We start from the raw sequence: 53,862 nt of genomic DNA, 5'->3' as shown, positions 1-53,862 counted from the left end.
TCTTCGCTCAACAAGGTGGCGGGCATGAGCGTCAGACACGCGTTCTTAGCCCCTGCAATCGGTATCTGCCCGTTCAGCGGGCCGTTGCCCGTCACCAAAATCGAATCCATCTGCTCTTATCCCTCGTCCTTATCGACAGTGTGCCCGGATGCCGCCCGCGCCTTGGCCTGCGCCTTGCGCCGCGCCATATTCGCCTTAAGCGCTGCCTTCAGCCGCTCGTCGCGTGCATCACCGGATTTACCGCGTTTTTTGGGTGTTTTTTTTTCTGTCATTGTCTTTCTCTACAGGAGGCGAAAAAAACCGTCCAGACACCCTTGCGCCGCGTTTCGTTTGAGTCTAATCACCCGCCCACGGCGCTGCTGTAGCTCAGAGGTAGAGCACTCCCTTGGTAAGGGAGAGGTCGAGAGTTCAATTCTCTCCAGCAGCACCATGATTTCCCCGGTAAAACAATGACTTAATCCTGAAAGACCCGAAACCCGTCCGTGTAACTCGCAGAAACTTGCAGGAACAAACCGTGCATTGCTGACAAGGTTTCGTACAAATCCCGTACAAACCTCTGGGCATGTTCGCGGAATGCCCCGGAATTAAACTGAAGGTATGCGCGGGCTCGTCCTGTGGTAAAAGCCCGACATGCGCGCGAAAGACTTCCCCCTGCCCACCGTCGAGATTCAATGCGACTATTGCGGTCGGTTTGGACGCTACAGCAAGGCGCGGTTTCTGGAAATCGTGGGCGCGGAGACCGAGTTGCCACAGGCACTGGCAATCATCGCCAAGGACTGCCCGGAAAGCCGGGTTTCAACCGACAACATGCAGGGCAACTGCCGCCCCTACTACCCGCAGGATTGGTGGCGGTAGTCTCTCGATTTGTGTGTAATTATTTACACACTCACCCTTGACCTGTTAAGCGAAGTTGTGTAAATATATACACATGGAAACCGACAGCAAAAAGATAATTGCTCGGCTACAACGCGAAGGGTTTGAAAAGGTGTCACAAGCTGGATCACACGTAAAACTTCGCAAGGGAACCCGGACAGTTATTGTTCCACATCCTAAGCGGGACTTGCCGAAAGGCACCGCCCGCAACATAGCAAAGCAGGCGGGCTGGATCTAATCCAGCCCGTAGGCACCAACCACAGGTTTCACACGCGGAACTTGCTGTCACTTAAAAACGGAGAAAGTACGGAGTCTATGTACTATTACGCAATCGTCCACCACGATCCCGGTAGCGCCTTTGGCGTTTCCTTCCCGGACGTACCGGACTGCTTTGCGGCTGCGGATGAAGAAGAGGGCGTGCTGAAGAATGCAATCAGCGCATTGGATGACTATCTGTCCGATGTTGAGGACCACCCGGCCCCCAGCGCCCTTGAGGATATCCGTAATGAATTGGCCGAAGATTTGGCCGAGGGTGCCTATTTAATTTTGGTGCCCCACATACCCAGACCCACGAAATCTACTCGCTTCAATGCCAGTATGGATCGGGGGCTGTTAGCCGCATTAGATGCCGCCGCAGATCAGCTTGAGCTTAATCGGTCGGCATTTATCGCCCAGGCAGTGCAGAACGAAATCAAAGAGCGCAACGCTGTTTGATTCCAATGATCAGGGGCTGGGCCGTAACGCGGCCCAGCCCTTTCTAGTTCAAGTTTCGGCCATACCCACCAGGCTGGCGAATAGACCCTACGCAACAGAACAGAATTCACGCGCCGGGTTATGTTCTTTCGAAGCCCAGCATTGATTAGTAGCTTTTCAGGAACGCAAAAAAAGGAAGAGGGATCAGAGCCTCTCCGCCACTTGCACATACTGCTTTGGGGCGTAGAAGAGTGCAAAAACGCAAAAAAAGGAATCGCGGAAAGTGGTACTATCTATTCATCTGTTGGCTGCAGCCCTCACAGCAGGCGCTTTGTTTTTTGCCTTCATCGCAGGAATGCTACATGAGCAAGGGCGACCCGATACGAGCGCCACAACCTCGGTCCTGCTGGCCGTTATTACAGCGACATCGGTACTCGTTCTGCTATGGTTCTTCTGAAGATATTTCACGCGACCCGATACGAGCGCCACAAGAACGGACAAGAGCAGCATCAAGACAAAGCTTTCTTGATCTGCCCCGGCCACCGCAAGGGGCTGTCCAGCAGAAGCGCGACGGCAAACGCAACGATGATCCAAATTGGTGTGTGGACCTCCTGAACGGTTACCTGCTCAACCGTTTCCGCCTGCACCTTGCTTGAATCTGATGACTGACGGATAACCCCCGCCTGCGGCCTGACAATTTTTTGATTGGTGTTCGCCGTGGTTCCAATGGTCTGACTGTTTGTCTTTCCGGCCTGAACGTTGGCGGCAACATTCGGCCCGCCACCCGTCAGAAACTTTAGCGCCTGACCACCAGAACAGGCTGTCAGGACGCTAAAGCAAATCAGCAAGCCCCAAAGGCGAATCAACAGAACACCTGTTCAGTTGCGCGCAGGATCGCGTGGGCCAGCTTGCGCATTTCATGCGGCTCATCCGTGGCCTGCTGGCCAGCGGGCGACGATCCGAAGAATGGCTCGATCAGGGCCGCAGGCGCGCGACCAGAAATCAGACTGGCCGAACCACGGCCCTTGCGCACGATCTTTTCACCTCGATCCCGCAGGCCCAGAGCCTCAAGCATTTCACACTGCAACGCCTCGGCATACGCCAAGGACAGCGCCGTGCCGCTGGTCAGGGTCTCGGTGCCGGTGGCGCGCGGGTTGTGATGGCTGTTGAAATGCAGTTCCACAGACGCGGTCGATCCCCACAGATCGGCGCGGCGATAGACGTCCCGAATTTCGCGGGTGTATGATGATCCGGGTTCACGAAAGAAAACCCTTACCTCTATACCCGGATACTCCGAAGCCAGAGACTTGATAACGCGCGCCAGATCGGAATTCCACGCAAACTCTGTTTCTCCGGTATCAGGGCGCACAGCACCCTGTGCGCGGGCGTTATGGCCCACGACAACAGCCAACTTCATGGCAATCTCTCCTAGATGTAAATGAGTGTCAGGTCATCGACTGCAGGGCGAAGACCAGCATTCCCCAAAGAACGACCGCCAGAACCAGCTTGGCCCGGCGATACCATGTTTTCCGCGCGGTGCGTTTCGCGCCCTGCAACACCTGCTTCATTTCTTCACCCCCGCCACCCACGACAAAGCCCGAGCTGCAGCCGCCAAGAGCGGATCCCGCAATTCGGTGATTATCGTATGAGCAGAAAAGGCCGTCAGAAACGGTAGCAGCAAGATTGCCGCGCGCGGAACACTCTCCAAACTGATCTGCGCATAGGCAAACAGAACCGGCCCGCCAAGCGCCCCGACTGTGGTGTTGAACAGCAGAAGCAGGACCACTTTTTTAGCCGCCCAATCCTCCAGGTCCAGTACGGCTGCCATCGCGCCCAACAGCGCGACGATCAAAACTTCCCACGCCAGCCCGTAAACCGCCAACCACGACCCTACCGCAGCAAAAAGGCCCGCCGAAGCGGACCCTAGTAACTCAAGTTTCATATTGTTTTGCCCCTTGCCCTTCTTGATTTTGCAAAGCCATCGACTGGTTACGGCTTCAGCACTCGCATCGTCACGCGCAGATCGGTTTCCGATGTCAGCGCTTTTAGTGTCAGATTGCCCGAGACGTCCGCCCCCCATTCATGCAACCCGTTCAGCAGCAATTCCAAGCCGCACTGCACTTCTGTTGGCCCAGAAAAAGTGGTTGTCTCATAGACCGCATAGATGCTGTTTCCGGCCTCGAAGGTGTCTGAAAGCGGGTCCTGTGTATTCTGGGCGAAGAAACCGCTGAACAATGTGGCGTCAAGATTTGGGTTTGCACCCGACGCGTTCAGATCACCGGTGCTGATGCGCGGTTCGCAGTTGATGTTTCCTGAGCTAACATTTGTGTTTGCACAAACCGTAATGCCGACCAAAGAACCACCCCTCGGCGCAACGAAGCGGCTACCGGCCATTGAGACCAGTGACTGATCGACAGGGGGAGAAGATACCGAAAACGGCACGATAACTGTGCTGGCCATCTTGTCGATGACCTGCAGAACGCTGGATGCGTTTTTACGGGCCACGATGGCGCTGGCAAGAACCTCGTTGTCATTGGATTTGACAGTGATTTCGAACATCGTGTTCGGCCACAGCATACCGGCATTCACGACCTCAACAGGTGTTCCAGCAACGGTGGTTATGAAGTTTTCATAATCCTGCCCTTCCCAGACGAACCCCGCCAGAGGATCGACCGGCAGACCCCGCGACGTGCTGTAACGGATGTTTCTCAACAGCGGCGGTTTGGGTGCATCCGCAACCCGAGGCCCGGCACGCACGCCCATGCCTTCAGGGTTGCCGCCGATGTTGGCCTTTTCGACGCCGATGTTTTGAATGATCGTGCCGGGCGCAAATGCGACGCTCCAATAGATCAGAGAATTGCCGTTGTTGTCTGCGACCCCACGAACGCCGTCAATATTGCTCTCATACAGCGATGCATTCTGAACCAGAATAGCTTGGCCGTCCGCGCTGTCCGAATACGGGGACGCCAGCAGCAGATCGTAGATGTTGGTACGCGCAAAGCTGCGACCGGAAATGCTGGTGTCAACTTCGGGAATCTGGTGCGCGGCCTGCCATGCAGAGCCGTCCCAGACCCGCACTTCGGACGCCGCCGAATTGTAGTAAAGATCGCCCTTTTCAGGGCTGACGGGATCGCTGGTCGCAATCGGCTGCTCAGCCCATCCGAACACTTCGCCCCGGCAATACATCGCATCGACCCAGCCAGAGGCCCGATAGATGCGATACCCCGCACCGTAACCCGCTTCCCTGCGATAGTAATAATCCCCCTCGACTGCAGTGCTGCCCTTGGCCGCGACAGCCGCCGCATCGTCCGCGTAGGAATACCCGAGATTGTTGACACCTTGGACGAACCATGACGGGTTTGCCCACATCGCCTCGATGGCCCAGCTTTCCGCACGCCCGAAGAAAGCCAGACCATGCGCGATCTGGCGCACCTCCAATTTGTCACCAGCCGCACCGTAGGACATATTCTCGGACCACGTACGCCACAACTCCGCGACATGCCCGATGCAGTTACCGCCCGTAGAGGACCCATACATTTCGGGTGCCCACCGCGAAGACCGAAGATCACGCGCCTTGGTCAACCACTTGGTATTGGCGTGGGGGATGAACTGCCCGCCGTCCAGATTCGTCTTGTGTCGTGTAACCCCGTTGCCCTCAGCGAAAAGGATTCCGTCGCCAACGCCCGAGTGTTCCAAGACCGCGCCGCGAAGATCGAAGAAAACAGAATCATGCTGCAACCCGACGATTGCGCCCGCCGCGTACTGCGAAAGCGCCTCAAGCTGATCAACCAGATAGTGACCACGGCCATAGACAAAAACGGGGCCACTTGCCGATGCCCGCGCTGCCGCCGCAAGCAGAGCATTCCACGCTGCGGTATCGTCTGCTACACCGTCTCCGACCGCGCCAAACGCCTCGGGAAAGAACTGATTGCGACCCGGAACTAGGAACTTGGTCCCGCCTGCATTCTGCCTGTCAAATACAGGATCAGCGGCGTCCAGAGCGATAAGGGAAACGCTGTCTTTCCGGGTTCTGATCGTGGTTCCGGCACTGAACCCGGTCAGGCTTGATGTCAAAACAGAAATCACGTCATCGAACAGAACCTCGCCCAACCAGCCAAGCAACGTTTCCGATCCGCCGTCATTTCGATAGACCTGTGTGCCCGGCTCGATCTGCACCAGAAAAACATTGCCATTCGACGTGCCCGCCAAACCGTTGGCAACGCTGTCATACATCATCGCACCCGCAGCCTGAGCGGCCAGTTCGGCCTGCGTTCGAGCCGTTTCAGTTTGACTCCGGGCCAACTCCGCACCGGCGCGGTCGCTTTCTGCACTGGCCTCTGACGCCGCAGCCTTTTGCTCACTGACCAGCGCTTCCGCCGCACTCGCCAACGCCTCAACTGCCGCCTGACTTTCTGTGAATATTGCCGGGATACCTGCAACCTTGACCCAATTGCCGGACACACGCTCATAGGTGCCACCCTCTGACGCCGTGGTCACAACCAGCCCGAATTCGCCGTCTGATACACCAGACCGCGCTTGCAGTGCGGCAACCGAATGGTTCACGTAATTCAGCCCACCGCCTGCGGCAAGGCTTTCAAACTCCTGCATCCAGTCCGCCAGTTCAGACGGAACCGGCTGGTGCGCAGGACTCGGCGGGTTGCCGTGCATGATCGTTTTTGGGGAAAGTGCTGCCATGATTGCCTCAGTGCTTAGGTTACGACCGTGCTGTTCGGCCCAGACAGCGGCCCTGCGCTGCCAGATGCGTTAATAGGTTCGGCCCAATAGTAATAAGTGCCTGCCGTCAGACCTTCGTCTGCGAAAGTTGCGCTTGTGTTCTCCGGGCCAAACAGCGTCCCAATGACCTGCGCGGTGCCGAAGTCGTTGCTGGTGTTGCGGTATAGTCTTGCGCCGAAATAGGCCGGATCGTCCGGTGCCGAGATTGTGACCTCAGCGCCGCCGACATCGCCGACCGCGTCCAGGCTCAACAATGCGGCTGGCACGGTCGGATCGACGGTCACGGTCGCAGAAGTCGTAATAACCGGGGTCCATTCCGAGCTACCGACGCCCTGCTTGGTGTTCCTCACCTGCAGTTGGTACGTTGAACCAGAAGCCAAGCCAGTAATGAGGCCCGACGGGAAACCTGCAGTCCCTTTTAAAGCGGTGAAGTTCTGCGTTCCCGACAAACGGTATCGGATTTCCGGCGTGTAGGCGTCATCCTGCCCGTCCCACACGACACGCAAAGATGAGGCACTTTCTGCACCCACTTTCACAGACGCGGGCTCTGGAACAGAACCATCATTCTGAACGTCGCTGAACTCTGGCCGCGCGGGTTCTTCGGTCGCAGCCGTAAAGTCGAAGTCGGCCTTTTTGACCGAGTTGGCCTGAAGCGAGAAAGTTCCAACACCTTCCCGCGCCAATTCGCCAATCTCGAAAACTTCATCAACACCCATTTCCTCATGGATCACCCGAAAGAAACGGTGCGCTGACCCATTTTCACCGCCGCCCAGCAATTCATAGCCCTTGAGGCCCATAGTGCCCCGCAACTGAAAATCGGCACGCTTCGTTCGCGCCAGACGTTTGTTGATGCGGGACGCCTGATTGTGATTGGTGCACATGAACAGTTGCGGCTCATCCCGCTTGGGAATTGCAACATCGTTTTCAACCCAAACCCCGCTTGGCGTTTCCCGCCACTTGTTGTCTGGCTCAACGTATTGGGCGGCGACTTCGTCAGGTGAATCCGCCCCCCAGCGCCCTTCAGTCAACTCAAAGGAATAGAAATCGTCAGCCGTCAGGGTCAGTGTTGGCTCGATCCAACGCCCCACCTTGAAACCGATTTTCCCGTCTGTGCGTTCGTAAACGAAAGCATCACACGCCACTGCAAGTTGGGCGCGCTGTTGTTCGAATTCCTGTTCAGAAGAAATCGAGCCATTCAATGTCCATCGCTTCTGGTTCTCGCCTTGGGCATTGGTAACCCATTCACCCGAAGCATCCGCTTCAACGGCCACCTCATCCCAATCCACCGAGCCGCCCAGATAGTCGGTAAACCAATCCGCAAGGATTAGCGCGGCGTTATCAGTGTATTTGCGCGTCTGATCGCGCGGATCGTAAATGTCTTTCTTTCCGCGAATGACTGCAGAAAAGGTCCACTGCTTGCCGTTCGGGTAAATTCTGGTGAAATCCTCATCAGGCGGGCGCTTGGCCCAAACGGCAGCACCGGCCAGCCCCTTGAAGTTATGGGCGCTGGTAATCTCGGGGAAATTGTAACTAAGCCCCGGATCAGCCACTTGACCCGGTGCCCCGGTGAACGGGTTGATCCGACCATAGCCCTTAATCGGGCCGACCGTTACGTTGCTATCGCCCTGATAGGTGGAAGAATTCAGCCAAACTTGCCGCTCATCCAGCCAAAGTTCGTCAAAAGCCTCAATCTCATGGGCCGCCAAGATGGGCACATAAAAGCGCCGGGCAACCTTGAAACCCGTAAAGCCCAAAGGCCCGCCTTTCCTGAACCGCCCATAACACGTCTCCGCGTAGGAAATCGGCTGGGCAAAGTTCGCAATGCGCGCCGATGGGGATGATTGCCCGCCACCTGCTGCCCTGCTCTGCAGCTTCTGGGCCAACTTTGACAATCCAACCGCCACAACAGTTTTGACGAGCACACCGCCAATCAGAGTTGCGCCGAACGTCGCACCAGCCGCAAACCCCGCACTGATGCCGATAGCGGCTGCGGCTGAAGCCGAAACACCTATAGCGCCTGCAATGAATCCGACCACTGGCGCAGCTTCTGCAGGTTTAGGCGTCAGGAACGTTGTGCCCATCAGGGCAGCGACCATTAGTTTATTCCTCATAGCCGACACCCCAAACAGCCATGACCTCGACCACTGCGCGCGGATGCACCGTTGTCGTGCCGGTCGGCCCCTTGCAACCCCAGGCTGACCCAAGCCAGATTGCGCCACACGGCGAGATCCGCCCGTCCGGTTCCGCGATCCTGATGACCGCGATATCCCCCCGCCGAGGCTGGTTTACCCGGTGAATTCCATGCGGGTTCAAAATGCGGTCAACGGTTCCGCATGGGTTACGCAGAAACCCGGTTTCCTTCTGGCAGGTGCCCCGGCTGTCATAGGTGCCCCGGATATCCGCAACCGGATCAACGCCCCGCACGCGATGAACCCAATCCGCGCAGACCATCATGCAATCCGTCTCACCCCAGATGAATGGCAGGGCCTTCCATCTGTGAAGCTCTTGATAAAGAGGCGTCATTTTACTTTTGAATTCCTTGAACCAGCGCCGCTATTAGATCGGCGGCCAGATTGAAGTGAAATGCATCGTCATGCCTGTTTTCGTCCGACGCCTCGACGGCACGCTTTCTTAGACGGTCAGCCAATGCGATAGGGTCTATGTCCGACTTCATTTTCATCCGAACAACTTTTCTTCTTCGTAGTTGGTTGTAGGCATGTGATCGAGACTAGGATTTGCCTCCCCGATCAGCTTGGCGTGCCCCTCTGTATTCAGGATCACTCGCCGCGCAGCGCGGCGGTTCTCGGACCACGCCTCAAACGTCACACCGATCGATCTATCCTGCGCACCGTCCGCGTTAAAAACCAGCGTGCGCATTGTGCGCTGCAGCCATTGGATAGGTGCGTAAACAGGCGCGTAGAACTCAGACATGGAATTAAGAGGCTGCACCAGAAACCTGATGGTCCGCCCGTTCAAATATTCCAGACCCAACGCCCGCACCTGGCCTATCAGATCAGAGGCGTCCGGGTCCTGAAAAAACGCCATTCGGGCGCTGCCTTCAGGTGCGTTTCCGTCTATTGCAGCGCCCAGACCACCAACCCCAAGCAACTGCGACCCGACCCATTGATTGCCGTTCACATCGGTGAACAGACCCTCTGTGCCAATGATGAAGCGTTCCGGGCCGTCCGGCGTATCGATTTCACACAGATCCAACAACCCGACATTTGGATCATTCGGGTTGAAGCCGTCAGGAAAAAAGCTCATCGGGTGAGAACCTCGCGCAGTGTGATGCTTGGTCGGCCAACTCGATCCGCGCCATAGATCGCGTGCCCCTTGCCCACCTCTACAAGCTCAAATCGACCCCTTCCCTGATGGTTGATCACGCCCCCGGCCTCGATCCCGGAACGCAGCGGCATCTGAATGCCGAGGTCATAAACATCACCAGCAACCTGAGAGACCCAAGTCACACGAAACGGCCAATCGTTGTGGCTCATGATTTGGCCAACCCTCGGCACGATACCCGCGCCGGACGCGTCAACGCGAACAGTCGTCGCCCCTGCACTGGCGGCGACATGGGCAACGCAAAAGGGATCATATGCGTACCCCTTACCAGTGCTGAAAAACGCATCGGTAGAATGCGGAATACCACTCTGGAATTGGTCAGATGCTTCAAATCCAGCCGGATCAAACATCTCAACAACATATATTCCCAAACGACCTTGCGCCTGCGCCCGGATTGCGTGCCACTGAGAGATTGCAGCAGCGTCCAGAAACACATTCACAGTACCAATCCAGCGGGGAAAGGCGTTGTGCACAACCTGCGTTGAACCCGAGTTTCGTTCGCCGGAATCCTGACCGCGCCAGTCAATGTCCCAATCGCATTTCAAATGCTTCAGAAAACCGGCAGGAAAGGTGACAATTTCACGTTTCATCTTAGCCATCCCGCGCCAAGTGATCATTCAGCGTGCCGCCGAAATTGCTCTGAACTGCATTCATTCCAGCCGCAGTAACGCCCGCTGCAACCCGACCGCTGACACGCTCAATAAGAGGCACAACGTTTCCGTCTTCATCCACGCCGACTCTGACCTCAACAAATCCACCGCTGGACGGCATATCCTGCCCCGGCTTTGTGATGGTCACGTTCTCATTCGGAGTCGCGCGAAAGGCGACAACTTGACTATCAATTCCACCGGCCCCGCCAACATTGAACGATCCACCATTTGCGAACCCGATCAGACCGCCGAAGAGGCTTGAGAAGAAATCGTCACCGCCCCCGAAAGCTCCCGACGCGATAGATGCCAGCCCTGATACAGCCTGATCACCGAAGTAATTTGCCAGATTACTGAACACAGACGATGCCACGTCACCCAGCGTCTGCGTGCGATTGACAAGACCGGCAAGTGTTGATCCCAGATCACCAAAAGCAGTCTTCGCCGCATCGCCCGCAGTCTTGAAGCCCTTCGCAAGTTCTGCGGTAGATCCGACCATACCATCCACAGAGGCCGCGTTGACCAACCGCCCTGTTGCCGCTGCAACGTCGGCTTCACCTGCAGAAATGCCAAGCGCCAGACCGCCAGCAATAAACCCACCAATCGCCATGAACACACGCGAAGGCGAGTGAATTCCCAAAGGCTTCCTGATCCATTCTGGAAGCTGCATGGCCAATTCATGGATGTAAGCTTTTATGTCGGCCCACTTTTCTTCGATACCGCGCTTCAGGCCGTTGATAATCTCATGGCCAATGTTCACCGCTGCTGCAACGATGCTTTCCAACAGATCAGACATCGCCTGCAGCAACCCATTTCCGAACTCGGTCACGACCGCCACACCGCGGCTAAGTGCTGTTGACAGGTCACCCACCAGCGCTTCCAGAATGCCAACAGCCATTGTTCCGAAGTTCTTCAGGATTTCAGACGCGCCATCCAGCGCCCCGCGAAAGTCACCGCTTAGCAGCGATTCCACGATACCAAGCAGCAGGCGAATGTGTTGCCCGATCCCCTCAAAGGCCACGCCCGCAACTTCAAGAATGACACCAAAGGCCACCTTCAGTCCTTCGATTGCCGCTTCTATCGCCCCGGTGATCGCCGGGAACTCATCTTTAAGCTGCCCCCAATTCTGGTAGATCGCCACGCCTGCGGCAGTGATGCCGGCCACCAGCAGCCCAAGCGGGGAAACGATAGCCAGAATAACCCCAGCCATCGGGGCCAAGGCTGTCATCATCAAACCCAGCCCCGCAACAACCGGCCCGATTGCAGCCGCCAGAGCGCCACCCACCACGATGAATTTTTGCGTTTGCGGTGACAGGTTCTGAAATTGCTCCGCCAAGCCCTTCACGTAATCCGCGAAATCCGCAAGGATCGGCAGAATGATGGCCCCGACGCGCTCGGTTGCATCGCCAATGGCATTCCAAGCCTGCGTAATCCGGCCACTATCAGTATTTGCCAGCGCCTCAGCCTGCCCGGAATACTGCTTTTCCAACTCGTCCAGGATCATCGCCTGCGCCGCCGCGATGTCTCCGGCCTCAGCCATGGCTTTGATCTGCTTTTTCTGCTGTTCCGTGAACGAAACCCCGACACGGCTCAGCGCCGTTAGTCCCTTCACCGGATCATTCAGTGCCTTGCCCAACATGACCGCCGAAGACTGCAGGTCCTGACCCAACCGCGCCGACAGATCCACCGCGTTTTGCTGCGCGCGTGCGAACACATCGCCCTGCACGTTCCCGAAGGTCAGCAGGTTGGCCGTTACACGGGACAAGACCTCTTCATCACCATACAGCGATTTGTCCTGAATCTGTGACGCCATGTCCTGCAATTGCGACAGGGTGTAACCTGCCCCATCGCCCATGCTTTCCAATGCTGCGGTAACAGAAGCGATTGCCCGCTCCTGTTCTTTTTGCGCCGCGACCGATTTATAGGCCAACCCGACCAAAGGCGCGGTCAGAGACGCAGACATAAGCTTACCCGTGCGCTGCATCTGTTTGCCGGTGTGCTGCATCGACTTGCGGAACGCTTCTGTGCGCTTCTGGGCGGCAGTTGCGCCCTTTTCGAATGCCGCGCTGTCCATACCCAAAACAACGCGCAGCGCGCCGATTACGGCGTTCCCGATACCCATGGCCTAGACAACCTCTCCGCCAAACGCCGCGTTCAGAACCTGAGCCACAGCCTTTTGCTCTTCCCAAGTTTGCCGACGCACTTTGCGCCTGCGTTTGGTTGAACTGATCTTGTTGAACTCGGGAAATTTCTTGGGCTTGTGGTAAGCCGTCATCATGAGTTTGGCTGTCAGCCAGGCATTGGTTTCCGAGAACAGCAGCTCCCGTTCAATGCGCTTTGCCGCGCCCCGCATGATGACAGAGATTTCCCGAAGGGTTAGATACCAGAATTGGGCCGGGTCCTGCCCGGCCTCAACCCAGCTTTCCAGCAGGGACGTCCAGTCTAGGACGCCCCCGCCGCGTTTCCCTCAGCCGCAGCCCCGTCACCATCATCAGCCTGCGGAAAGGCTGCGCCAACAGCCTCACCGACCATTTCCATGGCCTTATCCAAACCACCCATATCATGGATCAGCCAACCGGCCTTTTGAACAGACGTGTTAGGATGGTGTTCCTGCAGGCCAGCCCAGAACAGCAGCCGGACATCACTGAGGGGCAGATCGCCATCCTTGGCCTTCTGATCCAGCCCGTTGATGAACTTCATCGCACTGGACCCACAAGCCGACTCCAACTCGCACAGCGCGTTAGTGGTGAAATGCAGGGTGTACTTTTCTTCCCCTACGGTGAAATCGATTTTACCCTTGATTTTGTTGCTCATGATCACGTCGCCGCAAATGTGGGTTTGCCGGTGATCTTGAACGTGGCCGACGTGGTGATCTTGTCATCCAGCGGGTCAGAGGTTTCCAGACCAGTGATAAGGGCGTTGAACGTCCAATTAGAACCATCAGGGAATTGGATCGTGTACGCCTGCGGATCAGCCTCATCGAAATCCGCAACCATAGCCTGATAGGCCGCGCTTGACGGTTTTGACTGGATTTCAACAGTGACTTCGCCGCCATCCTTCAGCGCGCCAATGAATTCGCGCCAGCCATCGGGTGACTTCATATGCGTGGCGTCAACAACGTCACGGCTCAACGATGGCGCGCCAATGCTCGTCACCTCACCGACAGTTGCAGCCCCGCGCAGAAAATCGGACCCAAAGCCGATTTGAGCGTCTGACATTCTCAGGTCTCCTTGTTCCAGCTAATTTCAAGATCAACACTGATGCGGAATAGCTGGCGTTCCTCACCTGTTGTTTTGTCGGTCAGGTCTCTTTCCCCACCGATAAAGATTCCTTGGAAGTTCACGCCGCTCAGCGCGCCCCTATAGCCCGACAGAAAGTCGGTCAGCACCCGCTGCACGGCCTCAGCATCCGCATAGGTTTCTGCCCATATGTCAGCCTGCACGCGCGTGGACCGTAGCGCGGACTGGCCTTTCATGTGGTAGGATCGCGGGTCAGAAATGACTTGCAGGTTCACATAGGGGAAACCCGCAACGCTGCGCGGCTTGCGCATCCAATGAACGCGGTCGGCCACGACCGCCTGCAGGGGCGCGTGCCCCAACAGCAGCGCCATCAATGCCTCTTCCATCACCGGGCCTTTCTGGCCAACCGCTTCTTGTAGCGAGCCACTGTTTTCTCAATTTCCGCCCACGCATATTCCTTGATCGACTCAAGGACCTTGAGCTTTAGCGCATCCCATGCCGGGCGCAGGTGCGGCTGTGCATCTTGGTGTTCGTTTCCGAACTCGGTCTGCACTGCTGCCGGATCATCCGCGCCCGCGTAAACCTCGACCTCGCTTTCCTTCTTGGAAAGCTTGCGCTGGCGCTTGTTCAATTTGGTGCCGACGCCATAGCTGGCCTTCAGTCCACCCTCACGTTCCGGGGCATTGTCGCGGCCCGCCTCAGCGACGGGCAGCAACGCCTTTTTCAAGAACCGCCGCACGGCCCCCTTGGCAGTTGCCTTGGGCAAGTCCATCAACGCGCGCTCTAGCTCTTTGAAGCCTTCAACCTTAAACTTGGTTTTCACGGCTCAGCACTCCGGTGATTTCGATCTGAGCGTGCAATTCACCGGGAACCTCTTTCACCCCGTCGATATCCCAGACTTCACCCGAAACCAGCTTGCCCTGCGCATCCCAGGCACCCGACAGCACCAAACGGTGCGCAGGCGTCAGGGCGCGCGTCATGGCCGTACTGCGCACGGTAAAGCGCGCGGACAAAGCAGCCATTTCCTGCCCGGCACTCAGCTTTTCCAGATCCTTGATATCCACGCGCTTGGCGTAGGTCTCACCGACACGCACCCAGCCCGAAACAGGTTCATTGAACCCATTACGCAGATCATCGGTTTCGCGTTCAAAGCCGACTCGTCGATTGTATTCCTGACTGCCGAGACCCATGATCAGGCCCCGAATCGGCGATACCGCCCAACCAGACGCTCAACACCCAACTGGATTTCCCGTGGCACGCTACCCGCCGCAGTGGCCTCACGGTTGTTGAAGAAATGCCCAACCAGCAAACGCGCCGCCGCCTTGATGTCATCCGGGACAGACGCCACATCGGCGAAACCAGACGTAAACCGCAGATCCACGGAATCTGACCGATCCGCCACCGCTGGCCATGCCTTACCGGGCAACAACGCCACAACCGCATCCCGGCCCGACCGGGTCAAAATGTAGTCCGTAGCCGAAACAGTCCCATTAGCCCCATCTTGAGCGATGAAACGGATCTCATTAACGGCAGTCACCCGACCGAATGGCAGACGCAGCACAGCAGGCGCAAACGCCTTTGCCTTGGATGACCATTGCTGGCTGATCAAGGGAAAACCCAACCCGCCAAAGCCATCTTCATCCACATCCAGATACGTGGTCGCGGCAGCAATGGCGCGATCAACTTCAGCGTCAAAGTCATCTTCCAGCAAGCGCAAATGCGCCTTCGCGTCATCCCGATCAATCAGGTTGACGTTGCCGCCAGAAATCCGTTCCAACCACATGGCGCGAGCCTCAGTTCAGTTTCAGTTCAGGTTCTTTTGAACCCCCTTCACCATTCTCCGACGGCTCCAGCGCTTCGGGGAACATTTCAATCAGGGCGATGACCTCGGCCAGCAACGCCTGCGCCTCATCGCCCAGCACATTGCCGCTATCAGGCTCCGGCTCGATCAGTTCACGAACCTTCACAGCCTGCGCCTGCGCTGCTGCAAGCTGCAGGCTTACTTCCTGCAGTTGGCCTTCAAGTTCCCCGCACCGGGCCAGCGCTTCGCGCGCCGCAGCCTCGCGGTCTTTCAGGACGTCACCGATGCCCGGATCTTCATCCGACAGGACGCAATATCCCTCTTTTTTCCACGCTTCGAAAATTTCAGGCGCAAGCCAGATATTGTCTTTAGGCTTCAGGCTATACCGGCCACCTTCAACGCCGGTGATCATCTTCACGAATTTGCCCTCAACAACGAAGCCGTCTTTTGCCAACGCCTTGAATTCATCTTCCGGCAAATCGATCCGCTGCCCCTTCGCCAGCGTTTTGACAGCTTCGTCACCTTCACCCTCAAAAGCATCGCGCAGCGCAAATGCCACGATGATCTTGCCCGCATCCGCAACGGATGCTGCTTTCTTTTTCGCCGCCATTGTCAGCGCCCTTTCTCTTAGATGAAAACTGCCGCCCGATCAGGCGGGCGGCAGGATGTCATGTTAGCCCCGATCAGGAAGCCGCTTGGCGCAGACGCTTGTAGGCTTTGCCGTTTGCAGCGATGCGCTTGCCATCGGTGCGCAGCATAGCCATGAAGCCAACCTGACCGCGTTTCGCATAGGCCGAGTCAGTGAACCGGAACAGCGTCACATCCATCACGTCGCGGACCATGTACTTGGACAGGTCACCAAACAGCATGGAATCCACGCCCGCCGCAGGTTCTTCCATGTCTTGGTTGATGGTGTAGCCGTATCCATTGATTTCCGCAGGCGCGGACCCGCTGACGCCGGGAACCCAGATCGGACGGCCATCCAGATCCTTGATCTTCTTCGCGGACTTCAGAACGGTATCGTGGAACATCCATTCTGCATTCTGGCGGTAGATCGGATCGACCGAGTGTTCCAGTTCGGTGAAATCATCCCACGCGAAGCTATCAACAAGGCCCGTCGCAGTGGTGTGACCCAGATCAGCACCCCCCACAATCCCGGTCGGCTTACCCGTGCCGTCACCCACCGTATACGCCTTGTTCGTCGTGCGATACAGGCGCGTGGCCAGCATACGACCAATACGCTGCTCAAGGTTGCTGATACCAGCATCCTGCAGCAGCGCCAAAGGCACAGCGACCACACGAGACGAAGCCAGGTGCGCGCCAATCATGGTGGTGCCAAAGGTGATATCGCCGTCAGTCGCTGGTCCGTTTTCGGCAAGCCATTCACCTTCTTCCGCCGTCTCATCGACCGTCGGCCACTGCATGGCCTCGCCGCCCGTGGTCGACTCGATGGTCGCAACAGAACGGACACCACCAAAGGACGCCATGGCTTCCAGCAGGACACCGCTAAACGTCGTCGGGACCAGATAGCCACCCTCACTGTCAACGCCAGTGGATTGCGCATTCTGAACCTGCCGGGCGTATTCAGCCATAACATTTTCCGGCAGACGGTTTACCGCCGCTTCGCCACCACGCACGTAAGCATCAAAAACCTGCGCGCGAACTTCGTCACCCGGACGCTGTTGCACCTGATTACCATTACTCGGGGCCGGGGTGTCCGGGTCATCGGCTTCGGACTGCAGGCGCGCTTCAAGGTCAAGCTGCTGCTGCTCGGCTCTGATCTTTGCATCGATCCGTTCGATGTCAGCATAGATTTCGTCATTCACTTTCGGATCGAAAGCGCCGGTGTTTTCGTCCAGATTGTTCCGCGCTTTTTTCGCCAGCGCGTCACGCTGCTTGCGCAGCTCGGCAATGGTCTTGGGCATTTTCCCATTCTCCATAAAAAAACCCGGCCAAGGCCGGGCGGGTTTCAGTTGGTTGCGGACGCGCCGCAGGTCAGGGCGCAGTGCGCTCGAAGTATTCGAGCTTGCGCATCTGCTCGGCGCGAAGCGCCGCCGCAGCTTTTTCGCCATCATCCGACGCGGGGGCCGGTGGCGTTTTCTTCGGGGCATTTTTGTAGATGCTCAGATCAAAGCGATTGTTGGCCCCGTCCTTCTTGTCATAGACGCGGTCCACCAAGCCCAACTCCAAGGCTTCATCCGCTTCAAACCACGTTTCTTCGTTCATCAGTTCGATGAAGTCCGTATCAGGCTTTCCTGTTTTGTCGGCATAGTCGCGGCGAATTCCACCATCGATCTTCGCCAGCAGATCCGCACCCTTCTGGTGTTCGCGGGTATCCCCCATGGTCCAGCCCCAGGCATTGTGAATCATGATCTGCGCGCCCTGCGCTATTTCGATCTCATCACCAGCCATCATCAGATAGGACGCCGCCGACGCTGCAACACCATCGATATGCACGACCACCCGCGCCGAATGCTGCTCAAGCGCGGTTTTCATCGCGCGGGCCATGAAGACGTCACCACCGGGGCAATCAAGGCGCAGGTGAATAACATCCGCCTCGATCCCGTTCAGTTCGGTGCGAAATTCAGCAGACGTGACACCCCAATAGCCGATGGCGTCATAAAGCATAACCTCAACTTCGCTGCCAGCATCATCCATGGCGCGAACCTGAAGGCCCACACGTTTCTTGTCATTGGCCTGCAGCGCACGGGCCAGAATTTCTTTAAACTTCATGTCTCATCCCTTTGCGATGGCTGAAATTGTGGCGCGGGCGGTTGCGCGCCGCCGTCTTCACCGGAGTCGCCCGCATCGGACCCCGACTTGATGACCGGACGGAACAACTTTTCGGCGTCCGGGTCATCCAGCTTTGGCAAACCTTCAAGTTCGCGGACCTCATTCACCGTCATCCACCCCGGATGTTGAGTACCGCCAACGGCAATTTTGTGCGCGTCATAGCGCGCAGCCAGATCGGCGCGCAGCAACGTGTCCAGATTGAACTTGATCGCCATGCCCGCCAGTCTCTCATCCCGCGTCAGCAGCTTGCGCGTCAGTTCGGTTTCAAACCGCTTCACGTGGCGGCGCAAACCCAGAATGTAGAACTGCGTTGTTTGGGCGTTGATACCTGTTCCCCAACTGGTGGACTTGTCGGTTTCACCGATCAGATGCGGTGGAATGCCAAAGGCCCGCGCCAGATCCAGCACCTGAAACGACCGCGACTGAAACAACTGCGCCGTTTCCGGGTCCGTCATCAGCGACACGAACTTGCCACCCTCAGCCAGCACAGCAGGCAAGTGCGCATTCTGCACACCGGAAATCTTGCGCTGCCAGTATTGCCGGACCTCATCTGCAATCTGCTCGCTCACCTTGCCGTCGTAGGTGATGTATCCACTAGGCGCGCCGCCCTGTTCATAGAACTTCTGTGCATACACGTCCGCATCCAGTCCAATGCCAATAGACCGGGCCAGCACCTTCAGCGGTGAAAGCGCCTCATGGCCGCGCATGGTTGGAGATCCCCGGAAATGCAGGACGTCACCCTGATCCTTGCCGAACGTGTCGCCGTTTTCTGTGATGCTATAAGCCAACCGCCCTCTGCGCTCGAAAGGCTTAACCGTCGCATCCAACAGCGGTCTGATACTCACGGCATCGCCGCGCCCGTTTCTGTGGATCTCGGCATATCCATTGCCATCCAGAAAGGACAATCCGCCGACACTCTCAAAGAACACTTCAGGCGAATACATCGCGTGCGGCTCATGGTTCACCATCCAGTGAACACCATGATCACCCTGCTCAACCTTACCACCCTTTTCACCGCGCCCCATGACGCGCACGGGCAGCGTGCCAATGGTTCCCGACAGCAGAGAAATACACGCGAACACTGCAGACAGCTTCATCGCGGAATCGCGCGAAACAGAATTGCCCTGCAGGAACCCGAAGTATTCCTGCCATTCCTCAGCGCTGGCCGATGACTGCAGGTTCACCGGCAGGCGCGCGGGTTCGGATGGCGCAGCAACAACTGGCTCAGCGCGCGGCGCTTCAGTTGCCTTTGCCTGTGTCCCTCTCAGCCATTCAAACATTGACAAATCCTTGCGTCACTTCGCCCTTAGTTTCCTCTTCGACAACCTGACTCAGTGGCCACAGCGCGTTGATCAGCGCCGCGATCCCGTCGATCTTGTCTTCAGGTGCCAGCTTGGCCGGATAGATGAAATCGCCACCCTGAACCTGCTTCAGCAGCGTGTTGCCCGCCATCCATGTCAGAACCGGATTGCCATCATTGACAACGCGGTGATCATCGACCGCCGCGATCAGCTTATTGAACGGCTCATTCAGGTTCGAAGCCCTTGGCCGAAGCTCGACCGCGTCGATGCCCGCCGCTTCCCATGCCGCCGCCATCTGCGCCGCGAACATCGGGTCATAAATTACCATTTCGACATCTAAGGCCGGAATGTCCGCCCAACCCCACGAACCATCACCGACACCCGCAAGCTGCATGACAAGCGCTTCCACAATGCGCAGATCCAGTTCCGCGCCCGGTGTCGTGAAAATGTAGTCCTCTTTGGTCCAGCCCCACAGGTGTTCATTGCCCGCCGCCTCGACCACCTTTTCAGGCAGGAAATGCCAACTGAACACCCGGAACAACTTGTCATCCGGCACAACCGCCGTAACGCTGGCCGGGTCATTCCGAGTCGCCAGATCGACGCCGATGTAAGCCTTGCGCCCGGTGTAATCTTCCAACCGCATTTCCGGTTCTTCAGCTTCACGCCACGCCGCCATGTCGATGGCCGATGCGCCAACACTGGTCCAAATGTCCAAGTGCTTGCGGAGAAATTCACCCATTGCAGCCGGGCTGGCAGACGCCTTGCGCCATTCATCCTGCATGTATTGCAGAGATTTGGCCGAATAAAGGGACGGGTTAGCCTTTGCCCAAGTCAGTTCGTCGCCGGGTTCGTCACCCTCATCCGCTTCGAAGATCAACCCGAAATAGCTGTCATCCTCATAGGTGCCGTCCAGAATCTTCTGCAGATATTTCCGCTGTTCGTAGCAAATACCTGCAGTGTTATAGCCCGCTGTGGTGATCGCAATCAGCAATGGCTGTTCGCGCGCACCCAAGGCACTGGCCATGGAATCCCAGACATCCCGCTTTTCGTGTTCGTGCAACTCATCGACAATTGCACAATGCGGGTTCTTACCATCCTTCGATTTGGTCTGGCTTGCGACCGGCTGAAACACCGCCGCCGGGTCCGCCGTCTTGATCTTGTGTTCCTCGACGTGCAGGCCCAACAGTTCATCCAGCGCCATGCCTTCAGCCCGCCCGGTCAGGGACATGACCCGCGCTGCGTCAAACACAATACGCGCCTGATGCGTAGATGCCGCCGCCGAATAAACCTTTGCACCTGGCTCACCGTCCGGCCCAAGAAAATACAAACCAACACCAGCCAGAAGCGTGGATTTCCCGTTCTTTCTGGGCACCTCGATATAAGCCGTGCGGAACCGGCGCAGGCCAGTGACGGTGTGCCGCCAACCGCCGATCTGGCTGATCAGAAACGCCTGCCAACCCAGCAAGCTGATCGTCTCGCCCCGTGCGGCCCATGCCCCTTCGATGTGGGGCAGAGCTTCCATAAACGCGCACATGTGTTCCGAAGCTTCCAAATCGAAGACATACGGAAATTGATCTGTCCCGGCCCGCTTCAGATCCTTGCGAAACCGTTTGCACGCCTGCTTGATCCGCTTGCAACTCGGGACCTTGTTCGAGAGAACATCTTCAACCCAATCCAGCGCCCGCAGTGTAATTGGAGTTTCCACCGATGTATCAAGCATTGATCACTTGCCGCGTTTCTTTGCCATCGGCCTGAACGGCATGACCTTGCCCGGCTTGTCCTCTTCTTTCGGCTGAGCATCCAGCAGATCCATGAAGGACGTTTGTGTTTTCATGCCGTTTTTGGCACGGGCATATGGCGTGGCCAGCAGTTCGCGTTCCAATATCAACAGCTTGTTTTCATGGAAGGCCCGGCTTTGCTCTTTCCCCGAAAGATAGTGGCTATCCGACGCCTGGAATTCTTCGGTGGCGATTTCAGCCGACAGCCGGTCAAAAGCAGCGCGGTGCGTTGCATACCGAATGACCTGACCAAAAACCGCTTCATCCAAGACGCGTTCACGGCGTAGAACTTCCAAAAGGCTTTCACCGTGCTTTGTCTCTGTATCTTCGAAGTGATCAGGCCAACCGCCCAGAAGGGTGACCAGCCGTTCCATGCTAGATGGTGTAGCGGTCATGAGACCCCCCCCCTAAAACTTACGTGCGCAAAAATCCAATTACCCACGCCGGTCCCGTGCCTGTGGGTTGGGAACTTTTGATCCCCCCCTACCGGCCCGACGTTCGATCCGTTGTTTCTTGATGTCGTGGCAGGACTTGCAGAGCGACTGCAGTTCACCGAACCAGAACAGCGAATAGTCATCCCGATGCGGAACCACGTGGTCAGCGATGGTTGCCAACTGCCGCGAATGCGGTGGACACATGCAACATAGCGGTTCCTTGGCAAGCTGGGTTAGACGCCGTCCACCCTCGCCCATCCACGCCTTGCGCTTGTACCATTTGCGAGATGGGCGATCCGCCCGCTTTGCATCCGCTGACCTGCCCCGGTCCCGCTTGTCCTGCACCGCGTGCGTTGGGCAGTAGACCGACCCAACATCAATCAGTCTGGAACAGCCCGGATGCGCGCAAGGCTTCTTAGGCACAGCGCAACCGAACCGACCAGACCACCGGGCTTTCCCCGATGCAGCGCATAGCCAACCTCATTGTGTGGAGTTACATCGAATCAAAAGCGCCCAACTGCAGGGCAGCGGGCGCAATACTTGATGATGCATATTTAGTAGGGTGCTGACGTACTAACGGTCAACATCTTTTTTCAACCAAAGGCGCACACCCTGCCCCGTTCATCCACAAACAGATGATCAGGCAACAACTCATCGCCGAACAAACCAACCTGTATAGATTTAGACTTCGGCCCCATCATCCTGTTGAGCGCCAACCGCAACGCCTCGGTCAATGCCTTGATGTGTTTGCCCTGCGCCGACTGACCCGACCGCACCCAACCATGCGCCCGCAACACATCACTGATGGTCATATCCTGCAGACAAACCGAGTCCACCAACCGCCGATCCATGATCGAAGCGCGCGACCCACGTTCAGACGGACGAATGCGCCGCACAACCATAGCCGACTTATCGCCAATGCGCCGCCGCAGCACTTCGATCTGCTGACGGTCCCACAACACCGCATCCATGAAGTCACCACCGCGCCCGCCGCTGGATTGCGACAGACTCTCCAATGACGAACACTTCACGCCCGCGTTCGCGTGCTTCTCAACCAGATCCCGATAGAACCGGCCCATTGCCACCTGCGCCGAATTGAAGGGCGATGGCTTCTTGTGCCGCGCTGCCTTCACCGCCATCAGATCAAAGCTATCTGCGCAACGCATCGTCTTGCGCCCTTCGAACCCGCCATGCTTGAACGCGAACCCACGCTCACCATCGGGATAGGACTCAAGCTGATGAAACGTCTGCACCGGGCCGCGCGCCGGGGCCTCGGGGATAGCCGGACCAACATCTGCAGGAACAAACCCCATTGCCTTGACCTCGGCCACGCGCCGCGCCTCAGCCTCAAACGCATCCGCGCGCCGTTCCACTCGATCCCAAACCGCCTCAACGCCTACCTTCATGCCTCTGCCCCTTCTGCCTTTGCCTTGATGATATCCAGGCACACGCGCCGGACATCCATGTATTGCTGCACCCACCGCAGATCAGACGGGCTTGCACAATCCGCATCCGCTTCACGCTGGATGCGTGCCCGCCGCCCCTTGTTCGCCTCAGCTTCTGACCTGATCTTTTCCATGGAATAGGTGTTGGGCGGCGCACCGAACGCTTTCAGATACCAGAACAGTTCAACCAGATAGCCACCCAACTTCGCAGCCTTGCCCGCCTCGGACTGCAGATAGGTGCGCACCAACCGGCTTTGACTGGCCGGTGGTATCTGCAACAGCCGCGCCCAATTCATGATCGAAGCTTCAGCAGGCCATGTGTTTTTCTGCGGCCCACTTGCATAGACCTCGACAACCTCAGCCAAGGCCCACAGCTTTTCTTCCACCATATAGGACAAGCGCGCTTCTAAGCTGGACAGAAACCGCTCATGATCTTCCAACTTCTGGCCGCGCCTGCGCACCAGCCCCTTACCAATCAAAGGATCGATCAGACACCGCCTGACCCGCGCCTTTCCGTCTCTCAGTTCCTGCCCTTCCATTGTCCCACCCCTTTCTAAGCAAATCCTGACTTATCCACAGGCAAGCCCGTCGCTTGCGTCACACCAGCGCCAATTTTCCATATAATTTCATGTCATTGTCCTTATCGATGGCGACATTAAGTTAGTGTCTGACAACGTCTGTTAGTGTCTGCGCGACACTGTGAGACGTTAGCTTTCAGGCTTTTCCGGGAACTTCCCGGTTTTGATTTCAGCGATGCAGGCTTGAACCGCGACATGCAGGTCTTCAGCCGTTCTGCGCTGACCACCACGCTGCGACACGCGATCATCTATGAACGCACTGATCCAGCGAACCTTGCGCGGATCCTCTGCTGTCTTAGGCGCTATCTGCGCGATGTCTTCAGTCAGCCGCTGCAGCTTGCGCGCCTGTGACGCTGCCTCGACGCGCGCGGCATGGTTTGCCCGAGACGCAAACGCAGTTTTGACGATACGCGTGACAACAGGATGCATTAGGCGGACCTCATCGCCACACCGGCACAGCCGCCAGCCGTGCAACGGCCCATATGCCAGCTTGCACAGGCTCTCAAAGTGATCGCGGTCAACAACCGGCTGGATCATCCGCGCCAGTCGCTTCATGTCGTTCGGCAAGGTGCCGACCGGCGTTTCGCCATGAGCCAGATTGACCAACTCGAACCACATGGACTTGCATTCATGACTGCCATTCCAGCGCATGTCAGAACTCAGCCACCGGCGAAATTCCCATTGAACAAACCCGTGCGAGTCCAGGCGCGCATCCGGGTCAATCGGGTAGTCATCCAGTCGGTCCAAATCGACCGGCGCAACGGCCTGCAAGGATGGCGTCAGGGCGTTCACGTGGCACCCCCAAACGCCGCACCGGCACCATCCAACGCCGCATTGGCCAGACGGGCAACGCTGGCGATTGCTTCGCGCGCCTCTTCCAAGGTCTCCGCAGAATAGGCCACCTCGACCGAGATAGCCGACAACGTACTGCGCAAGCGCGTCAGGGCACGATCCTGCGCGTCCACCTCTTCCGGGGTAAAGACGCGCGCGACGATGTGATCGAACTGATCGGGGCGAAAACCACCCCCCATGTCGCTCAGCATCAAGCCTTCCCTGAAATGCCAAACACCCCACTCACGATCCGGGAACTTGGCCCAATAGTGGGCACCTTCCACCAGATCGCAAACGGCGATTTCTGCGCCAAAGTTCATCTGATCACCCCGCTTGCTCTTGCCCGACGATCCGCCAGAAATGCGGATTGGACCTGCGTAAAGTGACGCCGTGCCGCCCGCGTCAGATCAATGACGCCCTCATCCTGCCGTTCATATTTCCCCATGCGCCAGATCAGCGCTGGCAGGGCCATGCGATGACCCCACTTGCGCAACTCGGCACGCCCTTTGCGCTCACACTCGGAACAGCAATAGATTTGCCAACTGCGGCTAGGCTCGAACACACGACCACATTCAGGCAGAAAGCAAATGCCTTGCTGCCAAGGCGAATGCACCGCCAATTCCTTGTGGGCGAACGACCGGAAATCCTCTGGTTCAGAATGCCGTGCCACGGCATTTGAGGAATGAGGTATCAGCACCGTCATAGCGCCAAAGCCCCCTGCTGTGGCCTCACAGGCGCGCTGGCCAAAGACCCAATCGGGCCGCGTTCGACCGCCTCAGCCACCCGCGCGCAGGCGACATGAAACCACTTCGGGTCTTTCTCGATGCCGATGGCCGCGCGGCCCGTCAGAGCAGCCGCTACGATGGTGGACCCGGCCCCCATGAACGGATCAATCACCAGATCGCCCGGATCGGTAGAATTGCCAATCCAATAAGACATCAGCGCAACAGGCTTTTCTGTGGCGTGCGCGCGCCGCTCATCGGCGGGAACGTCATCCGCCAAGTACAGATGAGACACGTCTTTTTGCGGACAGGTTATTTTGGCCTTCGACCCGCAGTCGTTTATGCGGCGTGCGCGCCCCTTGTAGAGAAACAGGGCAAACTCGCAGTTCGGCATATAGAACTTATTTGGCGTGGCTGTGATCTTGTCCCAAACCAAAAGGCGATGAAAGCCAAACCCCGTGTTTTCAAACGCAAAGCGCGCTTTCGATTCCTCTCGATCCGAAGTCATGATGACTGCGTTAGCATCGTCCGCCAATGCACCATGGATTAGCGGGGCCATATCGCCCCACTCGACCATATCGAACAACTCACCCGAGTTGTCATACGCGTCAGCACCGAGGATTCCGCCCAAGGTGCTTTTTCCGCCGCCTGCAGTCAGCCGATACGGCGGATCAGACATGCACATCTTTGCGCGCTCACTCAGAAGCGGCACCACTTCGCGCATATCGCCCAAGATCAGGCGACAATTGCCAATGGTGACTTCGCGCTGAATGCCCATCACGCCACCCCGCGCACGCAGGCCAAGTACGGCTGAACGCCTTCCCAAACGCAGTGCGGGTCTAACCCGGCATACTCGCAGACAATGGCGAAATCCTTGGTTCCGAACCAGTTCTGCGCCTGCTGGATTTCAAAGGCTCGATCCGCCGACCGGGGATGAAAGGCCAGTCTGTACATTTCCAGCAGCACACCTACCCAAAGGTTGCGACAAGCCCGCGCGCTGACAAATTGTTCCTCAATCTGGTTTTCATTCTGATCGTGAAAACTCATTTGGCCCCCTCGAAAGTCTCAGACACATTCATCAGGAAAACGCGGCGGCTCGAATTCAGCGCCGCGCGCACCTCGGCCCAAACGCCATTGCTTTCCGCCCAACCGGGCAGATCCGGCACAATGACCACGTGCGACATCCGCAGCAGCGGCGCGCACCAGTTTGTCCAGAAATCATCATCCAGCGGGTCAAGCTCTTGGCGGATGATATCTGCGTGAACCATCTCAACCGCCTGCACGATTGGAGAAACAGCCGTGACACCCGCCGCCGCCAAAGCCCGCGCACACCGCGCCGCCCGCACCGAGCATTCCACCGACGCCGACAAATCCCAATCGCCCCTGTCATCGACAGCAAGCTTGGAATAGGGCGTGGCCAGATAGCACAACCGCCCACGACACTCGGCAACGATTTCAGAAAACGACAAGCCGTAGCTGAACAACCCGGCCTTTGCCAGATCGTCAAAAGCCGTATGCGACCAACAGAGACCGGCAGGCAAATTCATGTCAGGCGATGCGATGTCAGACATATGCCAACCCCGGAAAAAAGACGCACGACCGAAGCCGCGCGCCAAGTTCAGGGAGGTAACCGTTCTTTTGCGCCTGCGCGCCGGTTGCGCTACAACGCCCGACACTTCGGCCATGGAGTCGCTGGAAGGCTATGCGCCCCAACCAAGTCACTCGCCCGCCTCCCCTTCAGATTCATCGTCAAGAGCAAACGGATCGGGCGGAGTGACGGCGATGCCACGTTGTTCCGCACCGTACTGAACCAACGCGCGGCCAATGGTCGAGCATGTGTCATAAGCAATGCGGGAACCCTTCGTGGTTTTCATCGCCTCACTTATTAGCCGCTTCCAATGCGCCCCATCGTCAATGAAATTGCTCAGCCCGTAAGCCGTGCAATCCAGTTCGTCCATTGTGCGCCTCAGCCATTTGGCGAAGCGCACAGAGGGAAGGGGATCAAGTTTTTTAAACATAAGTATCTTGTAGGATACTCAGTTATCCTCATCAAGCAAAAAAATTTCCCGTCAGACCAAGACGGCTGACTTTGGCCTTTCGTCCAGATCAGTTAGGGGCTGCTGAGAAACACCAATCGTCAAAACACACATGGCGTCACCTGCAACCCGAAAGGTCGCACCAGCCCGCTTGGCAACCAGCCCCAACCGCTTGAACCAGATAAGAAACCCCGGCGACATGATTGCAATAATGGACCGCCCTCCCCGGTCGCGCACGGCGTCATGCGCGGCACGCGCCACCTCGGCCAACACTTCATTGCGTTCGCGCCCATCCAGTCCAGGGTCCACAAAGAACCGCGTGGCCTCAAACACATCCGCACTCGCTGGCGGTTCACTTTCGGCGATATCCGGGGGAAACGGCGGCAGAACTCCCACGTGGGCATCTTTGACCATGTATGTGTAACCGCCGACCCGCGCGTCAGTACGCAGCAACCGGGTTCCACCAACAATGCGACCATCGACCTTCACGCACACGTAAACTGCGTGAATGTTGTCGTATTGGTCCATTTCGATTTGTTCAGTATGCGGGATATCCCACTGCATTTGATCGACAAACAACCGCTTGCGCAGCGCAAACATCTGGGCAAAATCATCACCCTGATTGTTCAAATTGTCGAATGTTAAGACGACGGCTTGCATGACACCCCTATCCTTAAAGTTGAGTGTCTTTAGGCTATATGCCGCGCCAACCGTGTCAATTACGCATTAACCCCGACCATTTATAGACAGCATAGGCCGACGATGCGGCGCTGAAATTGGACACGCCCAATGCATCCACGATGCGGCGCTTATGCTGGTCGATGGCGCTGGTTGTAATACCCAAATCAGACGTTGCCTGCTTTGTGGTCATGCCCCAATCGAACAGATCCAGAATCTCTTTTTGGCGATCCGTAAGGCCATCCACTTTTTCTATCAGGTAGTCCATATGATCCAACTTCACGATGTCTATAAAGGTTTCGATTTCGCTGGCCGCAGCCATGGAACCAAGAAGCAACTTGTTGCCGCCGATTGAGTTGACAATCACCTTGTCTGTTCCGATTCCAAAGGCCCCAGCTTCAGCAAAAAACTCGGGGTTTGCAGACTTGTCCACAATCATTGCAGCGCACTTGTTCGCAACGCAAATTTTGCCCGCCTGAAAGATTGGATCATGTCTAAACAAACCAACTTCAAAGTAACGCACCAACCACTCATCCGGGTAGTCACTCAAAAGAACCTCCGGTGCCTCCGGCGTCCTACCTACAACAAACGCATATCCTTTTGATGCGCTCAAAAGCCTCTCAAACAACGGTTTACCCCCTTTAGGATACGCAAATATCCTAGCGCGCCGGGTTGCTTATTGCAAGATCGTGCTGGTATGCATTGCCAGCAAAAAGAATTTCACGTTAAAGTTGTCACCCCGAGGCACGGAATATGAGCACCAGCAAACCTTACTTAGACAAGCAAAAGAATAAGCTTATTCAATTGATTGCCCACGGCGACAGCGCCCTAATCGAGTTCATTTCGACTCAGCTTCAGGATTATCGATCCGGCGACGGCGAATCTGTTCCAGCAGCCAGTAAACCTCATGAGGGCTAGCGCGATAGGCTTCAGCCAATAGCGCCTTCCGACCTTCATCAAACGGGTTTTCAAATTCAAGTTCGGCCTCAAATTCAAGGCCAAAGAACGTCATTATCTTTTCAACGCTATCCGGGCTTAGCTTTTCACTACGCCCATCAAGAAACTTGTTGAGGGTATGCTTGGATAAGCCAATGGCCTCGGAACCCGAGGTTGGGTTCAGACCCGCTTTCTGCAAGCGCAAGCCAACATTTTGGCGAACTCGATTCCAATCCACAACCTATTCCCTCGACCTTATGGACCTAAAAGATACTAAGGAAATACCCCAACAAAAACAACGTGTAGTTTTCTGCACTCCCCATTTATAGCGAGTGGGGATATTTTTTTGCTTGTTTAGGATAATCAAATATCCTACAAGATATCCTTATTGATAGGAGGATAGAAATTGACACCTAGCCGAGCCATAAAAACAAAGAGTTTCCAGCCCCAAGGCACTCAACGAAAAGTTGAGCAGGAACTTGCCCCATTGAAAGATCAGAGCGAGACATCCCGCCGTGCGGGACGGACGCTCAAAGAGCGAATCCAAGATCACGCCAACCTGATCGGACAGACCCGACCGGCCCCGCTGATCCTGATCGACGCGCTGCCGGGAAAGGGCGCGTGATGTCTGCCCTGCCCAAATTCGCCCGCTTCTGGATGGTCTGCCGCAAGCCGACCGGTCCACATTCCAAAACCGAACCCCGTGCGCGGTATTCAACCTTTGATGACGCCATGGCCGACGCAGCCAAACTGTCCCGCGAAAACGACGCGCAGTTCCTTGTTCTCGAAACCGTTGCCGTCGCCCGCCCAGGCGATGCCCAGCAGGAGTCGCTGTTTTGAACCTTCCTATCAATTTCGACCGTATGACCCCCTCAACCGGCAGCCTGTATGCCGGTCTACTGGTCAGGGGCGCGCTGCTCGCCGCCTCTGGCCACTTTTCCCGAATTCGTCGGTGGGCCACGTCCGCCACGGGGCTGCGCAGCTTTGCCACTCATGGAAAGAAAGGCCCACCCGCGCAACCAAACCCCGTGGCCACGTTCAAGCTTTACGCACTGCTGCGCCGCCCAGACGGCCAGATGAAAACGGTAGAGGTCTCAATCCCCAAAACCACGCCCACGCCGCGCGTTGAGGCCGCAGCACATTGGGAAGTCTACGCCCACCCCGAGGCCAAGGCGTTCGCGGATGACATGAAATTCACCATAGAACAGGTCTCGATCCGGCCCCGGCACAATCACCACCTGCGCACCGAGGCTGACAAACTGGTCTGTCACCACAACAAGCGCCTGCAGCTTGAACACCTCAGACGCGCAGAAGCCAACGCACGGTGGGCGAAATGAACGAACTGCCCATGATCATCGACAGCTTTGCCGGTGGCGGCGGGGCCAGCACGGGCATTGAAATGGCGTTGGGCCGCAGCCCGGATGTGGCGATCAACCACGACCCGCGCGCCCTGTCCATGCATGAGGCCAACCACCCCGAGACAATCCACTTGGATAGCAATATCTGGGACGTGGACCCGCTGAACGTCACACAGGGCCGACACGTTGGCCTGCTCTGGGCCAGCCCGGATTGCAAGCACTTCAGCAAGGCCAAAGGTGGCGCACCCCGAGACCGCAACATCCGTGATCTGGCGTGGGTTGTGGTCAAATGGGCCGAAGAGGCAAAGCCCGATGTCATCTTGCTGGAAAACGTTGAAGAGTTCCGCACATGGGGTCCAATCTGTGACGCTGGCAAGCCTATCAGCGGGCTTGAAGGCACCACCTATGAACTGTGGGTCAAGCGCCTGCGCAAAGCCGGTTACAAGGTCCAGTGGCGTGAACTGCGCGCCTGCGATTATGGCGCACCCACCATTCGCAAACGCTTTTTCATGGTGGCCCGCCGCGATGGTCGCCCCATTGTCTGGCCCAAGCCGACCCATGGCGACCCCAACAGCCGGGCGGTACAGACCGGCAAGCTGCTGCCGTGGCGCACCGCTGCGGAAATCATCGACTGGTCAATCCCCTGCCCGTCCATCTTTCTGACACCGGAACAGGCCAAGGAATGGGGCAAGGCCAATGGCCAGCACCCGCCCAAGCGCCCGCTGGCAAAGAACACCCTGAAACGCATTGCGCGCGGCATACAGCGCTATGTCATCGATGCGAAAGAACCGTTCTTTGTCACCTATGGACAGCACGGCGGTGCCAGCAGATCCGCAGTTGATCCACTGCATACCGTGACGGCCAGCATCAAAGATCAGAACGCGCTTGTGGTGCCGACACTGATTCAAACCGGCTACGGAGAACGCAAGGGCCAGGCTCCACGCGTCCCCGGTCTGGACAAGCCCATTGGCACAATGGTTGCGGGCGGCGCAAAGCACGCCTTGGTGGCCGCGTTTCTGGCGCAACACAATGCAGGGCCGAACAACGTCAACCTGTCAGGCAGGCCCGCCACAGCGCCCCTGTCCACACTGACCACGACAGGGGCACAGCAGCAGATCGTAGCCGCGCACCTGATGAACATGCACGGCACCCAGCGCAGCGCCCGCGAGCTGAACGACCCGCACCCAACCATCTGCGCAGGCGGTGGCCACGGGGCCTTGGTCGCAGCCTTCCTGCACAAATACTACGGGACAGGCGAAGGACAGGTTGCAAACGAACCCCTTCACACCCTGACCACCAAAGACCGCTTCGGCTTGGTGACAGTGGAAATCAACGGGGCGACCTACGCCATTACCGACATCTGCATGCGGATGCTCACAGCCCGCGAACAATTCCGGGCGCAGGGGTTCCCTGACACATACGAAATCGACCGGGGCGCGGATGGGTCACGCATGACCAAGAAAGAGCAGACCCGCATGTGTGGCAACAGCGTGCCCCCGGACATCGCCGACGCGCTGGCCCGCGCCAACTGCGCCCATTTGATCGAACAGGCAGGTGCCGCATGACCTACCACCCGCGCCGCACCCCGTTCGCTGAAATGTCGCTGCCCGCACAGGCTGGCATCCTCTGCCACTGTCCACAGTTCCAACGCTTCGCGGCCACCCGCTGCGGCGCACCATCCGAAACCTTCAACGCCAGCGCCGCCGCCGAATACCTGCGGCAAGCCTGCCAGATCGAAAGCCGCCGCGACCTGTCCAGCGACAGCGCCGCCCAACAAAGATTCCAGATCATGCGCACCGAGTTCGACGCATGGACCGGGCGGATTGCCCGCCCCCGCAATTGAAAGGAACCACGATGCAAGCCCTTCGCATATCGAATGCCGCACGCGGCCCGCTTGAACAGAACCGCATCGACGCCAGCCCATCAACGGCCCTGCTGGCTCTGTTGGCAGCAATTGCGGCCTTCCTGCTGCTGGTGCTTTTTGCCCCTGCGGCGAACGCCGAACGGCTTGTGATTGAACCCGGCTCCGCATGGTCTGATGGCGGCTATGTTCGGCAATATGTCCGCAAGCGCAACAAGGTGGACGCCGTGGAAATTCGCGGCAGTTGCATTTCATCCTGCACCGTATTTCTGAGCCATGAGAACGTATGCGTTTCCCGCAAGGCCCGGTTCGGCTTTCACGCGCTCAGCTATCGCGGTGCCATCGCATCTGCCGCCGTTCAGCAGGACTACGCCTTCAACCTGCTGGGAAGTCCCGATCTGGGCCAGTGGTTCCTTGCTGGACCAGCCCACGAAAGAAAGCGCGTCATTTTTCTCAACGGCAGCGCTGTGATTGACGCCTTTGGTTTCCGGGAATGCGAAGCCTAAAGCCATCACTGAAACAACCACCCTTTAACCGCACCGAAAGGAACCGTCACGTGATGACCAAACGCAAAAACACCGATGAGGCACAGACCATCGCAGAACGCGACCCCTACGCCATCCACGGCCTTGAACAGATGTTGACGCTGTTTGACGGCGGCGACTTCATCAAGGAATTCAAGAGCGATCACCGCGCGCTGCTGCAGAAGATGCAGGAACATATTGAAGAGTACGGCCAGAAAGCGGCCAAAGGCTCTTTCACGCTGACCGTGTCTTACGAACTGAACGGCGCAGGCGATCTGGGAATGAGCGCCAGCGCAGCATTCAAGGAACCCACCAAGCCCGCAAGCAAGGCCGGGGCCTATGTGGACCAGAACGGGCAGATGACCCTGTACAGCCCAATGATGAAGCGCATGCACAGCGGCGTGCGTGACGTCACCCCGCACGACCCGGAAACGGGCGAAGTGCGCGACGTTTAACCCCGAAAACCTCAACCCGCCAATCAAAGGAAACTGACCATGGCAGGAGAAAAGCAGAACACCGTTATTTCGGTAACGGAAAACCCGGCAGAAACCATGCGCGAAGTAATGGAAACCATCGGTTTGGCCGAACAAATCGCGCACCCAGATAGTGTTGGCGGCACAACCTTTACCGACCCACATCTTGTTTCGCTGCCGGAAAAACGGCGCGTTGAAGACCTGACCGCCTACCACCGGCAAGCGGCGGAATACCTGAAGCCCGCCCGACGCAAGGGCACAGCCCGCTTTGACGATCTGGCCAGCATCATCGCATGGGCCAACCGCTTCAAGGGCGACACATCCGCCCTGTTCGCCAAACCGGACATGAAGGCCCCAACCCTGACCTGCATTGCAGATTATCATGCAAGCGGCCCGGTCGATGTCGAAAACGAGGAAGGCGACCCCAGCGCCCGCCACTGCCACCACAAGGCGGTTTACAGCTTCCCGCTGTCCGAAGAATGGAAGGCGTGGATGGGCATTTCAGGCCAGCCGCTGGATAAGGACGAAATGGGCGAGTTTATCGAAGCCCAGGCTAAAGACGTGTTCGACCCCACCCCCGCCATTCTGAAGGGCAACATCAGCGACAAGATCCAGCCTTGGGAAACCCGCCTGATTGAAACCGCCCAGAAGATTGAAGGACGCTATGGGCAACTTACCCAACTGCTGGCCATGTCCAAGCAGTTTCAGGTGCATGAGACCAGCAATCTGACCGTCAAGACCAACCGGGACACCGGCGAACAAGAGGTGCAGTTCCTGAACGAACACAAGGCACCGGACGGCAAGCCGCTGAACATCCCAAACCTGATCATCATCGCGATTCCGGTGTTCATGGGCGGCGCACCTTTCCGCATGCCGGTGCGGTTCCGGTATCGCAAGATTGGCGGGCAGGTGAAGTTCATCTTGTCGGTCTACAACCCCGAAAAGGCATTCGAACTGGCATTCACAGAAGCTGTTGAACAGGCAACCGAGGAAACCGGACTGCCAACCTTCATGGGATCCCCCGAAATCTGAATTCTCTTTCTGGCCCTTGGAAACAGGGGCCAGCGACGGACATCAAGAAGGACCACCATGACACACAAACTCATCCCCCCAGCCGTGAAGGTCTGCGATGCCCTTACACCCCTGACCTCGGGAAAGCTGCCGCAAGAGATTCTTGTTCTCAACCCGGAAACCGTCGCGGTCATCGCTGAAATCGACGGCGTTGATTACGTCCTGACCATGAACCGAGTGCCTCGGCAGCGACCAAGACCAGCAACACAATAGGAACCGCGTGATGAGCAACCTGACCAAGATCGAATGGACGGAACGGACATGGAACCCGATTGTGGGCTGCAGTCTGGCATCCCCCGGCTGCACCAACTGCTACGCCATGCGCGCGGCTTATCGCATGTCGAAGAACCCCAAAACGCCGCAATATTGGGGCAGCGCCAAACTGGCGAACGGCAAGCCCGTGTTCACCGGCAGACTGACATTGGCTGAAAATGTTCTGCTGGACCCGCTCAAGCGCAGGACGCCCACCACCTATTTCGTCAACAGCATGGGCGATCTGTTCCACAAAGACATGCCAGAAGAGTGGATCGATTGGGTGTTTGCGGTCATGGTCGCCTGCCCTCAGCACACATTTCAGGTGCTGACCAAGCGTGCAGATCGGATGCGGGAATACCTAAGCTGGCCGCACCGATGGCGCGCAGTCTACAACGCAGGCATTGCGTTGGACCTCTGGGCCGCGCGACAAAAGCCTGCGTGGCCACTGAAAAACGTTTGGTTTGGCGTGTCGGTCGAAGATCAGAAGCGCGCTGAAGAACGCATCCCCGATCTGCTGGCCGCGCCCGCCGCGATCCGCTTCATCAGTGCTGAGCCACTGTTGGGGCCGATTGATCTGTCCAACGTCTGCAACGGGCAATATTTCGCAAATTGGCTGGCCGGAACCAAATGGCACGACAGCCCCGGCCTTAGCAAACTGGAACGCGGTGGACCCTGCATTGATCAGGTCATCTGCGGCGGTGAAAGCGGCCCGAACGCGCGCCCCATGCACCCGGATTGGGCGCGCAGCCTACGGGACCAGTGCAAGGCCGCTGGTACGGCGTTTTTCTTTAAACAGTGGGGAGTGTGGTCCGTTGAAATCGACCGGGACAAGGAAGATCCTGACTGGCGCGCGAACTATTCCAAAGCTGACCGACCCGGATGGGCCATCCTGAACCTTGAAGGCGGCACCGGCTTTCACGGCGAGCGGGTTTGCCTGATGCGCCGGACAACCAAGGAAAAGGCTGGTCGCCTGCTGGACGGTCAGGAATGGAACCAGACACCCAAGAGGGCAGCGGCATGAACTGGTACGCCCAACAGCGCCAGAACTGGATTGGCGAAATGCTGCGGATTTATGGCTTCATCAATCGCCGCCACATCACCGCGAAATTCGGCTGTTCCGCAGTGCAGGCTGGACATGACCTGACGGCCTTCCAGGCATCAAACACGGGCTGGGTCCAGTACGACAACCGCCGCAAATCCTACGTCAACACAACCGAAAAGGGGCAAGGCACATGATCCCGATTCCAGCGATCCTCTATGACTTCCTGCCGCCGTTCTGGAAGGCGTTTTACCACCCCATCCGCGCCGTTCGATACAGCGGATCCCGCACCAACTGAAAGGACCGCCATTGATGCCCCGCAATATCTCTTTCGCCATGACCACAAGCCAAGTCCAGGACCGCAGCAAGGACGTGACACGCCGGTTCGGCTGGTGGTTTCTGAAACCCGGTGATCGGCTCAACGGCGTCAAGAAGGCCATGGGGCTGCGCAAGGGTGAACGGATCGAACGGCTGTGTCTGATCGAAGTTGTGTCCGTGCGCCGCGAACCGCTGAACGCCATCACGCAAGCTGACGTGATCCGCGAAGGCTTTCCCGACTGGACGCCCGAGCAATTCGTTGAGTTTCTGGCCAGCCACAAGCGCTGCGAGCCGACCGAGCCGGTCAACCGTATCGAATTCAAGTATCTGGATTGAGGACAACAACATGCCAATTGTCACACAAGAATGGACCCACAAACTCACATGCATGCAGCAAACGGTTCTGCTGACAGCGGTGCGCGGCCCGGATGGCGTTGCGAAGTACCACCCCTGCAAGTTCCTGATCCGCTGGTTTCGCCGCTGCGTTCTGTTGGGCGCATTGGATCACAACGTTTTCGAGAACCCATATGACCCGCGCGGCGGATCATTCACCGGCCCCAGCTACGAATGGCCTCCGGGTCTGGACCACGACTGGACAGCGCAAATGAACGCCGTCGTAGAACGCTACCTGCAAAGCCTCGACGAACTGCCGCACCACTTCCAACTGCACCTGATGCACGCAGCCGAAATCATTGGCTACAAGCATCCGAACCTGAAAATCCGCGACTGGTGGAATTGGCTCTATCTGGAACTGGTGAAGGACATGCACTTGTCACCCGAGACAGAGGCCGAACTAGACTTTCGACTAGGCGACAGTGAAGCGCAGTGGCGCGCCACTAGTTCCGAAGCGACGCAGGCGTAAGGAACCTCCCCCATGTCCATGATGCCACCCACCGGATCGTTCATAATCGACAACGGCAAGTCGCCCGAGGATTGGTGTGACGTTCTGGCCGAGCGTGGCATCGACATAAGCCCGCGCAGCCTGCGGGAAAAAGCCCGCGCCCATGAGGCTTGCCATATCATTGGCCGGGCGATGATTATCACACCGCAACAGCTTGATGTTATTTTGGAGAATTGCTTATGCCGCTCGAAGCCTACAAACGGGGCAAGGTCTGGTGGGTCAAGGGCCGGGTCGAATACAACGGGCTTGCCATCACAGACTACTACCGGTGCAGCACTGGCGCATCTACAGAAGCGGGCGCAAAAGACTGGATCAGGGCCGAAGAAGACAGGCAGATCCGTTGTCACGTCCTTGGAGAAGAATCGGCGCTGACCTTTGCTGATGCGGTGATGCTCTACCCGGCCAAACCCGCCGAGGCGAAGTTCCTGATCCCGATTGTCGAACAGATCGGCGCTGAATTCGTCCACAAGGTCACGCCAGAGCAGGTGCGCGATCTTGGCCCGATCCTCTACCCCAAAGCCTCAACCGACACGTGGAAGCGCCAGATCATCACGCCGGTTTCGGCTGTGATCAACAACGCCCATGACAGGGGCAAATGCCACCCGATACGAATCCGATCCTACACATCCCAGCAGCGCTTGGATCAGGACAAGAAACGCGGCAAGCAGAGCAGACCCGAGCGCAAGGCGGGAAGCTGGGAGTGGATCAGGGCGGTGCAGCCGCACGCGAATCCGTATGTGGCGGCTGGGCTGGAATTCATGTTTGAAACCGGCGTGCGGGTCTCGCAACTGGTGGCGATTGAACCAAAGCACTGCGATCTGCAAAACGGGCGCGTCAAGATCATCGCCTCGAAAGGCCACCCGGAACAATGGGTATCGATATCCACCGCGCTGGTGGTGACCATGGCCAATCTCAAGCCCAGAGAACCGCATAACCGCCGCCACCATTACAAGCTGCCCAAGCGCATGTTTGGCTATGCCGATCGATCCGGCTTCACCGCCGCGCTGCGCACGGCCTGCAAAGTTGCCGGGGTCGAATATCTCAGCCCGCACCAGGCCGGGCGGCACGGGTTCTACACCGAATTGCGGGTGCGCCAAGGCGTCGATCCGGTCACAGCCGCCAAGGCGGGGCGCTGGTCGAACCCGGCACTACCGGACAAAATCTATGCCCATGTGGAAGGTGATGACCGCGAAATGCGGGACCGGATTCGTACAGGGGCCGTACAGCCGCTGAACGCAAAGCGGGTTAAGGGGTTGAAAAAGTGATGGAATTTGGTGTTTCTATTTCCCCTTGGTAAGGGAGAGGTCGAGAGTTCAATTCTCTCCAGCAGCACCATGATTTCCTCATCATTCTCAAAAACTTACGAAAACCAACTGCTTGCGCCTGCTAGCTCCTACACAGGAGTCTTAGGCATTGACCCCAGCCTTGCTTAAACCGGTCAACAACAAAAAAATAGATATACTTCGCTGTAACGCGTGTTCCAACGGACCTGAAGGGAATCATCGGTCGTGCTGAAGTGTCAAAGTCACTCCGCATCAAGGACGCAGCAAAGTCAAAAGAGAGAAATACCACCTAACACGCGTAGCCTCAAAAACGTTGCGCGCCCCTTCGGGCAAAGCCTGAACGGCTCCCCTTTGAGAAAATCGCCGTACTTTCTCGATATTGTAATTCCGCCTATTGGAAGTGTTGGAGAATAAGCCGGTTGAACCTCAGTTAAGATTGCCTGTAAGCGGCAGGTTAACGATAAACACCTCGGTCTAGTGTCGCTAACAGATAAACGCTCGGCAGGGATGAACTGCACGCAGTGCTGCCCAAAATCCTAGATGGAATGAAACGCGACAATAACCAGTAACTCGAAAACAAGTTGCGGTTTCTAAGACTGCAAAAATAGCGTGGCGGTCAAACTCAAAAACCGTACAACCCAAGCTATCTAATAGTCGCAGCAAATCTCACTGTTTCCGTATCAACACCTGTCGACCGAACTCAAATTATCAGTAAGCGGCAGCACGGGATTGGCATGCCGACAGCTTCACTTCTGATTCGACACCATGTAACCTACGTTTGTTCAAGGTGCGCAATGCTCCAAGTGCCCCTAAAGCGCTGACAATAAGAAGCAATCCTGCAGGGAGCGGGACAGGCGAAGGGCTGGCGACATAAGGAGCGCTTTGATAGGTTGCGTTACCCAAGCGCCTACCAGTCGCGTCAAGAAGAACCGCAAGATTGGAAAAGCTGAAGTTTTCAATCGTACCAAATTCCGCTGTGGCAATAATTGAACCATTAGGACCCGCAGAGGGCGTATCTATGTACATACCACCTCCACTTGCTGCGAAAGGAAGTACCCTTGATCCGACTACACTGCCGGTAAGCCCGGGTCCGGAGTAGACTGTTACGCGCAGTTGGTTTGCTGCAAACGGTGATGCGCTCCAATACACATCATAAATATCAAAAGTGGTGCCAGAGCTAAAATCCACCGCTAGACCCTCAGTGGGGCTCAAAGTCGCCGCAGACGAAACCGACGCAAAAATTGAAAAAAGTGCTGATAGAGCACAGACGAACACACCCCTCATTTTGCCCCCCAAAAACCTGAAAACCTACTATGAAAGATTGGCAAAAAGTATGCCTGAACACCATGCAATTAGCAACGCTACATCTCGCGCTCATTTGCCCGGCATTGTGCATATCTAGCCCTTCCATGCGCAGTCAGAGTTTCGGAGAGCTGAGGCAGTTTCGCAACGAATGAGACCTGTTACAGTATACGTTTCAGGTCGAAGAAACGCGCCACGTTGTAGCCTGACGTGCGGATTCGACAGCAAGAAACCGATCAAGGTCTGGATATCCGAATGGCTGCAGTCAATCCGGACGACTACTTCTCTGACGGATCGCTTTCGGCGTAGTCTCGCAGGCGGTCGACGTCTGCGATCTCAGCGTGGTTGCGGTTGATCTTCACACCAACGGTCTTGAGCCGCGAAAAGGCGCGGCTCAGGCTTTCCGGCTTCATCCCCAGACGCCCGGCAATCAGCATCTTGTCATAGGGCAATTCCACGTCGCAAGCTTGGGCATCGGTGTCGCACAGGCTCAGCAAGAACTCGGCCACCCGCTGCGCGCCTGTCTGGGCTTTTAGTTGCTCCAGTTGCGCCACCAGCGCATGCAGATGGGTAAAGGTCGAGGCCAAGATCGATACGCCGATCTCAGGGTCTTCCTTCATCAGCGACAGTAACAACGGGCTGGGGATATGCATGATTTCGCAGGCCGACACCGCCTCGGCAGAGACAGGATAGGGAACGTTCCGCAGCGCAACCGCCTCACCAAAGCTTTCACCGCGTGTAAAGACACTCACCACCGCCTCGGCCCCGGTGGGCGACATACGGAACAGCTTGACCCAACCCGCCAGCACCACGTGTACGGCCTTGGCTTTTTCTTCCTGCAGGAAAATCGTCTCGCCGCGATCATAGCTGCGCCAGATTGCATGGCTGAGCAGAGTATCGACATGCTGATCCGGCAAGCTCTTGAGCAGGAGCGATTGCCGCGCGATTGCTTTTTGCGCTTCGTGAGCCAAGAAGGTTCCCCTTTTCCCTAGTCGATCTTCTGACCGGTACATCCTTCGGGTTCAGGCTATGCCAAAGCTGCGCCCAACGCACCAGTCTTTTCCGAGGTCAACTTGACAATAGTCATGTCGCTTCGGGCACGACGCTCCTAATCTCGCCCCAAAGCCAGTATTCCGGGGAGCCAGAAAGATGAACTACGAGCGATTTTTCAGCCAAAGCCTCGATAGTTTGCGGGAAGAAGGAAACTATCGCGTCTTCATCGATCTGCAACGTCGCTGCGGATCCTTCCCAAATGCGCGCCAAACCGATGGACAGGTGCAGCGGGACGTGCGGATTTGGTGCTCGAACGATTACCTGGGCATGGGCCAACACCCTGCCGTGATTTCAGCCATGCATGACGCGCTGGACCGCTGCGGCGCAGGCGCGGGTGGCACGCGGAACATCTCGGGCACCACCCATGATCACGTACTGCTGGAATCCGAACTGGCTGATCTGCACGGCAAAGAAGCAGCGCTGCTGTTCACCTCGGGATATGTTTCGAACTGGGCTGCCCTTGGCACCCTTGCTTCCAAAATCCCCGGACTGATTGTGTTTTCAGATGCCCTGAACCACGCCTCGATGATCGAAGGCATCCGCCACTCACGCGCTCAAAAGGTCATCTGGAAACACAACGATTTAGAGGATCTTGAGGCGAAACTGGCCGCTGCTGATCCCGATGCGCCAAAGATGATCGCATTTGAGTCGGTCTATTCGATGGATGGAGACATCGCGCCGATCAAAGAGATTTGTGATCTGGCCGACAAATACGACGCCATGACCTATCTGGATGAGGTCCACGCCGTAGGTCTCTATGGTCCGCGTGGTGGCGGTATCGCCGAACGCGAAGGTCTGATGGATCGACTGACCGTGATCGAAGGTACCCTGGGCAAAGCCTTCGGTGTGGTCGGTGGCTATATCGCTGCTTCGGCCGCGTTGTGTGATTTCGTACGCAGCTTTGCCAGCGGGTTCATCTTTACAACTGCCCTGCCCCCCTCAATCGCAGCTGGCGCTGCGGCCTCGATCCGGCACCTGAAACAGTCGAGTGCCGAACGCAATCTGCAAAAGGCCCGCGTGGCGCAGGTGCGCGCCCGTCTTGACGCCGAGGGCATCCCGCATCTTCCCAACCCCAGCCACATCATCCCCGTGATGGTCGGTGATCCGGTCAAATGCAAATTCATTTCGGACACACTGCTGGAAGAGTTTGGCATCTATATCCAGCCGATCAACTATCCCACCGTTCCCAAAGGAACCGAGCGCCTACGGATTACGCCGTCTCCGGTTCACACCGACGCCGATATCGGCCACTTGGTCAATGCTCTGTCGGCCCTCTGGCAACGGTGCCAGATAGCGCGCATGCCGATGGCCGCCCAATAACCAAAGCGCCCCTTGCTTGGAAACCTGCCGCCCTTTCGGGGCGGCTTTTTTCTTTCTCAGATCAGGTAGAGGCCGAAGATCAGCACCGCAAACCCCGTCAGAACCATGGTGAAGCCGCGCAGCCAAGACGGGCTGGTAGCAAGGTCCAGGTAATGGGCTAGGATAATGCGGGATTTGGCCAGCGCTAGAATCAGAATCCCACCGCCCAGAACTTCGGACGGCAACGGCATTGTGGTCAGCACCGCCGACCCAAGGCTAAGCACCAACAGAGCTAGCCAGGCCCGTGTGAGAGTGTTTGCGATCATTTCCCTCACCCCAACAGGTAGATAACGGGGAACAGCATGATCCAGACCAGATCAACCATGTGCCAGAACTGGGCACCTGCCTCAATATTGCGGGGATCATCCCGCCACGCGACCAGCAGCAAAATGCCAACCCCGGCCAGCACATGCGCGGCGTGAAAACCGGTCAGCAAGTAGTAGAACAGAAAGAACGGGTGCGTTTCGTATCCGATCCCCTGCGCAGCTTTGTCCGCGTACTCCGTGCCTTTTATGATCAGGAACACCACGCCCAGCAGGGCAGCGCCAAACAAAGCAAAACGCGCAGCTCCGCGCCGGGAAGCCTGCCGCCAGTGCAGCGCCTGCGCCGCCAGATAGCCAGACGTGACCAAAACAGCGGTGTTGAACGCCGCGCCGGTGCGATGCAAATGCGACTGCGCCTCGGCAAAGCCCACCGGATCGGTCAGGCGCACGCCCATAAAGGCGATCATCCCGGCGCCGAAGACCAGCAATTCCGAGATGATCAGAACCCACATCAGCAACTCGCCCGGAAGCTCGTCGATCAGAGAGGTATCGCTCATGCGCCGACCAGTTGGCGGTAGATCTGCGGCAAGGCCATCGTCAGACGATGCGGGTCGGGGATAACAGCAAAACCGCCTTGCCCGAACATACGCGGGAACCAGCTTTTGCCAGTCTTGTCGATGGTAACGCCAAAGACCGATTGTCCGGCCCGGCGCGCCTCAAGAACAGCTTGGCGTGTGTCTTCGATTCCGTGGCGGCCCTCATAATGGTCCAGATCGTTCGGTTTGCCATCGGTGATCACCAGCAGCAGGCGGCGCTTACGAGATTGCTTGGCCAGATCGGCAGAACAATGACGGATCGCAGCGCCCAACCGCGTGTAGTGCCCCGGCCGCAGCGACGCGATGCGCTGTTCGACGGTGCTGCCCATCGGCTCGTCAAACCGTTTGCAGCGTTGCACATAAACGCGCTGGCGTTTCAGAGAGCTGAAGGCATGGATGGCAAAATCGTCACCGCAGGCATTCAGGCCCCAGGCCAAGGCGGCCAGCGCCTCACGTTCGACATCAATCACGGCGCGGCCTGTGACGGCGCTTTCGGTAGAACGGCTGACATCCAGCACAATTGACACCGCCAGATCGCGCGCCACTGGGCGGGACTGCATCCAGATGCGTTCGTTGCCCTCACCACTGGCCATCCTGTCGGTTTCGGCGCGTACGGCGGCTTCGATATCCAGCTGATCTCCATCCAGATGGCCGCGCGTCATCACCCGACCGGGGCGCAGGGCCTCGAACTGGCGTTTCACTGCGCGAATTCGGCGGGCGGTGGCGGGGTCTTTGCCAAACTCGGCGGCGTCTTCGCGGATCTCGGCATCCGAGAGTAGAACGTTGACGTGATCGGGCAGGTATTGGCCTGTACGCACATCCCATTCGGGATAGAGGATACGGCCTGACAAACGTTCGCGATTCACGTCTTCGGGGGCAAGGTCCAGATGCAGCTTCAGCTTGGTCGGTGGCGCCTTGGAGATTTGCCCCAAGCCGATTTCTTCCTGATCGTCGGCAGCCTTCTTCGCGTTGTCGGGATCGTCATCGTCGATGCGTCGGTTGATGTTCAGGAACTCGGCCCAGCTGAGAATGGCCTCAAACTTATGCAGAATAAAACTGTCGCTGCGGTTGGCCTGATCCGATTTGCGGCGGCGTGCGCGGTGGGTTTTCTCACTGGATTCTTCAGGTGGACCTTCGGTTTCGGGGTTTTCGACCTCGTTATGTTCCGAAAACCCAACCGCGCGCAGTTCTGGCCACAGGGGGACCGGGCGCATCGGTTGATAGCCACGCGGGGCGAAAAGGTCATCGTCCAGCGTCAGCATCTGTTCAGCCCGGTCCGACAGCGGCGCAGGGTCCCCCAGCATGTGACGGACAAGCTCTTCAACCGTAGCCTCAACCGGTGGCAGGCCCGGGATGTCGCGGTGATGCAGAACACCTTTGCAAAGCTCGGTGTAAAGTGGGCGCAGTCCAGGAGCGTCATCCAGCGTCGTCTCGACCATGCTCTGCGCCGCGATCAGCGCGTGCACGTCGGCGCGCAGCGGATCGTTCTCGTCAATTCGGGTTCCGGCATGGGCAGCGGCGGAGGCGAGCCAGACATAAAGCGCGCCATTCGCCTCGCGCGCGGGAAAAACAGCCAGCCGATCCGGCAGGCGCAATACCTCTCCATCGAACGAGGCGCGCGGCATCAGTTCAGCCTCGGTTGCCAGCTTGCGACGCCAGCTTAACCGGTGGCGTGAAACCTCGGGCGAGACCGGGCGCAATTCAACGCCCGGACTACCCCCAAGTCCCCGGAAGAGGACTGCCAGCCGCCCCGCGACCTCTGAGAGGTCGACCGCGGCTCCAACATGCACCTCAGGTGCATCGAGACGGCTGGCAAGGGTGTGCCACAGTTTCCCGATCGTTTCTTCGGGTTCCCATGGCTCAAATTCGATCCTGACCATCGGCGGGCCTCACCCAAAGACAGCCGTGACAAGATCGAGGAGCCCGCGTTTGATATCCTCGTCATCAGTCAGAGGTTCGATCATTGCGGCAAGGATGGCGCGGTCGGTCGACATGCCCTGTGCGATCAGCGTCGCGGCATAAACGACCAAGCGGGTGGAAACGCCTTCCTCAAGATCCTGACCCTTGAGCCCGCGCAGCTTGTTCGCCAACCGGATCAGCGGCTTGCAGCGCTCAGGCGCCAGCCCGCTTTCCTGAGCAACAACTTCGGCCTCCATCTCGGGCGACGGGAAGTCGAACTCGAGAGAGATGAACCGTTGCCGGGTCGAGGGTTTCAGGGTTTTCAGGATATTCTGGTATCCGGGGTTGTACGAGGCGACCAGCATAAAACCGGGTGCGGCCTCAAGTTCTTCGCCTGTGCGGTCGATCGGCAGTATGCGCCGGTCATCGGTCAGTGGGTGCAACACGACGGTCACGTCTTTGCGGGCTTCGACCACCTCATCAAGGTAGCAGATCGCGCCTTCGCGGACCGCGCGGGTCAAGGGACCATCAACCCAGACGGTTTCGCCACCTTTCAGCAGGTAGCGCCCGATCAGGTCGGCGGCGGCAAGGTCATCGTGGCAGGCCACGGTATATAGCGGACGACCAAGGCGGGCGGCCATATGGGCCACAAAGCGGGTCTTGCCGCAGCCCGTCGGCCCCTTCAGCAGAACCGGTAGGTCGTTGTTGTAAGCGGCGGTGAACACATCGCATTCATCACGCTGGGGCAGGTAGAAGGGGGCGTCAGCCGCCCCCGTTCCCATGTTTCTTGAGCCGTCCATCTTCATGACTCCGCTGCGACGTGGTCAGGATCGTTTTCCAGCCGGTCGCGTTCGATCGGGCCGGGTTCAACCATCTCTTTCCGGGGCACCCAGATCGAGTAGATGAACAAAAGCGCACCGAGGACAACGACAACACCGGAACCAAGACGCATCCAGTAGAAGATCGCGATCTGGTCTTGCACGTCCATGAAGTAGTCACCGACCACACGTTGCATGTGCGTTTGCACGGTACCGCCGAAGGTCAGCACGAAGGTCATAAAGACCATGCCGCTGGTCATCAGCCAGAACGAACCCATGTTCAGTACCTGATTGTACGGGTCACGGTTCTTCAGGATTGGCATCGCATAGCTGAAGATTGCCAGGTTGAGGCAGACATATGCACCGTAGAAGGCCAGGTGGCCGTGGGCTGCAGTGATCTGCGTACCGTGGGTATAGTAGTTCACCCCGTGCAGCGTGTGCAGGAAGCCCCAGACACCGGCACCGAAGAAGGCAAGCGTGGCACAGCCCAGCGACCACAGCAGCGCGGCCTTGTTGGGGTGGTCACGACGACCTTTCCAGACCATGACGAAGGCAAAGGCCATCATCGCGAAGAATGGGATAACTTCGAGGCTCGAGAAGATCGAACCGATCCACTGCCAGTACGCGGGTGTACCGATCCAGTAGTAATGGTGGCCTGTGCCAAGGATGCCCGAGAACAGCGCGGCGGCGACGATGACGTAAAGCCATTTTTCGACGATCTCACGGTCCACACCGGTCAGCTTCAGCATCAGGTAAGCCAGGATCGAGGCCATGATCAGTTCCCACACGCCTTCAACCCACAGGTGGACGACATACCACCAGTATTGTTTGTCCAAGGCCAGGTTGCCCGGGTTGTAGAAGGCAAACAGGAACAGCAGCGCCAGACCCCACAGACCCAACAAAAGGATGTTGGTGATCGCGGTCTTTTTACCCTTCAGAACGGTCATCGACACGTTGTAAAGGAAGATCAGCGCGGCCACGACGATGCCTGCCTTGACCCATTTGGGTTGTTCAAGGAACTCGCGCCCCTCTTTGCCCAGCAGCCAATTGCCTTCGAAAAGGTTGAAGACGTAGGTCACAACCACGCCCAATGTACCGACCACCAGAATGATCAGCTGCAAATAGGCTAACTTGGGTGAATGTATTTCACGCTCAGATTCTTCCGGGATCAGGAAGTAAGCCGCCCCGAAGAAGCCCAGGATCAGCCAGACGATCAGCGAGTTGGTGTGCAGCATCCGCACGATGTTGAACGGCAGAAGCTCACTCAGGAAGTTTGGGAACACATAGATCAAACCGGCCAGCAGGCCGCCGATCACCTGGATCGCAAACAGGGCCATTGCCACCGCAAAGTAGGCGTAGGCGATTTTTTGGGATTCGTATTTCATTTCTCCGTTCCCTTTCTCAGCCGGCCTCGTTGGGCGGCCAGCCCTGAGCGTCGATATTGTCCGTCCAGATCAGGAAGTTGGTCAGATCGCGGAGCTCTTCGTCGCTGAGGTTGAATTGTGGCATCTGCCGACGACCGGGAATGCCGGTCGGCTGCGCCTCCATCCAGCCTTTAAGGGATTCAAAGGCCGATTCCGGGTCGTCGAGGACGCCCCACCGAGTCATTACGTTAGCGACTTCGGGGGCAAAGTAGGCCCCTTCACCCAGAATCGTATGACAGTTGATACAGGCGTGTTTTTCCCAGACGTGTTTGCCGCGAACCACACTTTCATCGAGCTTTGCCGAATTCTCGGAATTCACGATATACCAGTGTGAATGGGCCGACAGGGCCAAGAATATGAGGATAAAGAACAGTGACCCGCCATAGAATATGTTGCGGGCCATGCTCTTGGTCATGACTTCTCGCATTGCGCTCTCCTTTGCGCAGATTAGCTAGTCTGAACACCATGGCGGCTGGGCCATGGTGTCTCCTTAACGAAAGTCAAGACTGGCCGAAGTAATTGAAATTCATCCCGCCCGGGCTGCGCGGGGACCTGTCAGGGCGGGCCACATTGCAATCAGGTACAGCGCAAAGGCGCAGACCCACAGGCCATCGGACAGCAGCATCGCCACCATATAGCCTGCGTTCAGGTCCGCTCCGATCCAGCGCGACAGAGCTGCCACGGCCATCAGCCCATAGGCGACAACCATTGGAACGGGTGCGATCAACGCACGACCGCTGTGACCCAGCGCAGCGCGGCTCATGACCGCCAGGGTCATGCCGCCGACGCAACCGATGCCCAGAACATGCAGGGCGGCGACTTCATTACCCAGGCCCAGCACCGAAAGCCCCCAGAGAATCAGCCCAAGCGCCAGCATTCCAAGCCCCAGATGCAGCGCCAGCAGAATCGGTTGCCGCACAGCCCAGCGTGCGCGCCAGCGTGCCATGCGCAATACCTGCACCGCGCCCAATGCAAGTGCAACCACCCCGGCCACCGGCCCGGCGCCAAACACCAAAACGCTCAGCGGCAGAATCAAGGCCAGAATCATACCCGCCTTATCCAAGACAGCGACCGACACCGGCCAGTCCGCCTCAGGCACGCCTTCGCGCTTCATGGCATTGCGGGTGAAGGCCGGCGTGATCCGCCCGCCCAAGATGGCAATCATTGCACACAAGCTCAGCAGCCCTGCGCGCAACCCGGTTTGCAACGTGTCCGCCGTGACCTCCATCCATTCCAGATGAGTCATCAGGTCCGCGACCCAGATCAGGCTGAGCAACAGCAGGAAAATCATGTTCTGCGGTTTTGGGCGACGGATCAGCTGAGTCAGGATTTTGGCTGCCAAAACAGGCACAAAGGCCAGATCGACCATCGCAACCAACACTGGCGGCAGCATCCCGGAAAACCACATGGCCATCCGACCCGCCAGCCACAGCCCGGCGGCCAGTGCGATAAAGCGTGCGCGCGCCTCGGGCGCGCCGGTCCAGTTGGGCACAGCCGTCAGAAAAAACCCGCCCAGCGCGGCGGTGGCATAGCCAAAGATCATCTCGTGCGCGTGCCACATCGGTGGCGTCATGCCATAATCCGGCGCCATGTAGGGCACCGCCAGCCACAGCCCCCAAACCAGCCCCACAAACAGGCCGTAAAGACCGGCGGACAGAAAGAAAACACGAAACGCCTCACCAAGAACACGGGCGACGATTGCGGGCATGGCTGCTCTCCTTGACGGTTTTCTAAGCCCTAGCAGCGAAGCTGAAACGGCGACTTAACCAAAATCAAAACGTTGGAAAACATGCCCCTAAGATTCAGATTTTTCCGCGATTTTTTCGCGATTTTTCCAGTTGCCACCCCGAATTGCACCCCTTGTGTTGACTTTCGTCAAGGAGTGCTATCGCGCGATGCTCCACCCTTGGGAGTGCCTCACCACGCAAATGGAGAGTGATCATGTCACTTGGAATCAGCTACAACAAAACTGGCCGCGCCTTTGGGGCCGGTTTGGCGATGCTGCTGGGCAGCGTCGCTGCACCAGCCTTCGCCGAAGAGCCAACCCTCAGCGAGGAAGCGTTTGAATCATCCAAACAGCTTTATTTCGAACAATGCGCAGGCTGTCACGGCGTTCTGCGCAAAGGCGCCACAGGCAAGAGTCTTGAACCACATTGGAAGAAAACCGCAGCCGACGGGACCGTGACCGAAGGCGGAACCCTTGCACTCGGGCAGGAACGTCTTGAGAAAATCATCGCCTGGGGTACCGAAGGCGGGATGAACAACTTCTCGGACATCATGACCGAGCAGGAAATCAAGGATATGGCGACCTACATTCAGATGGAGGCCCCCAAGCCGCCTGAGATGTCGCTGGAGCAGATGAAAGAGACCCGCAAGGTCTATGTCGAAGAAGCCGACTACCCGACCGAGCCGCTTCACGGCCGCAATTGGGAAAACTTCTTCGTCGTCATCGAGCGTGACGTAGGTAAGGTGGCTGTTATCGACGGCGACACCAAAGAAGTGCTAACGCACATCCCGACAGGTTACGCCGTGCACGTTCTGAAAGCATCGGAACACCACAGCATTACCGAGCCTGAGCACCCCGGCCGCTTCTGGTACACCATGGGCCGCGACGGCAAGATGACCAAGATCGACCTCTGGCAGAAGCCCGAGAACATGTTGGTTTCGGAAGTCAAGATTGCCTATGACGCACGTGACGTGGCCGTTTCCGGCGACGGCAAATACGTCATCGGTGGTGGTTACTGGCCGCCGCACTTTGCAATCGTAGATGCCCAGACAATGGAACCGGTCAAGGTTGTATCGACCCGCGGTGTGAACGTGGACGGCGACTATGTGGAAGAGGCACGTGTGGCCGCAATCTACACAACGCCGAACGAGCCGACCTGGATCGTCGCGATCAAGGAATTGGGTCAGCTGTGGCAGGTTGATTATACCGACCTGGATAACCTGCGGATCGACAAGATCGACTCGGCCAAGTTCCTGCACGACGGGTTCTTTGACCCGACTGGCCGGTACTTCCAAATCGCCGCAAACGCGTCGAACAAGATGGTTGTTGTCGATACCCAAACCCACAAGCTGGAAGCGATGATCGACACCGCCGCGTTGCCGCACCCCGGTCCGGGCGCCAACTGGGTCGACCCGAATTGCGGTCCGGTCGCTGGCACAACCCACCTTGGTGTCGGTACCGTGACTGTTTGGGGCAACGATCCCGAGAATCGTCCGGATGATGCCTGGAAGGTCTGCTACGAAGTGGAAACCGATGGCCCCGGCCTGTTTGTTCGGACCCACCCGAATTCGGACTACATCTGGGCGGATCAGACCAAGCACCCCGAGCCTGAAATTCAGCAATCGGTGCAGGTCATCTCGAAAGAGACCGGCGAGATCGTGAAAACCATCCAGATCACCGAAGATGAAGGCAGCGCTGCCGTACACTTCGAGTTCAACGCGGATGGCACCGAGGTCTGGGTTTCCAAATGGAACCTGTCGGACTCGAAAGAGCCCAACGGTCAGATCGTGATCTTCGACGCCAAGACGCTGGAAGAAATCGGTCGCATCGAAGGGTTGTATGCCCCGACCGGCAAGTTCAACGTCTACAACCGCTCGAACCACGTCACCTGACGGGTTTGATACCACAACCGGAAAGGGCGGGCCCCTCGCCCGCCCTTTCCTCGTTTGACAGTTCAGCCAAACACGCCCGCCCGACTTACCGGGCCAGTCAATACAGCCATAACGGAGCCCGGATATGACCTCCGAACCGGATAAAAAACCACCGATCTGGCGCCGGTATTTCCTGTGGGGAATGCCCGTGGCCGGAATCGCTGCCGCCTTTGTCGGTGGCATCATCTTCTGGGGCGGGTTCAACACCGCCATGGAAGCCACCAACACCAAAGATTTCTGTATCTCGTGCCACGAGATGCGCGATTTCGTCTACGAGGAATACACAGGTACGATCCACGACGTGAACCGTTCTGGCGTGGGCGCGGTCTGTTCCGACTGCCACGTGCCCAAGGACTGGACCCACAAGATCATCCGCAAGATCAAGGCGTCCAAAGAGCTGTATGGCAAGATGGTCGGCACCATCAACACCCGCGAGAAATTCGAGGCCAAACGTGTACACCTGGCCATGAACGAATGGGAACGGATGAAGGCCACCGACTCGCGCGAATGCCGCAACTGTCACGATTTCGAATCGATGATGCCGGAATTCCAGAAGCCCCGCGCGCGTCAGCAGCACCTGAATGCGATGGAGATCGGCCAGACTTGTATCGACTGCCACAAGGGTATTGCGCACTCGGATGCCCGCGACCGGGCCGACGAAGAGTATCTGGAAAAGCTTGAAACCCCGAATCCGGACTTCATCCGCCCGATTCCGCCCGAATATTTGGTCAGTCTGGAGCGGATCGAGGCAAAGGAAGCCGCCGAAGCCGAGGCTGAAAAAGCCGCCAAGGCAGCGCAGCAAGAGGCCGTTCAGGCTCAGATCGCAGCCGCAGTTGACGCGGCCGTCGCTGAAGAGCGTGCCGCAGCAAACGGCGAAGAGGCCGCAGCGCCCTCAGACGGCGGCGGCGGCGATGTCCCAGGCAACGTCGACTGGAACGCCGTGGCCAGCGCGGATCTGAAACTGTTCTACCCCGGTCAGGCTTCATTTGAATGGGTGCAGAATGGCAAGTTCCATGGTGGCGCCCGTCCGTTGACAAAAGGCGGTGATCAGTGCTCGACCTGTCACGCCAAGGAACTGGACACGATCGGCAACAAGATTGTGGCCGGTGGTGATCTGGAGCCAACGCCGATCCCCGGCAAACGTGGTGTGATCGACGCAACCGTTCAGGCCGCACATGACGACGAGAACCTGTATATCCGCTTGCAATGGCCGGATGCAGGCCACAACCCGGCACCGTTCGTGGATGGTGGCAAGATGGACCCCGACAACCAGATCAAGGTTGCCATGATGATCACCGGTACCGGTATCGAGATGGGCGATCAAGTTGGTTGCTGGGCCTCGTGCCACGCCGACAACTCGTATATGCCCTTTGATCCGGGTGCGGAGGCGATTGCCGCCAATGGTGATGTCTCAGGTCGTCTGACCGCTCAGGACACGGTGACCAAATACATCAGCGAAAGCCGCACCGAGGTTGATACCAAAGGTCGTCGCGGTAAGCCGATGGGTGGTTGGGATAAACTGCATACCGCCGAGCAGATCGAGCAGTATCTGGCCGACGGCACCTATCTTGACCTGATGCGTGTCTATGCGGACGGCAGTGCCACCAACGGCTATCTTCTGGAACAGCGCGTGGTCAATGACGGCGAGATCGCCGCATCGGCCGAACTTTCCGGAGGAATGTGGACTGTGGTCTTTACCCGTCCGCTGAACTCCGGTGCGCCCGGCGACGTGCCGCTGGAGGCCGGCAATACCTACACGGTCGGCTTTGCCATCCACGATGACTTTGCCGCCGCGCGGTTCCACCATGTGACGCTGGACACCAGCCTTGCATTGGACGACGACAGCGCCTTCATCAACGTGGTAAAACAATAATTGAGGGGGCCGGATGAACCGGCCCCTTCCCCTTTGGAAAGGAGACATGGATAATGAAACCCCACCGCCTTCTTCCCGCGCTGCTGCTTCTGGCCGCGCCCGCCTGGGCCGATGAAACCGCTGAGATCTGTGCCGAGGCCGAAGATCGCTATGTCGAGATGTTTGACCAACCATCGTCCGCAGTCGAGGACGCCGAGGTGGTGCTGATGTACAAATACAACTTCTGCCCTCGCGAATTGACCGTAAAGCCGGGCACCACCGTGCGTTGGATAAATGTGGACAAACGCACCAGCCATTCGGTCTTGCTGAAAGACGGCAGCGAACCCGAAAGCGATCGGTTGTTCCCCGAGGAATCGGTGGACATGACATTCCTCACGCCGGGCCCGCAGGAATACCTGTGCGGTCCGCATTGGGAAACGCAGGACATGATCGGCATGATCACAGTCGAACCCTGAGCCGAGGCAAAAATACAGGCAAAATCAAAGGAGCGCGGGCGCTAATCCCGCGCTCCTTAACTTATGTCAAGGAGGTTGGTTTAGGATTACGCCAACTTGGCCTCATGACACGCCCGGTTCACCCAGCAACGTCCCCTATTCGCGCGTGGAAGCTGCCGGAAGGTCCGGGTTCCGAAGACATTCAGAACAAGCGAGTTAGCACATGAGCGGTAAGGTTTTTCTGATTGGCGCCGGCCCAGGCGACCCCGAGCTGATGACCCTGCGCGCCCTGCGTATGCTGCAAGAGGCCGACGTGGTCGTCTATGACCGACTGGTTTCGGACGGAATCCTCGCCCTGCACGCCGACGGTGCGCGGCTGATCCCGGTGGGCAAGGCCCCCAAATGCCACACCGTACCGCAGGATCGCATCAATGAAATCCTGAAAGAAGAGGCACTGGCCGGTCACACCGTCGCAAGGCTGAAGGGCGGTGATCCGATGATCTTTGGCCGCGGCTCGGAAGAAGCCGCCTATCTGATGGCTTATGGAATCGCTGTCGAATACGCGCCGGGTATCACGGCGGCACAGGGGGCCTCCAGTTCGACCGGCGTGCCGCTGACCCATCGCGGGCTGGCGACCTCGGTTCAATATGTTACCGGCCACCGGCAAGCCGACAAGGTGCTGGATCTGGACTGGAAACGGCTGGCTGATCCTGACTCGACCTTGGTGGTCTATATGGGCGTCGCCAACATCGGCCAGATCGCCATGGGGCTAATGACCGAGAGCCTGCCCGGCTCGACCCCCGTTCTGGCCGTGGGCAAAGCCACCACACCGGATGAGAGCCGCATGGTATCCCGCCTTGATCAATTGGCGGCGGATGTCCGCAAAGCCGACCTGAAAGCGCCGACCTTGTTCATCATCGGCAAGGTGGTTTCACTCTACGCAGAACGGCCCTTGGCAGACCTGCTGGAACAGGCTCATGGCTAAGCTTGGTCATAAAAGCCTGGGGCAGTGCCAGGTCCCGGCGGGGGGCCAGGCGCCTAGCCGGGGGATGGACCGGGTGTTACCCCGCAGGGCGGGCCAACGTTCGGGCTGGACGGCGCACGCCGTGCTGACGACCGCCGTAGTTCTGGCCACGTCAGCCTTTGCCGCAGAAGCCATTGACCCCAACGCACTGAAACGACTTGTCCATCAGGATTGCGGCTCGTGCCACGGGTTGTCGCTGAAAGGCGGCCTTGGCCC

The 53,862-nt window shown here is 57.7% G+C and carries 72 protein-coding genes and 2 tRNA genes (2 of these 74 cut by a window edge); 26 read left to right on the top strand and 48 right to left on the bottom strand.

Annotated features, from left to right (window positions below):
• Both murA and ACR0IK_RS15565 read right to left on the bottom strand, forming a co-directional pair.
• Nucleotides 1–110: the start of a UDP-N-acetylglucosamine 1-carboxyvinyltransferase gene (gene murA, locus ACR0IK_RS15570; RefSeq protein ID WP_480642150.1), read on the bottom strand. The gene continues 1,159 nt to the left of window position 1, outside the view; only the first 110 of its 1,269 coding nucleotides appear in the window; it begins with the start codon at nt 108–110; the stop codon falls past the left edge of the window.
• Between the two features lie 6 nt (nt 111–116).
• The gene (locus tag ACR0IK_RS15565; RefSeq protein WP_480642149.1) at nt 117–272 is read right to left on the bottom strand and encodes a hypothetical protein; all 156 of its coding nucleotides are present in this window, start codon (nt 270–272) and stop codon (nt 117–119) included.
• An 83-nt stretch (nt 273–355) separates the two neighbouring features.
• On the opposite strand from ACR0IK_RS15565, the gene ACR0IK_RS15560 reads away from it, so the two are divergent.
• The 4 genes from ACR0IK_RS15560 to ACR0IK_RS15545 all read left to right on the top strand — a co-directional run bounded on the left by ACR0IK_RS15560 (nt 356) and on the right by ACR0IK_RS15545 (nt 1,587).
• A tRNA-Thr gene (locus tag ACR0IK_RS15560) sits at nt 356–430 on the top strand.
• 200 nt (nt 431–630) lie between these two features.
• Nucleotides 631–855, top strand: a complete 225-nt coding sequence (locus ACR0IK_RS15555) for a hypothetical protein (protein ID WP_480642148.1) — start codon at nt 631–633, stop codon at nt 853–855.
• A gap of 73 nt (nt 856–928) precedes the next feature.
• Nucleotides 929–1,111 carry a type II toxin-antitoxin system HicA family toxin gene (locus ACR0IK_RS15550; RefSeq protein ID WP_480642147.1) on the top strand — a complete coding sequence of 61 codons (183 nt, stop codon included), beginning with the start codon at nt 929–931 and terminating at the stop codon, nt 1,109–1,111.
• Nucleotides 1,112–1,188: 77 nt separating this feature from the next.
• On the top strand, nt 1,189–1,587 hold the full coding sequence (locus ACR0IK_RS15545) for a type II toxin-antitoxin system HicB family antitoxin (protein WP_480642146.1): 399 nt from the start codon (nt 1,189–1,191) through the stop codon (nt 1,585–1,587).
• Between the two features lie 488 nt (nt 1,588–2,075).
• On the opposite strand, the gene ACR0IK_RS15540 is transcribed toward ACR0IK_RS15545, so the two are convergent.
• From ACR0IK_RS15540 to ACR0IK_RS15360, 37 genes are all read right to left on the bottom strand, one after another.
• Nucleotides 2,076–2,432: a bacteriophage spanin2 family protein gene (locus tag ACR0IK_RS15540; protein WP_480642145.1), complete on the bottom strand. Its 357-nt coding sequence runs from the start codon at nt 2,430–2,432 to the stop codon at nt 2,076–2,078.
• Nucleotides 2,429–2,983 (bottom strand): N-acetylmuramoyl-L-alanine amidase family protein, encoded by a 555-nt coding sequence (locus tag ACR0IK_RS15535; protein WP_480642144.1) that lies wholly within the window; start codon nt 2,981–2,983, stop codon nt 2,429–2,431. The genes ACR0IK_RS15540 and ACR0IK_RS15535 overlap by 4 nt, the downstream gene beginning before the upstream one ends.
• A gap of 28 nt (nt 2,984–3,011) precedes the next feature.
• Nucleotides 3,012–3,134 carry a hypothetical protein gene (locus ACR0IK_RS15530; RefSeq protein WP_480642143.1) on the bottom strand — a complete coding sequence of 41 codons (123 nt, stop codon included), beginning with the start codon at nt 3,132–3,134 and terminating at the stop codon, nt 3,012–3,014.
• Nucleotides 3,131–3,508 (bottom strand): hypothetical protein, encoded by a 378-nt coding sequence (locus ACR0IK_RS15525; RefSeq protein WP_480642142.1) that lies wholly within the window; start codon nt 3,506–3,508, stop codon nt 3,131–3,133. The genes ACR0IK_RS15530 and ACR0IK_RS15525 overlap by 4 nt, the downstream gene beginning before the upstream one ends.
• A gap of 47 nt (nt 3,509–3,555) precedes the next feature.
• A complete protein-coding gene (locus ACR0IK_RS15520) occupies nt 3,556–6,261 on the bottom strand; it encodes a hypothetical protein (protein WP_480642141.1) in 2,706 nt (901 codons plus the stop codon).
• A gap of 14 nt (nt 6,262–6,275) precedes the next feature.
• A complete protein-coding gene (locus tag ACR0IK_RS15515) occupies nt 6,276–8,411 on the bottom strand; it encodes a phage tail protein (protein WP_480642140.1) in 2,136 nt (711 codons plus the stop codon).
• Entirely contained in the window at nt 8,401–8,823 is a 423-nt protein-coding gene (locus ACR0IK_RS15510; RefSeq protein ID WP_480642139.1) for a DUF6950 family protein, read from the bottom strand. Before ACR0IK_RS15510 ends, ACR0IK_RS15515 begins: the two co-directional genes overlap by 11 nt.
• A gap of 1 nt (nt 8,824) precedes the next feature.
• Entirely contained in the window at nt 8,825–8,980 is a 156-nt protein-coding gene (locus tag ACR0IK_RS15505; RefSeq protein ID WP_480642138.1) for a hypothetical protein, read from the bottom strand.
• Complete coding sequence (locus tag ACR0IK_RS15500) at nt 8,977–9,564, bottom strand: hypothetical protein (protein ID WP_480642137.1); 588 nt, start codon at nt 9,562–9,564, stop codon at nt 8,977–8,979. The genes ACR0IK_RS15505 and ACR0IK_RS15500 overlap by 4 nt, the downstream gene beginning before the upstream one ends.
• The gene (locus ACR0IK_RS15495; RefSeq protein ID WP_480642136.1) at nt 9,561–10,232 is read right to left on the bottom strand and encodes a hypothetical protein; all 672 of its coding nucleotides are present in this window, start codon (nt 10,230–10,232) and stop codon (nt 9,561–9,563) included. The genes ACR0IK_RS15500 and ACR0IK_RS15495 overlap by 4 nt, the downstream gene beginning before the upstream one ends.
• Before the next feature lies 1 nt (nt 10,233).
• Nucleotides 10,234–12,411 carry a phage tail length tape measure family protein gene (locus tag ACR0IK_RS15490; protein ID WP_480642135.1) on the bottom strand — a complete coding sequence of 726 codons (2,178 nt, stop codon included), beginning with the start codon at nt 12,409–12,411 and terminating at the stop codon, nt 10,234–10,236.
• Nucleotides 12,412–12,414: 3 nt separating this feature from the next.
• The gene (locus ACR0IK_RS15485; protein ID WP_480642134.1) at nt 12,415–12,642 is read right to left on the bottom strand and encodes a hypothetical protein; all 228 of its coding nucleotides are present in this window, start codon (nt 12,640–12,642) and stop codon (nt 12,415–12,417) included.
• Between the two features lie 89 nt (nt 12,643–12,731).
• Entirely contained in the window at nt 12,732–13,103 is a 372-nt protein-coding gene (locus ACR0IK_RS15480) for a GTA-gp10 family protein (protein ID WP_480642133.1), read from the bottom strand.
• 2 nt (nt 13,104–13,105) lie between these two features.
• The gene (locus ACR0IK_RS15475) at nt 13,106–13,507 is read right to left on the bottom strand and encodes a phage tail tube protein (RefSeq protein ID WP_480642132.1); all 402 of its coding nucleotides are present in this window, start codon (nt 13,505–13,507) and stop codon (nt 13,106–13,108) included.
• Nucleotides 13,508–13,509: 2 nt separating this feature from the next.
• Entirely contained in the window at nt 13,510–13,899 is a 390-nt protein-coding gene (gene gp17 / locus ACR0IK_RS15470) for a tail completion protein gp17 (protein ID WP_480642131.1), read from the bottom strand.
• 14 nt (nt 13,900–13,913) lie between these two features.
• Entirely contained in the window at nt 13,914–14,351 is a 438-nt protein-coding gene (locus ACR0IK_RS15465) for an HK97-gp10 family putative phage morphogenesis protein (protein ID WP_480642130.1), read from the bottom strand.
• Complete coding sequence (locus tag ACR0IK_RS15460; RefSeq protein WP_480642129.1) at nt 14,335–14,718, bottom strand: phage head completion protein; 384 nt, start codon at nt 14,716–14,718, stop codon at nt 14,335–14,337. Before ACR0IK_RS15460 ends, ACR0IK_RS15465 begins: the two co-directional genes overlap by 17 nt.
• Before the next feature lie 2 nt (nt 14,719–14,720).
• Nucleotides 14,721–15,311 (bottom strand): head-tail connector protein, encoded by a 591-nt coding sequence (locus tag ACR0IK_RS15455; protein ID WP_480642128.1) that lies wholly within the window; start codon nt 15,309–15,311, stop codon nt 14,721–14,723.
• A gap of 10 nt (nt 15,312–15,321) precedes the next feature.
• Nucleotides 15,322–15,939 (bottom strand): hypothetical protein, encoded by a 618-nt coding sequence (locus ACR0IK_RS15450; RefSeq protein ID WP_480642127.1) that lies wholly within the window; start codon nt 15,937–15,939, stop codon nt 15,322–15,324.
• 73 nt (nt 15,940–16,012) lie between these two features.
• The gene (locus ACR0IK_RS15445) at nt 16,013–17,254 is read right to left on the bottom strand and encodes a phage major capsid protein (RefSeq protein ID WP_480642126.1); all 1,242 of its coding nucleotides are present in this window, start codon (nt 17,252–17,254) and stop codon (nt 16,013–16,015) included.
• Nucleotides 17,255–17,324: 70 nt separating this feature from the next.
• On the bottom strand, nt 17,325–18,062 hold the full coding sequence (locus ACR0IK_RS15440; RefSeq protein WP_480642125.1) for a head maturation protease, ClpP-related: 738 nt from the start codon (nt 18,060–18,062) through the stop codon (nt 17,325–17,327).
• On the bottom strand, nt 18,059–19,402 hold the full coding sequence (locus ACR0IK_RS15435) for a phage portal protein (RefSeq protein WP_480642124.1): 1,344 nt from the start codon (nt 19,400–19,402) through the stop codon (nt 18,059–18,061). Before ACR0IK_RS15435 ends, ACR0IK_RS15440 begins: the two co-directional genes overlap by 4 nt.
• Nucleotides 19,395–21,143 (bottom strand): terminase large subunit, encoded by a 1,749-nt coding sequence (locus ACR0IK_RS15430; RefSeq protein WP_480642123.1) that lies wholly within the window; start codon nt 21,141–21,143, stop codon nt 19,395–19,397. Before ACR0IK_RS15430 ends, ACR0IK_RS15435 begins: the two co-directional genes overlap by 8 nt.
• Nucleotides 21,144–21,146: 3 nt before the next feature.
• Nucleotides 21,147–21,596 carry a hypothetical protein gene (locus ACR0IK_RS15425; RefSeq protein WP_480642122.1) on the bottom strand — a complete coding sequence of 150 codons (450 nt, stop codon included), beginning with the start codon at nt 21,594–21,596 and terminating at the stop codon, nt 21,147–21,149.
• A 39-nt stretch (nt 21,597–21,635) separates the two neighbouring features.
• On the bottom strand, nt 21,636–22,058 hold the full coding sequence (locus ACR0IK_RS15420; RefSeq protein ID WP_480642121.1) for a hypothetical protein: 423 nt from the start codon (nt 22,056–22,058) through the stop codon (nt 21,636–21,638).
• Between the two features lie 170 nt (nt 22,059–22,228).
• Entirely contained in the window at nt 22,229–23,041 is an 813-nt protein-coding gene (locus ACR0IK_RS15415; RefSeq protein ID WP_480642120.1) for a hypothetical protein, read from the bottom strand.
• The gene (locus ACR0IK_RS15410) at nt 23,038–23,619 is read right to left on the bottom strand and encodes a hypothetical protein (RefSeq protein ID WP_480642119.1); all 582 of its coding nucleotides are present in this window, start codon (nt 23,617–23,619) and stop codon (nt 23,038–23,040) included. The genes ACR0IK_RS15415 and ACR0IK_RS15410 overlap by 4 nt, the downstream gene beginning before the upstream one ends.
• A 168-nt stretch (nt 23,620–23,787) precedes the next feature.
• Entirely contained in the window at nt 23,788–24,450 is a 663-nt protein-coding gene (locus ACR0IK_RS15405) for a hypothetical protein (protein ID WP_480642118.1), read from the bottom strand.
• Complete coding sequence (locus ACR0IK_RS15400; protein ID WP_480642117.1) at nt 24,447–24,809, bottom strand: hypothetical protein; 363 nt, start codon at nt 24,807–24,809, stop codon at nt 24,447–24,449. The genes ACR0IK_RS15405 and ACR0IK_RS15400 overlap by 4 nt, the downstream gene beginning before the upstream one ends.
• Nucleotides 24,806–25,192, bottom strand: coding sequence for a hypothetical protein (locus tag ACR0IK_RS15395; protein WP_480642116.1), 387 nt, complete (start codon nt 25,190–25,192; stop codon nt 24,806–24,808). Before ACR0IK_RS15395 ends, ACR0IK_RS15400 begins: the two co-directional genes overlap by 4 nt.
• Entirely contained in the window at nt 25,189–25,989 is an 801-nt protein-coding gene (locus tag ACR0IK_RS15390; RefSeq protein ID WP_480642115.1) for a DNA-methyltransferase, read from the bottom strand. Before ACR0IK_RS15390 ends, ACR0IK_RS15395 begins: the two co-directional genes overlap by 4 nt.
• Complete coding sequence (locus ACR0IK_RS15385) at nt 25,989–26,258, bottom strand: hypothetical protein (protein WP_480642114.1); 270 nt, start codon at nt 26,256–26,258, stop codon at nt 25,989–25,991. The genes ACR0IK_RS15390 and ACR0IK_RS15385 overlap by 1 nt, the downstream gene beginning before the upstream one ends.
• A complete protein-coding gene (locus tag ACR0IK_RS15380) occupies nt 26,255–26,782 on the bottom strand; it encodes a DUF1937 family protein (protein ID WP_480642113.1) in 528 nt (175 codons plus the stop codon). Before ACR0IK_RS15380 ends, ACR0IK_RS15385 begins: the two co-directional genes overlap by 4 nt.
• A gap of 147 nt (nt 26,783–26,929) precedes the next feature.
• Complete coding sequence (locus ACR0IK_RS15375) at nt 26,930–27,169, bottom strand: hypothetical protein (protein ID WP_480642112.1); 240 nt, start codon at nt 27,167–27,169, stop codon at nt 26,930–26,932.
• Nucleotides 27,170–27,280: 111 nt separating this feature from the next.
• A complete protein-coding gene (locus ACR0IK_RS15370; protein ID WP_480642111.1) occupies nt 27,281–27,907 on the bottom strand; it encodes an acyl-homoserine-lactone synthase in 627 nt (208 codons plus the stop codon).
• Between the two features lie 55 nt (nt 27,908–27,962).
• Nucleotides 27,963–28,538 carry a helix-turn-helix transcriptional regulator gene (locus ACR0IK_RS15365; RefSeq protein WP_480642110.1) on the bottom strand — a complete coding sequence of 192 codons (576 nt, stop codon included), beginning with the start codon at nt 28,536–28,538 and terminating at the stop codon, nt 27,963–27,965.
• A gap of 225 nt (nt 28,539–28,763) precedes the next feature.
• Nucleotides 28,764–29,099 (bottom strand): helix-turn-helix domain-containing protein, encoded by a 336-nt coding sequence (locus ACR0IK_RS15360; RefSeq protein ID WP_480642109.1) that lies wholly within the window; start codon nt 29,097–29,099, stop codon nt 28,764–28,766.
• Nucleotides 29,100–29,348: 249 nt separating this feature from the next.
• Here ACR0IK_RS15360 and ACR0IK_RS15355 point away from each other — a divergent pair, with 249 nt between their 5' ends.
• The 16 genes from ACR0IK_RS15355 to ACR0IK_RS15280 all read left to right on the top strand — a co-directional run bounded on the left by ACR0IK_RS15355 (nt 29,349) and on the right by ACR0IK_RS15280 (nt 38,237).
• On the top strand, nt 29,349–29,486 hold the full coding sequence (locus tag ACR0IK_RS15355) for a hypothetical protein (protein WP_480642108.1): 138 nt from the start codon (nt 29,349–29,351) through the stop codon (nt 29,484–29,486).
• Nucleotides 29,486–29,701 (top strand): hypothetical protein, encoded by a 216-nt coding sequence (locus ACR0IK_RS15350; protein WP_480642107.1) that lies wholly within the window; start codon nt 29,486–29,488, stop codon nt 29,699–29,701. The genes ACR0IK_RS15355 and ACR0IK_RS15350 overlap by 1 nt, the downstream gene beginning before the upstream one ends.
• The gene (locus ACR0IK_RS15345) at nt 29,698–30,198 is read left to right on the top strand and encodes a hypothetical protein (RefSeq protein ID WP_480642106.1); all 501 of its coding nucleotides are present in this window, start codon (nt 29,698–29,700) and stop codon (nt 30,196–30,198) included. Before ACR0IK_RS15350 ends, ACR0IK_RS15345 begins: the two co-directional genes overlap by 4 nt.
• On the top strand, nt 30,195–31,784 hold the full coding sequence (locus ACR0IK_RS15340; RefSeq protein ID WP_480642105.1) for a DNA cytosine methyltransferase: 1,590 nt from the start codon (nt 30,195–30,197) through the stop codon (nt 31,782–31,784). Before ACR0IK_RS15345 ends, ACR0IK_RS15340 begins: the two co-directional genes overlap by 4 nt.
• Nucleotides 31,781–32,062, top strand: coding sequence for a hypothetical protein (locus ACR0IK_RS15335; protein WP_480642104.1), 282 nt, complete (start codon nt 31,781–31,783; stop codon nt 32,060–32,062). The genes ACR0IK_RS15340 and ACR0IK_RS15335 overlap by 4 nt, the downstream gene beginning before the upstream one ends.
• Nucleotides 32,063–32,073: 11 nt before the next feature.
• The gene (locus ACR0IK_RS15330) at nt 32,074–32,586 is read left to right on the top strand and encodes a hypothetical protein (RefSeq protein WP_480642103.1); all 513 of its coding nucleotides are present in this window, start codon (nt 32,074–32,076) and stop codon (nt 32,584–32,586) included.
• Between the two features lie 53 nt (nt 32,587–32,639).
• A complete protein-coding gene (locus tag ACR0IK_RS15325) occupies nt 32,640–33,059 on the top strand; it encodes a hypothetical protein (RefSeq protein WP_480642102.1) in 420 nt (139 codons plus the stop codon).
• A 39-nt stretch (nt 33,060–33,098) separates the two neighbouring features.
• A complete protein-coding gene (locus ACR0IK_RS15320) occupies nt 33,099–34,109 on the top strand; it encodes a DUF2303 family protein (RefSeq protein ID WP_480642101.1) in 1,011 nt (336 codons plus the stop codon).
• A gap of 57 nt (nt 34,110–34,166) precedes the next feature.
• The gene (locus ACR0IK_RS15315; RefSeq protein ID WP_480642100.1) at nt 34,167–34,361 is read left to right on the top strand and encodes a hypothetical protein; all 195 of its coding nucleotides are present in this window, start codon (nt 34,167–34,169) and stop codon (nt 34,359–34,361) included.
• A 10-nt stretch (nt 34,362–34,371) separates the two neighbouring features.
• Nucleotides 34,372–35,424 carry a phage Gp37/Gp68 family protein gene (locus tag ACR0IK_RS15310; protein ID WP_480642099.1) on the top strand — a complete coding sequence of 351 codons (1,053 nt, stop codon included), beginning with the start codon at nt 34,372–34,374 and terminating at the stop codon, nt 35,422–35,424.
• Nucleotides 35,421–35,639 carry a BrxR family helix-turn-helix transcriptional regulator gene (locus ACR0IK_RS15305; protein WP_480642098.1) on the top strand — a complete coding sequence of 73 codons (219 nt, stop codon included), beginning with the start codon at nt 35,421–35,423 and terminating at the stop codon, nt 35,637–35,639. Before ACR0IK_RS15310 ends, ACR0IK_RS15305 begins: the two co-directional genes overlap by 4 nt.
• A gap of 115 nt (nt 35,640–35,754) precedes the next feature.
• Nucleotides 35,755–36,096: an ASCH domain-containing protein gene (locus tag ACR0IK_RS15300; protein ID WP_480642097.1), complete on the top strand. Its 342-nt coding sequence runs from the start codon at nt 35,755–35,757 to the stop codon at nt 36,094–36,096.
• 10 nt (nt 36,097–36,106) lie between these two features.
• Entirely contained in the window at nt 36,107–36,622 is a 516-nt protein-coding gene (locus tag ACR0IK_RS15295; RefSeq protein ID WP_480642096.1) for a hypothetical protein, read from the top strand.
• A gap of 218 nt (nt 36,623–36,840) precedes the next feature.
• The gene (locus ACR0IK_RS15290) at nt 36,841–37,926 is read left to right on the top strand and encodes a tyrosine-type recombinase/integrase (RefSeq protein WP_480642095.1); all 1,086 of its coding nucleotides are present in this window, start codon (nt 36,841–36,843) and stop codon (nt 37,924–37,926) included.
• Nucleotides 37,923–37,996, top strand: a tRNA-Thr gene (locus tag ACR0IK_RS15285). The genes ACR0IK_RS15290 and ACR0IK_RS15285 overlap by 4 nt, the downstream gene beginning before the upstream one ends.
• Nucleotides 37,997–38,117: 121 nt before the next feature.
• Nucleotides 38,118–38,237 carry a DUF6538 domain-containing protein gene (locus ACR0IK_RS15280; protein ID WP_480642184.1) on the top strand — a complete coding sequence of 40 codons (120 nt, stop codon included), beginning with the start codon at nt 38,118–38,120 and terminating at the stop codon, nt 38,235–38,237.
• A gap of 415 nt (nt 38,238–38,652) precedes the next feature.
• Here the strand turns inward: ACR0IK_RS15280 and ACR0IK_RS15275 are convergent, their stop codons facing one another.
• A complete protein-coding gene (locus tag ACR0IK_RS15275) occupies nt 38,653–38,970 on the bottom strand; it encodes a VPLPA-CTERM sorting domain-containing protein (protein WP_480642094.1) in 318 nt (105 codons plus the stop codon).
• Nucleotides 38,971–39,524: 554 nt separating this feature from the next.
• Nucleotides 39,525–40,217, bottom strand: coding sequence for a Crp/Fnr family transcriptional regulator (locus ACR0IK_RS15270; RefSeq protein ID WP_480594321.1), 693 nt, complete (start codon nt 40,215–40,217; stop codon nt 39,525–39,527).
• Between the two features lie 178 nt (nt 40,218–40,395).
• Here ACR0IK_RS15270 and hemA point away from each other — a divergent pair, with 178 nt between their 5' ends.
• Nucleotides 40,396–41,619, top strand: coding sequence for a 5-aminolevulinate synthase (gene hemA, locus ACR0IK_RS15265; RefSeq protein ID WP_480642093.1), 1,224 nt, complete (start codon nt 40,396–40,398; stop codon nt 41,617–41,619).
• A gap of 56 nt (nt 41,620–41,675) precedes the next feature.
• Here the strand turns inward: hemA and ACR0IK_RS15260 are convergent, their stop codons facing one another.
• The 7 genes from ACR0IK_RS15260 to ACR0IK_RS15230 all read right to left on the bottom strand — a co-directional run bounded on the left by ACR0IK_RS15260 (nt 41,676) and on the right by ACR0IK_RS15230 (nt 48,366).
• Complete coding sequence (locus ACR0IK_RS15260) at nt 41,676–41,924, bottom strand: cytochrome C oxidase subunit IV family protein (protein WP_480594323.1); 249 nt, start codon at nt 41,922–41,924, stop codon at nt 41,676–41,678.
• A 5-nt stretch (nt 41,925–41,929) separates the two neighbouring features.
• Nucleotides 41,930–42,478, bottom strand: coding sequence for a cytochrome c oxidase subunit 3 (locus ACR0IK_RS15255; protein WP_480642092.1), 549 nt, complete (start codon nt 42,476–42,478; stop codon nt 41,930–41,932).
• A complete protein-coding gene (locus ACR0IK_RS15250) occupies nt 42,475–44,397 on the bottom strand; it encodes a nitric oxide reductase activation protein NorD (RefSeq protein WP_480642091.1) in 1,923 nt (640 codons plus the stop codon). Before ACR0IK_RS15250 ends, ACR0IK_RS15255 begins: the two co-directional genes overlap by 4 nt.
• A 9-nt stretch (nt 44,398–44,406) precedes the next feature.
• Entirely contained in the window at nt 44,407–45,216 is an 810-nt protein-coding gene (locus ACR0IK_RS15245; protein WP_480642090.1) for an AAA family ATPase, read from the bottom strand.
• A gap of 2 nt (nt 45,217–45,218) precedes the next feature.
• Complete coding sequence (locus ACR0IK_RS15240) at nt 45,219–46,619, bottom strand: cbb3-type cytochrome c oxidase subunit I (protein ID WP_170575123.1); 1,401 nt, start codon at nt 46,617–46,619, stop codon at nt 45,219–45,221.
• A 16-nt stretch (nt 46,620–46,635) separates the two neighbouring features.
• Nucleotides 46,636–47,085, bottom strand: a complete 450-nt coding sequence (locus tag ACR0IK_RS15235) for a c-type cytochrome (RefSeq protein ID WP_170448418.1) — start codon at nt 47,083–47,085, stop codon at nt 46,636–46,638.
• Nucleotides 47,086–47,184: 99 nt separating this feature from the next.
• Nucleotides 47,185–48,366, bottom strand: a complete 1,182-nt coding sequence (locus ACR0IK_RS15230; RefSeq protein ID WP_480642089.1) for an NnrS family protein — start codon at nt 48,364–48,366, stop codon at nt 47,185–47,187.
• Nucleotides 48,367–48,599: 233 nt separating this feature from the next.
• Here ACR0IK_RS15230 and ACR0IK_RS15225 point away from each other — a divergent pair, with 233 nt between their 5' ends.
• From ACR0IK_RS15225 to ACR0IK_RS15205, 5 genes are all read left to right on the top strand, one after another.
• On the top strand, nt 48,600–50,276 hold the full coding sequence (locus tag ACR0IK_RS15225; RefSeq protein WP_480594328.1) for a cytochrome D1 domain-containing protein: 1,677 nt from the start codon (nt 48,600–48,602) through the stop codon (nt 50,274–50,276).
• A gap of 124 nt (nt 50,277–50,400) precedes the next feature.
• Nucleotides 50,401–52,188 carry a NapC/NirT family cytochrome c gene (locus ACR0IK_RS15220; protein WP_480642088.1) on the top strand — a complete coding sequence of 596 codons (1,788 nt, stop codon included), beginning with the start codon at nt 50,401–50,403 and terminating at the stop codon, nt 52,186–52,188.
• A gap of 53 nt (nt 52,189–52,241) precedes the next feature.
• The gene (locus ACR0IK_RS15215) at nt 52,242–52,643 is read left to right on the top strand and encodes a cupredoxin domain-containing protein (protein WP_480642087.1); all 402 of its coding nucleotides are present in this window, start codon (nt 52,242–52,244) and stop codon (nt 52,641–52,643) included.
• A 202-nt stretch (nt 52,644–52,845) separates the two neighbouring features.
• Complete coding sequence (cobA, locus tag ACR0IK_RS15210; protein ID WP_480594331.1) at nt 52,846–53,607, top strand: uroporphyrinogen-III C-methyltransferase; 762 nt, start codon at nt 52,846–52,848, stop codon at nt 53,605–53,607.
• Nucleotides 53,608–53,671: 64 nt separating this feature from the next.
• Nucleotides 53,672–53,862, top strand: partial view of a c-type cytochrome gene (locus tag ACR0IK_RS15205; protein ID WP_480642086.1) — the 5' portion only. It continues 163 nt past the right edge of the window; the window shows 191 of its 354 coding nt (coding positions 1–191); the start codon lies at nt 53,672–53,674; its stop codon lies beyond the right edge, outside the window.

The organism is Ruegeria sp. BF7, from assembly GCF_056538605.1.
This window is presented reverse-complemented; position numbering and strand designations above follow the sequence as displayed.

Coding starts and splice junctions, on each gene's coding strand:
- ACR0IK_RS15240 (WP_170575123.1), bottom strand. CDS start 46,619: ATGAAATACGAATCCCAAAAAATCGCCTACGCCTACTTTGCGGTGGCA.
- ACR0IK_RS15340 (WP_480642105.1), top strand. CDS start 30,195: ATGAACGAACTGCCCATGATCATCGACAGCTTTGCCGGTGGCGGCGGG.
- ACR0IK_RS15375 (WP_480642112.1), bottom strand. CDS start 27,169: ATGGACGAACTGGATTGCACGGCTTACGGGCTGAGCAATTTCATTGAC.
- ACR0IK_RS15235 (WP_170448418.1), bottom strand. CDS start 47,085: ATGCGAGAAGTCATGACCAAGAGCATGGCCCGCAACATATTCTATGGC.
- ACR0IK_RS15230 (WP_480642089.1), bottom strand. CDS start 48,366: ATGCCCGCAATCGTCGCCCGTGTTCTTGGTGAGGCGTTTCGTGTTTTC.
- hemA (WP_480642093.1), top strand. CDS start 40,396: ATGAACTACGAGCGATTTTTCAGCCAAAGCCTCGATAGTTTGCGGGAA.
- ACR0IK_RS15565 (WP_480642149.1), bottom strand. CDS start 272: ATGACAGAAAAAAAAACACCCAAAAAACGCGGTAAATCCGGTGATGCA.
- ACR0IK_RS15400 (WP_480642117.1), bottom strand. CDS start 24,809: ATGAACTTTGGCGCAGAAATCGCCGTTTGCGATCTGGTGGAAGGTGCC.
- ACR0IK_RS15425 (WP_480642122.1), bottom strand. CDS start 21,596: ATGACCGCTACACCATCTAGCATGGAACGGCTGGTCACCCTTCTGGGC.
- ACR0IK_RS15295 (WP_480642096.1), top strand. CDS start 36,107: ATGCCAATTGTCACACAAGAATGGACCCACAAACTCACATGCATGCAG.
- ACR0IK_RS15535 (WP_480642144.1), bottom strand. CDS start 2,983: ATGAAGTTGGCTGTTGTCGTGGGCCATAACGCCCGCGCACAGGGTGCT.
- ACR0IK_RS15495 (WP_480642136.1), bottom strand. CDS start 10,232: ATGAAACGTGAAATTGTCACCTTTCCTGCCGGTTTTCTGAAGCATTTG.
- ACR0IK_RS15305 (WP_480642098.1), top strand. CDS start 35,421: ATGAACTGGTACGCCCAACAGCGCCAGAACTGGATTGGCGAAATGCTG.
- ACR0IK_RS15460 (WP_480642129.1), bottom strand. CDS start 14,718: ATGGGTCTCGGCAGTCAGGAATACAATCGACGAGTCGGCTTTGAACGC.
- ACR0IK_RS15390 (WP_480642115.1), bottom strand. CDS start 25,989: ATGGGCATTCAGCGCGAAGTCACCATTGGCAATTGTCGCCTGATCTTG.
- ACR0IK_RS15225 (WP_480594328.1), top strand. CDS start 48,600: ATGTCACTTGGAATCAGCTACAACAAAACTGGCCGCGCCTTTGGGGCC.
- ACR0IK_RS15475 (WP_480642132.1), bottom strand. CDS start 13,507: ATGTCAGACGCTCAAATCGGCTTTGGGTCCGATTTTCTGCGCGGGGCT.
- ACR0IK_RS15275 (WP_480642094.1), bottom strand. CDS start 38,970: ATGTACATAGATACGCCCTCTGCGGGTCCTAATGGTTCAATTATTGCC.
- ACR0IK_RS15245 (WP_480642090.1), bottom strand. CDS start 45,216: ATGGACGGCTCAAGAAACATGGGAACGGGGGCGGCTGACGCCCCCTTC.
- ACR0IK_RS15520 (WP_480642141.1), bottom strand. CDS start 6,261: ATGGCAGCACTTTCCCCAAAAACGATCATGCACGGCAACCCGCCGAGT.
- ACR0IK_RS15515 (WP_480642140.1), bottom strand. CDS start 8,411: ATGAGGAATAAACTAATGGTCGCTGCCCTGATGGGCACAACGTTCCTG.
- ACR0IK_RS15530 (WP_480642143.1), bottom strand. CDS start 3,134: ATGAAGCAGGTGTTGCAGGGCGCGAAACGCACCGCGCGGAAAACATGG.
- ACR0IK_RS15325 (WP_480642102.1), top strand. CDS start 32,640: ATGACCAAACGCAAAAACACCGATGAGGCACAGACCATCGCAGAACGC.
- ACR0IK_RS15445 (WP_480642126.1), bottom strand. CDS start 17,254: ATGCCCAAGACCATTGCCGAGCTGCGCAAGCAGCGTGACGCGCTGGCG.
- ACR0IK_RS15330 (WP_480642103.1), top strand. CDS start 32,074: ATGCAAGCCCTTCGCATATCGAATGCCGCACGCGGCCCGCTTGAACAG.
- ACR0IK_RS15450 (WP_480642127.1), bottom strand. CDS start 15,939: ATGGCGGCGAAAAAGAAAGCAGCATCCGTTGCGGATGCGGGCAAGATC.
- ACR0IK_RS15350 (WP_480642107.1), top strand. CDS start 29,486: ATGTCTGCCCTGCCCAAATTCGCCCGCTTCTGGATGGTCTGCCGCAAG.
- ACR0IK_RS15310 (WP_480642099.1), top strand. CDS start 34,372: ATGAGCAACCTGACCAAGATCGAATGGACGGAACGGACATGGAACCCG.
- cobA (WP_480594331.1), top strand. CDS start 52,846: ATGAGCGGTAAGGTTTTTCTGATTGGCGCCGGCCCAGGCGACCCCGAG.
- ACR0IK_RS15415 (WP_480642120.1), bottom strand. CDS start 23,041: ATGAAGGTAGGCGTTGAGGCGGTTTGGGATCGAGTGGAACGGCGCGCG.
- ACR0IK_RS15320 (WP_480642101.1), top strand. CDS start 33,099: ATGGCAGGAGAAAAGCAGAACACCGTTATTTCGGTAACGGAAAACCCG.
- ACR0IK_RS15545 (WP_480642146.1), top strand. CDS start 1,189: ATGTACTATTACGCAATCGTCCACCACGATCCCGGTAGCGCCTTTGGC.
- ACR0IK_RS15385 (WP_480642114.1), bottom strand. CDS start 26,258: ATGAGTTTTCACGATCAGAATGAAAACCAGATTGAGGAACAATTTGTC.
- ACR0IK_RS15435 (WP_480642124.1), bottom strand. CDS start 19,402: ATGTTTGAATGGCTGAGAGGGACACAGGCAAAGGCAACTGAAGCGCCG.
- ACR0IK_RS15300 (WP_480642097.1), top strand. CDS start 35,755: ATGCCCCGCAATATCTCTTTCGCCATGACCACAAGCCAAGTCCAGGAC.
- ACR0IK_RS15440 (WP_480642125.1), bottom strand. CDS start 18,062: ATGAAGTTTAAAGAAATTCTGGCCCGTGCGCTGCAGGCCAATGACAAG.
- ACR0IK_RS15260 (WP_480594323.1), bottom strand. CDS start 41,924: ATGATCGCAAACACTCTCACACGGGCCTGGCTAGCTCTGTTGGTGCTT.
- ACR0IK_RS15335 (WP_480642104.1), top strand. CDS start 31,781: ATGACCTACCACCCGCGCCGCACCCCGTTCGCTGAAATGTCGCTGCCC.
- ACR0IK_RS15290 (WP_480642095.1), top strand. CDS start 36,841: ATGCCGCTCGAAGCCTACAAACGGGGCAAGGTCTGGTGGGTCAAGGGC.
- ACR0IK_RS15370 (WP_480642111.1), bottom strand. CDS start 27,907: ATGCAAGCCGTCGTCTTAACATTCGACAATTTGAACAATCAGGGTGAT.
- ACR0IK_RS15490 (WP_480642135.1), bottom strand. CDS start 12,411: ATGGGTATCGGGAACGCCGTAATCGGCGCGCTGCGCGTTGTTTTGGGT.
- ACR0IK_RS15455 (WP_480642128.1), bottom strand. CDS start 15,311: ATGTGGTTGGAACGGATTTCTGGCGGCAACGTCAACCTGATTGATCGG.
- ACR0IK_RS15505 (WP_480642138.1), bottom strand. CDS start 8,980: ATGAAAATGAAGTCGGACATAGACCCTATCGCATTGGCTGACCGTCTA.
- ACR0IK_RS15480 (WP_480642133.1), bottom strand. CDS start 13,103: ATGAGCAACAAAATCAAGGGTAAAATCGATTTCACCGTAGGGGAAGAA.
- ACR0IK_RS15220 (WP_480642088.1), top strand. CDS start 50,401: ATGACCTCCGAACCGGATAAAAAACCACCGATCTGGCGCCGGTATTTC.
- gp17 (WP_480642131.1), bottom strand. CDS start 13,899: ATGGCGCTGCTGTTGGGGCACGCGCCCCTGCAGGCGGTCGTGGCCGAC.
- ACR0IK_RS15525 (WP_480642142.1), bottom strand. CDS start 3,508: ATGAAACTTGAGTTACTAGGGTCCGCTTCGGCGGGCCTTTTTGCTGCG.
- ACR0IK_RS15255 (WP_480642092.1), bottom strand. CDS start 42,478: ATGAGCGATACCTCTCTGATCGACGAGCTTCCGGGCGAGTTGCTGATG.
- ACR0IK_RS15550 (WP_480642147.1), top strand. CDS start 929: ATGGAAACCGACAGCAAAAAGATAATTGCTCGGCTACAACGCGAAGGG.
- ACR0IK_RS15430 (WP_480642123.1), bottom strand. CDS start 21,143: ATGCTTGATACATCGGTGGAAACTCCAATTACACTGCGGGCGCTGGAT.
- ACR0IK_RS15395 (WP_480642116.1), bottom strand. CDS start 25,192: ATGACGGTGCTGATACCTCATTCCTCAAATGCCGTGGCACGGCATTCT.
- ACR0IK_RS15380 (WP_480642113.1), bottom strand. CDS start 26,782: ATGTCTGACATCGCATCGCCTGACATGAATTTGCCTGCCGGTCTCTGT.
- ACR0IK_RS15215 (WP_480642087.1), top strand. CDS start 52,242: ATGAAACCCCACCGCCTTCTTCCCGCGCTGCTGCTTCTGGCCGCGCCC.
- ACR0IK_RS15410 (WP_480642119.1), bottom strand. CDS start 23,619: ATGGAAGGGCAGGAACTGAGAGACGGAAAGGCGCGGGTCAGGCGGTGT.
- ACR0IK_RS15485 (WP_480642134.1), bottom strand. CDS start 12,642: ATGCGGGGCGCGGCAAAGCGCATTGAACGGGAGCTGCTGTTCTCGGAA.
- ACR0IK_RS15555 (WP_480642148.1), top strand. CDS start 631: ATGCGCGCGAAAGACTTCCCCCTGCCCACCGTCGAGATTCAATGCGAC.
- ACR0IK_RS15510 (WP_480642139.1), bottom strand. CDS start 8,823: ATGACGCCTCTTTATCAAGAGCTTCACAGATGGAAGGCCCTGCCATTC.
- ACR0IK_RS15315 (WP_480642100.1), top strand. CDS start 34,167: ATGACACACAAACTCATCCCCCCAGCCGTGAAGGTCTGCGATGCCCTT.
- ACR0IK_RS15250 (WP_480642091.1), bottom strand. CDS start 44,397: ATGGTCAGGATCGAATTTGAGCCATGGGAACCCGAAGAAACGATCGGG.
- ACR0IK_RS15500 (WP_480642137.1), bottom strand. CDS start 9,564: ATGAGCTTTTTTCCTGACGGCTTCAACCCGAATGATCCAAATGTCGGG.